At 68.9% G+C, this 57,465-nt stretch carries 52 protein-coding genes (1 of these 52 only partly in view); 29 read left to right on the forward strand and 23 right to left on the reverse strand.

Features of this window, described 5'->3' with window-relative positions; genetic code table 11:
* On the reverse strand, positions 1–248 hold a 248-nt coding region (locus CIK77_RS11240; protein WP_147271152.1), incomplete at its 3' end, for a hypothetical protein.
* 100 nt (positions 249–348) lie between these two features.
* The gene (locus CIK77_RS11245; RefSeq protein ID WP_249268464.1) at positions 349–1,356 is read right to left on the reverse strand and encodes a GTP-binding protein; all 1,008 of its coding nucleotides are present in this window, start codon (positions 1,354–1,356) and stop codon (positions 349–351) included.
* 108 nt (positions 1,357–1,464) lie between these two features.
* Here CIK77_RS11245 and ykgO point away from each other — a divergent pair, with 108 nt between their 5' ends.
* Complete coding sequence (ykgO, locus tag CIK77_RS11250) at positions 1,465–1,587, forward strand: type B 50S ribosomal protein L36 (protein WP_087053749.1); 123 nt, start codon at positions 1,465–1,467, stop codon at positions 1,585–1,587.
* Between the two features lie 40 nt (positions 1,588–1,627).
* Here ykgO and CIK77_RS11255 read toward each other — a convergent pair whose 3' ends face one another.
* The gene (locus tag CIK77_RS11255; protein ID WP_087053850.1) at positions 1,628–2,206 is read right to left on the reverse strand and encodes a GNAT family N-acetyltransferase; all 579 of its coding nucleotides are present in this window, start codon (positions 2,204–2,206) and stop codon (positions 1,628–1,630) included.
* Between the two features lie 154 nt (positions 2,207–2,360).
* Here CIK77_RS11255 and CIK77_RS11260 point away from each other — a divergent pair, with 154 nt between their 5' ends.
* The 3 genes from CIK77_RS11260 (at position 2,361) to CIK77_RS11270 (ending at position 5,315) form a co-directional block, all read left to right on the forward strand.
* Entirely contained in the window at positions 2,361–3,491 is a 1,131-nt protein-coding gene (locus CIK77_RS11260; RefSeq protein WP_087053750.1) for a metal ABC transporter solute-binding protein, Zn/Mn family, read from the forward strand.
* Between the two features lie 100 nt (positions 3,492–3,591).
* The gene (locus CIK77_RS11265; RefSeq protein ID WP_087053751.1) at positions 3,592–4,422 is read left to right on the forward strand and encodes a metal ABC transporter ATP-binding protein; all 831 of its coding nucleotides are present in this window, start codon (positions 3,592–3,594) and stop codon (positions 4,420–4,422) included.
* A complete protein-coding gene (locus CIK77_RS11270) occupies positions 4,419–5,315 on the forward strand; it encodes a metal ABC transporter permease (protein WP_087053752.1) in 897 nt (298 codons plus the stop codon). Before CIK77_RS11265 ends, CIK77_RS11270 begins: the two co-directional genes overlap by 4 nt.
* A gap of 106 nt (positions 5,316–5,421) precedes the next feature.
* On the opposite strand, the gene CIK77_RS11275 is transcribed toward CIK77_RS11270, so the two are convergent.
* The 6 genes from CIK77_RS11275 to CIK77_RS11300 form a co-directional block, all read right to left on the reverse strand.
* Complete coding sequence (locus tag CIK77_RS11275) at positions 5,422–7,737, reverse strand: DUF1349 domain-containing protein (protein WP_087053753.1); 2,316 nt, start codon at positions 7,735–7,737, stop codon at positions 5,422–5,424.
* 86 nt (positions 7,738–7,823) lie between these two features.
* Complete coding sequence (locus tag CIK77_RS11280; RefSeq protein WP_087053754.1) at positions 7,824–8,762, reverse strand: carbohydrate ABC transporter permease; 939 nt, start codon at positions 8,760–8,762, stop codon at positions 7,824–7,826.
* The gene (locus tag CIK77_RS11285) at positions 8,752–9,723 is read right to left on the reverse strand and encodes a carbohydrate ABC transporter permease (RefSeq protein ID WP_087053755.1); all 972 of its coding nucleotides are present in this window, start codon (positions 9,721–9,723) and stop codon (positions 8,752–8,754) included. The genes CIK77_RS11280 and CIK77_RS11285 overlap by 11 nt, the downstream gene beginning before the upstream one ends.
* Before the next feature lie 6 nt (positions 9,724–9,729).
* Positions 9,730–11,037: an ABC transporter substrate-binding protein gene (locus CIK77_RS11290; protein WP_087053756.1), complete on the reverse strand. Its 1,308-nt coding sequence runs from the start codon at positions 11,035–11,037 to the stop codon at positions 9,730–9,732.
* 45 nt (positions 11,038–11,082) lie between these two features.
* Positions 11,083–12,708, reverse strand: coding sequence for an FAD-dependent oxidoreductase (locus tag CIK77_RS11295; RefSeq protein ID WP_212647432.1), 1,626 nt, complete (start codon positions 12,706–12,708; stop codon positions 11,083–11,085).
* Positions 12,695–13,807, reverse strand: a complete 1,113-nt coding sequence (locus CIK77_RS11300) for a LacI family DNA-binding transcriptional regulator (protein WP_170934023.1) — start codon at positions 13,805–13,807, stop codon at positions 12,695–12,697. The genes CIK77_RS11295 and CIK77_RS11300 overlap by 14 nt, the downstream gene beginning before the upstream one ends.
* Before the next feature lie 348 nt (positions 13,808–14,155).
* On the opposite strand from CIK77_RS11300, the gene CIK77_RS11305 reads away from it, so the two are divergent.
* The 10 genes from CIK77_RS11305 to CIK77_RS11350 all read left to right on the forward strand — a co-directional run bounded on the left by CIK77_RS11305 (position 14,156) and on the right by CIK77_RS11350 (position 23,163).
* The gene (locus CIK77_RS11305) at positions 14,156–14,557 is read left to right on the forward strand and encodes a Fur family transcriptional regulator (protein ID WP_087053758.1); all 402 of its coding nucleotides are present in this window, start codon (positions 14,156–14,158) and stop codon (positions 14,555–14,557) included.
* The gene (locus CIK77_RS11310) at positions 14,554–15,558 is read left to right on the forward strand and encodes a permease (RefSeq protein ID WP_087053852.1); all 1,005 of its coding nucleotides are present in this window, start codon (positions 14,554–14,556) and stop codon (positions 15,556–15,558) included. Before CIK77_RS11305 ends, CIK77_RS11310 begins: the two co-directional genes overlap by 4 nt.
* Positions 15,548–16,315, forward strand: coding sequence for a TIGR03943 family putative permease subunit (locus CIK77_RS11315; protein ID WP_114347256.1), 768 nt, complete (start codon positions 15,548–15,550; stop codon positions 16,313–16,315). Before CIK77_RS11310 ends, CIK77_RS11315 begins: the two co-directional genes overlap by 11 nt.
* Positions 16,305–17,747: a hypothetical protein gene (locus tag CIK77_RS11320; RefSeq protein ID WP_140403482.1), complete on the forward strand. Its 1,443-nt coding sequence runs from the start codon at positions 16,305–16,307 to the stop codon at positions 17,745–17,747. Before CIK77_RS11315 ends, CIK77_RS11320 begins: the two co-directional genes overlap by 11 nt.
* Positions 17,748–18,227: 480 nt before the next feature.
* Entirely contained in the window at positions 18,228–18,464 is a 237-nt protein-coding gene (gene rpmB, locus CIK77_RS11325; RefSeq protein ID WP_087053761.1) for a 50S ribosomal protein L28, read from the forward strand.
* Positions 18,464–18,634 (forward strand): 50S ribosomal protein L33, encoded by a 171-nt coding sequence (gene rpmG, locus CIK77_RS11330; protein WP_087053762.1) that lies wholly within the window; start codon positions 18,464–18,466, stop codon positions 18,632–18,634. Before rpmB ends, rpmG begins: the two co-directional genes overlap by 1 nt.
* 2 nt (positions 18,635–18,636) lie before the next feature.
* Positions 18,637–18,942, forward strand: coding sequence for a 30S ribosomal protein S14 (gene rpsN, locus CIK77_RS11335; RefSeq protein ID WP_087053763.1), 306 nt, complete (start codon positions 18,637–18,639; stop codon positions 18,940–18,942).
* Between the two features lie 241 nt (positions 18,943–19,183).
* A complete protein-coding gene (locus CIK77_RS11340; RefSeq protein WP_212647426.1) occupies positions 19,184–20,473 on the forward strand; it encodes an MFS transporter in 1,290 nt (429 codons plus the stop codon).
* 190 nt (positions 20,474–20,663) lie between these two features.
* Positions 20,664–20,951, forward strand: coding sequence for an HU family DNA-binding protein (locus tag CIK77_RS11345; RefSeq protein ID WP_087053765.1), 288 nt, complete (start codon positions 20,664–20,666; stop codon positions 20,949–20,951).
* A 229-nt stretch (positions 20,952–21,180) separates the two neighbouring features.
* Positions 21,181–23,163 (forward strand): cytochrome c oxidase assembly protein, encoded by a 1,983-nt coding sequence (locus CIK77_RS11350; protein ID WP_087053766.1) that lies wholly within the window; start codon positions 21,181–21,183, stop codon positions 23,161–23,163.
* A 144-nt stretch (positions 23,164–23,307) separates the two neighbouring features.
* On the opposite strand, the gene CIK77_RS11355 is transcribed toward CIK77_RS11350, so the two are convergent.
* On the reverse strand, positions 23,308–24,396 hold the full coding sequence (locus tag CIK77_RS11355) for a hypothetical protein (RefSeq protein WP_087053767.1): 1,089 nt from the start codon (positions 24,394–24,396) through the stop codon (positions 23,308–23,310).
* A gap of 107 nt (positions 24,397–24,503) precedes the next feature.
* On the opposite strand from CIK77_RS11355, the gene CIK77_RS11360 reads away from it, so the two are divergent.
* The 9 genes from CIK77_RS11360 to CIK77_RS11400 all read left to right on the forward strand — a co-directional run bounded on the left by CIK77_RS11360 (position 24,504) and on the right by CIK77_RS11400 (position 34,813).
* Positions 24,504–25,874 carry an ATP-dependent DNA helicase gene (locus CIK77_RS11360; protein WP_087053768.1) on the forward strand — a complete coding sequence of 457 codons (1,371 nt, stop codon included), beginning with the start codon at positions 24,504–24,506 and terminating at the stop codon, positions 25,872–25,874.
* 81 nt (positions 25,875–25,955) lie between these two features.
* Entirely contained in the window at positions 25,956–27,215 is a 1,260-nt protein-coding gene (locus CIK77_RS11365) for a serine hydrolase domain-containing protein (protein ID WP_087053769.1), read from the forward strand.
* 119 nt (positions 27,216–27,334) lie between these two features.
* A complete protein-coding gene (locus CIK77_RS11370; protein WP_087053770.1) occupies positions 27,335–28,363 on the forward strand; it encodes an iron-siderophore ABC transporter substrate-binding protein in 1,029 nt (342 codons plus the stop codon).
* Positions 28,364–28,433: 70 nt separating this feature from the next.
* Positions 28,434–29,423 carry a FecCD family ABC transporter permease gene (locus CIK77_RS11375; RefSeq protein ID WP_212647427.1) on the forward strand — a complete coding sequence of 330 codons (990 nt, stop codon included), beginning with the start codon at positions 28,434–28,436 and terminating at the stop codon, positions 29,421–29,423.
* The gene (locus CIK77_RS11380; protein WP_212647428.1) at positions 29,420–30,436 is read left to right on the forward strand and encodes a FecCD family ABC transporter permease; all 1,017 of its coding nucleotides are present in this window, start codon (positions 29,420–29,422) and stop codon (positions 30,434–30,436) included. The genes CIK77_RS11375 and CIK77_RS11380 overlap by 4 nt, the downstream gene beginning before the upstream one ends.
* Complete coding sequence (locus tag CIK77_RS11385) at positions 30,433–31,227, forward strand: ABC transporter ATP-binding protein (RefSeq protein ID WP_087053772.1); 795 nt, start codon at positions 30,433–30,435, stop codon at positions 31,225–31,227. Before CIK77_RS11380 ends, CIK77_RS11385 begins: the two co-directional genes overlap by 4 nt.
* Positions 31,228–31,428: 201 nt before the next feature.
* Entirely contained in the window at positions 31,429–32,238 is an 810-nt protein-coding gene (locus tag CIK77_RS11390) for a cohesin domain-containing protein (protein WP_170934025.1), read from the forward strand.
* Complete coding sequence (locus CIK77_RS11395; RefSeq protein WP_249268465.1) at positions 32,235–34,094, forward strand: amidase family protein; 1,860 nt, start codon at positions 32,235–32,237, stop codon at positions 34,092–34,094. The genes CIK77_RS11390 and CIK77_RS11395 overlap by 4 nt, the downstream gene beginning before the upstream one ends.
* A 131-nt stretch (positions 34,095–34,225) precedes the next feature.
* A complete protein-coding gene (locus CIK77_RS11400) occupies positions 34,226–34,813 on the forward strand; it encodes a sugar O-acetyltransferase (protein WP_087053855.1) in 588 nt (195 codons plus the stop codon).
* A gap of 20 nt (positions 34,814–34,833) precedes the next feature.
* Here CIK77_RS11400 and CIK77_RS11405 read toward each other — a convergent pair whose 3' ends face one another.
* Positions 34,834–35,685: a hypothetical protein gene (locus CIK77_RS11405; protein WP_087053774.1), complete on the reverse strand. Its 852-nt coding sequence runs from the start codon at positions 35,683–35,685 to the stop codon at positions 34,834–34,836.
* Between the two features lies 1 nt (position 35,686).
* Positions 35,687–36,712: a hypothetical protein gene (locus CIK77_RS11410; protein ID WP_087053775.1), complete on the reverse strand. Its 1,026-nt coding sequence runs from the start codon at positions 36,710–36,712 to the stop codon at positions 35,687–35,689.
* A 151-nt stretch (positions 36,713–36,863) separates the two neighbouring features.
* Between CIK77_RS11410 and nadA the strand changes: the two genes are divergently transcribed.
* From nadA to CIK77_RS11430, 4 genes are read left to right on the forward strand one after another with little or no spacing between them, the layout of a single operon-like run.
* Positions 36,864–38,174, forward strand: coding sequence for a quinolinate synthase NadA (gene nadA, locus CIK77_RS11415; protein WP_087053776.1), 1,311 nt, complete (start codon positions 36,864–36,866; stop codon positions 38,172–38,174).
* Positions 38,171–39,712, forward strand: a complete 1,542-nt coding sequence (nadB, locus tag CIK77_RS11420; RefSeq protein WP_087053777.1) for an L-aspartate oxidase — start codon at positions 38,171–38,173, stop codon at positions 39,710–39,712. The genes nadA and nadB overlap by 4 nt, the downstream gene beginning before the upstream one ends.
* Complete coding sequence (gene nadC, locus CIK77_RS11425; RefSeq protein ID WP_087053778.1) at positions 39,706–40,560, forward strand: carboxylating nicotinate-nucleotide diphosphorylase; 855 nt, start codon at positions 39,706–39,708, stop codon at positions 40,558–40,560. Before nadB ends, nadC begins: the two co-directional genes overlap by 7 nt.
* Entirely contained in the window at positions 40,557–41,693 is a 1,137-nt protein-coding gene (locus tag CIK77_RS11430) for a cysteine desulfurase family protein (protein ID WP_087053779.1), read from the forward strand. Before nadC ends, CIK77_RS11430 begins: the two co-directional genes overlap by 4 nt.
* Positions 41,694–41,779: 86 nt before the next feature.
* Here the strand turns inward: CIK77_RS11430 and CIK77_RS11435 are convergent, their stop codons facing one another.
* The 3 genes from CIK77_RS11435 to eccCa form a co-directional block, all read right to left on the reverse strand.
* On the reverse strand, positions 41,780–42,067 hold the full coding sequence (locus CIK77_RS11435; protein ID WP_087053780.1) for a WXG100 family type VII secretion target: 288 nt from the start codon (positions 42,065–42,067) through the stop codon (positions 41,780–41,782).
* A gap of 20 nt (positions 42,068–42,087) precedes the next feature.
* Positions 42,088–42,396, reverse strand: coding sequence for a WXG100 family type VII secretion target (locus CIK77_RS11440; protein ID WP_087053856.1), 309 nt, complete (start codon positions 42,394–42,396; stop codon positions 42,088–42,090).
* Positions 42,397–42,563: 167 nt separating this feature from the next.
* Complete coding sequence (eccCa, locus tag CIK77_RS11445) at positions 42,564–46,562, reverse strand: type VII secretion protein EccCa (protein ID WP_249268466.1); 3,999 nt, start codon at positions 46,560–46,562, stop codon at positions 42,564–42,566.
* Positions 46,563–46,647: 85 nt separating this feature from the next.
* Between eccCa and CIK77_RS17695 the strand changes: the two genes are divergently transcribed.
* Positions 46,648–47,982, forward strand: a complete 1,335-nt coding sequence (locus CIK77_RS17695; protein WP_170934026.1) for a hypothetical protein — start codon at positions 46,648–46,650, stop codon at positions 47,980–47,982.
* Positions 47,979–49,400: an FHA domain-containing protein gene (locus CIK77_RS11450; protein ID WP_170934027.1), complete on the forward strand. Its 1,422-nt coding sequence runs from the start codon at positions 47,979–47,981 to the stop codon at positions 49,398–49,400. Before CIK77_RS17695 ends, CIK77_RS11450 begins: the two co-directional genes overlap by 4 nt.
* Positions 49,401–49,484: 84 nt before the next feature.
* Here the strand turns inward: CIK77_RS11450 and CIK77_RS11455 are convergent, their stop codons facing one another.
* The 8 genes from CIK77_RS11455 to CIK77_RS11490 form a co-directional block, all read right to left on the reverse strand.
* Positions 49,485–50,753, reverse strand: a complete 1,269-nt coding sequence (locus tag CIK77_RS11455) for a hypothetical protein (protein WP_140403483.1) — start codon at positions 50,751–50,753, stop codon at positions 49,485–49,487.
* Positions 50,754–50,898: 145 nt separating this feature from the next.
* On the reverse strand, positions 50,899–51,255 hold the full coding sequence (locus CIK77_RS11460) for a hypothetical protein (protein WP_087053783.1): 357 nt from the start codon (positions 51,253–51,255) through the stop codon (positions 50,899–50,901).
* A gap of 91 nt (positions 51,256–51,346) precedes the next feature.
* The gene (locus tag CIK77_RS18155; protein WP_087053784.1) at positions 51,347–52,177 is read right to left on the reverse strand and encodes a DUF2510 domain-containing protein; all 831 of its coding nucleotides are present in this window, start codon (positions 52,175–52,177) and stop codon (positions 51,347–51,349) included.
* A 107-nt stretch (positions 52,178–52,284) separates the two neighbouring features.
* Positions 52,285–53,064, reverse strand: coding sequence for a hypothetical protein (locus tag CIK77_RS11470; protein ID WP_087053785.1), 780 nt, complete (start codon positions 53,062–53,064; stop codon positions 52,285–52,287).
* A complete protein-coding gene (locus tag CIK77_RS11475) occupies positions 53,043–53,909 on the reverse strand; it encodes a hypothetical protein (protein WP_140403484.1) in 867 nt (288 codons plus the stop codon). Before CIK77_RS11475 ends, CIK77_RS11470 begins: the two co-directional genes overlap by 22 nt.
* Positions 53,910–53,942: 33 nt before the next feature.
* Positions 53,943–55,781: a type VII secretion target gene (locus CIK77_RS11480; protein WP_114347257.1), complete on the reverse strand. Its 1,839-nt coding sequence runs from the start codon at positions 55,779–55,781 to the stop codon at positions 53,943–53,945.
* A gap of 17 nt (positions 55,782–55,798) precedes the next feature.
* A complete protein-coding gene (locus CIK77_RS11485) occupies positions 55,799–56,548 on the reverse strand; it encodes a hypothetical protein (protein ID WP_087053788.1) in 750 nt (249 codons plus the stop codon).
* Positions 56,549–56,669: 121 nt separating this feature from the next.
* On the reverse strand, positions 56,670–57,465 hold the 3' portion of the coding sequence (locus tag CIK77_RS11490; protein ID WP_087053789.1) for a S8 family serine peptidase. Its footprint extends 491 nt past the window's final position; the window shows 796 of its 1,287 coding nt (coding positions 492–1,287); its start codon lies beyond the right edge, outside the window — the gene reads right to left on this strand; its stop codon occupies positions 56,670–56,672.

Genomic DNA, 57,465 nt, shown 5'->3' on the forward strand with positions numbered 1-57,465 from the left:
ACTGCGGCGCCGTGCGCGCACATCCCGGCGCCGCAGTGCCCGCACCACAGTTCGACGCCGCCTGAGGCGTGCATCTCGACCTCGACGTTCAGCGCGCCGACGGCGACCAGCGCCGCCGAGAACTCGCGCCCCGTCTCCGCGCGCAGCACGCGCACCGGCATGCGCGATGCGAGTGCGCGCCCGTCGTCCGCGTCCTCCTCGTCGAACAGCGCATCCACGTGCGCGTCGGTGAGGAGGATGTTGGTCATACCCTTGAGGCTACGGCGAGCCGCCGACATTCCCGCATCCGCAGAATCCGGCTGTGGAGAACACGGGCGGGATCGTGCGCGTTGACGAGATCGATGTGCCCTACGCCGTCGCCCAGGCCGGGAACGGGTCGGAGAGCGTGCGCCAGACGACGGGGCCGGCGGCGAACTCTTCGTCGGTCAGGCAAGCGTCGTCGAGCGCTCGTGTGAGGGCCGCGGCGTCGACGTCGAGACCGATGAATGCGATGTCCTGGCCGACAGCGAGCATCTCGTCGTCAGCGCCCAGATCCTCGTCCACGGCGACGGGCGGGAGCGAGAACATCGAGCCGACGTGCTCCCAGTGCGCGGTCGTTCCCGGCCGTGTCGCCAGGCGGCAGAATCCGACGGACCGCAGCACCGTGCCGAACGCGCCTCGTTCGAGCTCCTCATCCAGCAGGCGGCGCAGCCTCACCGGATGGAACAGCCGCGTGCTCTGGTAGCGGATGGCGCTCACCCTGTCGTCCGTCATATGCGGCGCATGATCGTCGTTCAGCAGGCAGATCCATCCTGGTCGGTCCTGCGCATCCGGTTGAGGGACCGGCACCTCGCGTGCGATCCCCTGGAAGGGATGCAACTGGAGCCTCGCCCGTGGGGCCAGCGCGCTCACGAGCGCCATCATCAGCGACAGATCCGGGGTCGAGAGCTGCTCCCAGCCGGCCATCACGATCGTCGATGCGTACTCGACCTGGGTCGCGGTCGCCAGCGCCCTGGCGCGGTGCACACGCCCAGAGGAGAACCGCTGCACGACGTAGTCCTCGCGGAGCAGGTCGTCGACGATGTGCGTCGCGTCGACGACGCAGGTGATGCCGACGAGCCGCGCGGGGGAGTCGGGCTCGGCGAACCGGCCGATGATCTCGGTCGGAGGGACTGTCGGAGGGAATTCGATCACAGCTCCCCGGTCGCCGCTCCACGGTGCGAGGGAGAGCGCCTCGTCGACGGGGTCAGGTGACATCGCGATGCGCGCGGCCGTGTGCAGCGATCGATCGGTGTGCTCGGCGAACCGCCTGGCGAACGAGGCGCGCTCCGGCGCGCAGGTGCCGACGACGGCGACGACCTCGGTGATGGTGCTCACGGGGCTCCCTTCGGACTGGCGGAGATTCTAGGATAGAGTAATGAGAACCGTTATCGATAATTGGGTGCGCCGACGTTGCGCGGAGCGCCGTGGACGAAGGGGTGCGCCATGAAGGTTCGCGCGTCGATCAGGTCTCTGAAGAAGCAGCCGGGCGCCCAGGTGGTGCGCCGCCGCGGCCGCACCTACGTCATCAACAAGCAGAACCCGCGCTTCAAGGGGCGGCAGGGGTAGCCGCGCGGTTCTGGGTGCACCGGCGGTGCGCCCAGAAGTCTCAGAGTGCCAGCTGCACGACCTGCTTGTAGGCGCCGAGAGGCGCGACGACCTCGAATCCGGCCCGCGTGAAGGTCGCGAGGGTGCCGACGAACAGCTCGTTCGACGATGCCTTCCGTCTCGCCGGGTCGCGCGGGTAGGCCTCCACGACACGCGCGCCGTTCTCGCGCGCGTGCGCGACGGCGGCATCGAGCAGGAGGCTCATGATGCCGGTGCCGCGGTGGTTCCGCGGAATCGAGAAGCAGGTGATGGCCCACACGGCCTCGTCGTCGAGCGGTTCGGCGCTCGCCTCGGCAAGCCCCCTGGTGTGTGCGAGGCGCTTCTGGGTGAGGCGGGGTCCGACGCGCACCCAGCCTGCGGGCTCGCCACCGACGTGCAGAATCACTCCGGGAGCCGGCGTCGTCGCGGTCTCGGATCTGAAGCTGTCGGTCAGTTCGTCGGTCGGCGTGCGTGAGAAATCGACCTGCCGCAGCATCGGCCACATGCACTGACAGGAGGGGCCGTCGCCGCCGCCGGCGAAGATCTCCTGCACATCGTCCCAATGGTCGGCCGTGATCGGGGTCGTCGTGATGGTCGGCATGCGCCCAGAATACGAAACGGTCGTGGTCGTGACCAGGTCTGCTGTGCCGGCATGCGGGCGGTCTCGGAGTCTCCGTCGCGCGCGGTCGTCGTGCCGCACCGGATGTCGTATGCCTGATTAGGAGAACGATTATCGATAGGCGTACGATGAGCGCATGACACGTCGCACCCTTCCCGTTCTCTCTCTCATCGCCGTATCCGGGCTCGCGCTCGCCGGTTGCGCATCCTCCGGTGACTCGGAAGCGAGTGAGAGCTCGAGCGGCGTCTCGATCGTCGCGTCGACCAGTGTCTACGCCGACCTGGCGACCAGCGTCGTGGGTGATGCCGCCGACGTCAGTGCGATCATCGACTCTCCGACGGTCGACCCCCACGACTACGAGGCCACGGCGCAGGACCAGCTCGCGGTGACCGAGGCCGATCTGGCGATCTTCAACGGCGGTGGCTATGACCACTACATGGAGCAGCTCGTCGAATCCGGCGAGGTCGAGCACTCGGTCATGGCCGTCGAGCACAACCACGACTACCCGGGCGAGGACGGCGAGAGCGGTCACGACCACGCCGACGAGGAGCACGATCACGCGGACGAGGAGCATGCCGAGGACGAGCATGACCACGCGGACGATGAACATGCCGAACACGAGCATGACCACTCCGACGAAGGCGACGATCACGCGGGCGACGATCACGATCACGCGGACGAAGGCGAGGAGCACGACCACGCCGACGACGAGCACGGCGAGCACGAGCACAACCACGTCGAGGGCTTCAACGAGCACGTCTGGTACGACCCGCACACGGTGATCCATGTCGTCGAGGCGATCGCCGAGGAGGCGGGCGGGCTGATCCCGGATGAGGCCGACACGTTCTCCGCGAATGCGGACGAACTGATCGCTCAGCTCGAGGGTCTCGAAGGCGATCTCGAGACCATCGCTGCCGATCACGAAGGGCAGACGGTGGCGTTCACCGAGCCGGTCGGCGGCTACCTCACTGCGGCGGCGGGCCTTGAGGACGTCACTGCCGATGGATTCGCCGAAGCCGTCGAGCACGGCCAGGAGGTCGCACCTGCCACGCTGCTCGAGGCGACGACAGCCCTCGAGGACGGCGACGTCGACGTGCTGGTGCTGAACCCGCAGACCGCCGGACCCGAGACCTCGGCCGTGCAGGACGCCGCGGAGTCGGGCGGCGTGCCGATTGTGGAATACGCCGAAACGCTCCCCGAGGGCGAGAGCTTCGTGACCTGGATGCAGGCCAACATCGACGCGCTCGCCTCCGCACTCGACGACTGACCCACGAACCCGGCCGCCGGATGCTCCTCCCGCACAGGGGCATCCGGCGGCTTGCGTTCGGATGAAAACTGTTATCAGGATCAGGGATAGAATCGTTCTCATGTCTTCACGCGCCCCCGTCCTCGACGTTCGCGGGGCGGGGATGGCGCTCCGAGGTCGCGAGTTGTGGGCAGGCCTCGATCTGCAGGTCGACCCCGGTGAGTTCCTCGCCGTGCTCGGTCCGTCGGGGTCGGGCAAGACCACGCTGCTGCGCGCGATCCTCGGCCTGCAGCGCCTCAGCGAGGGTGAGATCCGGGTCTCGGGTGAGCGGGTGCGCCGCGGCAACCCGCGCGTCGGATACGTTCCGCAGCAGCGGGCGTTCCCGCTTGAGACGAACCTGCGCGGTCGCGACCTCGTGGCTCTCGGCGTGAACGGGGCCAGGTTCGGGCCTCCGATCCCGCGACCCGGCACGCGGGCGCGGGTCGACGAGCTGCTCGATGCTGTCGGCGCGACAGGCTACGCCGACAGTCCGGTCGGCCGTCTCTCCGGAGGCGAGCAGCAGCGGCTGCGCATCGGTCAGGCGCTCGCCGACAGCCCCGACCTGCTGCTGTGCGACGAGCCGCTGTCGAGCCTCGACCTCGCCAATCAGCGCGCGGTCACCTCGATCATCAACCGGGAACGGCGCGAGCGCGGGGCGAGCGTGGTGTTCGTCACGCACGACGTCAACCCGATCCTCGATCACGTCGACCGCATCCTGTACATCGCGGGCGGGCGCTTCACACTCGGCACGCCGAAGGAGGTGCTGCGCAGCGACGTGCTCACCGACCTGTACGGCGCCCCGGTGTTCGTGATGCAGGCGGGCGATCGTCTGGTGGTCGTCGGCATTCCGGATGCGGATGCGCACCACGATCACGAGTTCGCGGCGGAGCACAACCACGAGGACGAGACATGATCAGTCGTATCGTCCCCGCGCTGGAGTGGAGCGACGTGCTGTCCTTCGAGAACTACGGCGCCCTGCTCCAGCTCGTCTCGAACGCGATCATCGCCGCCGGCGTGCTCGGCATCGTCGGCGGGCTGATCGGCGTGTTCATCATGCAGCGCGATATGGCCTTCGCCGTGCACGGCGTCAGCGAGCTGGCATTCGCGGGCGCGGCGATCGCTCTGCTCGCCGGAGCATCCGTCGTGGCGGGATCACTCGTCGGTGCCGTCGCGGCGGCCCTGCTGATCGGACTGCTGGGGTCGAAGGCCAGAGACCGCAACTCGATCGTCGGCGTGCTGATGCCCTTCGGGCTCGGCATCGGCATCCTGTGTCTGTCGCTGTACGAGGGGCGCAGCGCCAACCGCTTCAGCCTGCTGACCGGTCAGATCGTGTCGGTGACGACACCGGATCTCGGCTGGCTGATCGGCATCTCCGCCGCGGTTCTCGTGGTGCTGGTGCTGGTGTGGAACCCGCTGCGTTTCGATTCGCTCGACCCGGCCTCCGCCGCAGCGCGCGGCGTCCCATCGACGGTGATCAGCATGGTCTTCATGCTGCTGATGGGGCTGGTCGTCTCGGTCGCCGTGCACATCATCGGCGCGCTGCTGGTGATGGCGCTGCTCGTCACACCGGCCGCGGCTGCGATGAAGATCGTGCACGGCCCGCTCGCGGTGCCGCTGCTGTCCGCGCTGTTCGGCTTCGTCTCCGCCGTCGGCGGCATCATGCTCGCCATCGCGGGCACTCTGCCGGTGAGCCCCTACATCACGACGATCTCGTTCCTGATCTACATCGTGTGCCGCATCATCGCCTGGAGCCGCGAGCGCGCCATCCGGAACCGCCACCGCACCGAGCAGCCCACCCCCGCCTGAGCCCCGCGACTCCCGTACCAGTTCCGCCAGCGTGCCACTTGTGATCGAGTGTGCAGCGCACGCACACAGGTGCCACGCTCGATCACAAGGGGCACGTTCGGCGAGGTCAGCCGTTGTGGCGGCGGCGGACCAGCCCTGCACCAAGGGCTGCGGCCCCGAGGGTGAGCAGCACAAGGGCGGTTATCGCGGCGGGACCCGGATCTGCGCCAGTGGCGGCGAGATCGCCGGACTCCGAGGATTCCGACCGGCCGTCGTCGACTCCTGCGCTCGCGACGACACGGAAGTCGGCGCTCACCGCACCGGAATCGGCGCCGGTGAGCGTGACCTCGTGCCGCCCCGCACCCGTGTCACTCGGAATCGTCCAGGTGAACGAGACCGTGCCATCGGCATTCGCGGTCTCCTCGCCCAGGTCCAACGGGTCAGAGTGCATCACGCCTGCCACGATCTCGCCTGGTGCGAAGCCGCTGCCGGTGATCGACTGCTGCTGGCCGGGCATCCGCTCCGCGTGCGTCAGCGCCGCCGCCAGAGCCGGAGCATCCGGGTCGTCGGGGTCCGTGCCGGGGTCATCCGGATCGGTTCCCGGGTCGTCGGGATCGGTGCCGGGGTCATCCGGATCCGTCCCGGGATCGTCCGGGTCCGTGCCCGGATCATCCGGACCAGTCATGCAGTCCTCGTAGGCCGTCGCGTCGGGGGAGAATCGGAACCAGTCGAAGCTCGCCGTGATCTCGGGGGTCGTCGCCGAGCCTCGGAACGCGAACGGGCCGACGTGCGAGAACCGGGGGACGCCGGGCGAAGCCTCAGCGCTGAACCGTGACCCGATCGGGTCGAAGGTCGTACCATCCTGCGACACGGATGCCTCGATCTGCGTGCCGTCGCTGGTCAGCCGCAGCCACACCTCCGAGCCGGCGTAGCGCTGCTGCGTAGTGAACGACGGACTCCCCGCCGACACCAGCTCGGCCACGCGGCCGGGTTTCGCCTGGCCCATGTCGAGCTTGACGTAATCATCGTCGGATGCGTACAGCAGCAACCCGGCCTGCTGGTACTTCTGCGACGGGTCGATGCTCACCTTCGTGGTCACCTGCCACGCGCCAGTCGGGAGGGATTGCTGCACCAGCGGGGCTGCCGCGACGCCGCCGGCGTAGGTGGGGACGGTCAGGGCACCGCCCGTCGTCTCGTGCCGTGCGAGCTCCTCACGGACCGTGCGCTCCCAGTCGTCGCCGAGCGCACTGTCGAACTCGTCGGAACCCGGCGCTGCGCACGTGGCGAACACCGGGTTGTCCTCATCGACGGGGAAACCACCGAACGGCGGCTCGATGACCGTATCCGCGCCCGCCTTCGCCCAGGCGATGGTGCCGCCCAGCCGATCACCCGACTCGTAGAAGAGGTAGGTCTCGCCGTCGTCTTCGACGATCTCCGGTGCGGCCACGCGGCCGGTGTCGGTGCCCAGTCCGCTGGCTTCATGCAGCACGATCGGCAGATCGCCGACATCCCTCAGCGTCGGGTCGATCGTCCGTGCGTAGCTCTTCCCGCTCGAGGCGTGGTAGATGACGTAGAGCTGTCCGTCGTGTTCCCAGAGGTTCGCAGCCGACACGTTCGCGCCCTCTTCGACCCCCGGCTCCACGACGGGTACCGGGTCGACGACCCAGGTGCGGGCATCCACCGACTCTGCGAGGCGGATGCGACGGATGCCCCGGAGCCCGCCGTCGACAGGTGCGTCGTCATTGGCCATGTAGAACATCGCGTACTCGTACTCCGAGTCCGGATCGGGGTGGTCGAAGACGCGTGCGTAGCTGGACTCCGTGACCTTCGGCGTTCCGGGTGCATCGCCCATCGCATTGGTGACCGCCTCGCCGCCGTATTCGAAGGTGACGCCGTCGTCGCTGGTGGCGTATCGGGTGACGGAGTTGTCGCCGTGGAAGTAGAGGAACAGCTTCCCCTCCTCGGAGTTCCAGAACGCGTCGGGTGACGAGACATGTCGCGCGCCCGGCCTGCCGTCTTCGAGGTTGTAGTGCGGCTCCCAGACGTGCGAGATCAGCGGATTGTCCTGGTACTCCGTCCACGGCCCTTCCGGACTGTCGGCGTACATCAGGATGATGCCGCCAGGATCATCGTGCGGTGCGGTGTACAGGTACCACTCGCCGAGCGGGTTCTCGAGGTGCGCGCCGGCATGGAACACGCTCGGGAAGATGTACTCGTTCGCGCCGAAGTCCATCTCGGGTTTGTCGGTGACGATGCCCTGGTAGCCGAACTCCGGCCAGTCATCGGGCGGCGGAGCCACTTCCGAGGCGGTGACGGCGCCGGATGCCGCGGCCGCCGTGGTCGCGGAGGCCGGAAGCACTCCGGTCGAGGCGACGGTCGCCGCCGCGGCGACTGCGGCGATCGTCAGCGCGGCTCTGCGCAGACGTCTGATGGTGGATCTCATTCCTGCTCCCTTTCGTTGGGCGCCCGGATCCGGGCGCGACGAGTACCGGGCACCTCGTATCCGGCGCCCGCATGATGAGCTGCGACTCAGCCCTTCAGGCCGGTCTGGGCGAGGCCCTGCACGAACTGCTTCTGGGCGAACAGGAACACCACCAGTACCGGAACGACGGTGAGGGTCGTCGCGGCGAGCTGCACGTTCCACATCGGGCCGCCGTACGCGTCGACGTACTGGGTGAGCGCCTGCGGCAGAGTGAACATCTCCTTGCTCGACAGGTAGACGATCGGTTCGAGGTACAGGTTCCACGACTTCAGGAAGGTGAAGATCGCCACGGCCGCGAGCGCGGGGCGTGCCAGCGGGAACGCGATCCGCCAGAAGATGCCCCATCTGCCGAGTCCGTCCATCCGACCCGCCTCCTCCAGCTCACCCGGCAGGCTGATGAAGAACTGCCGCATGATGAACACGCTCAGCACCGCGGGTGCGCCGAAGATCGGGATGATGATCAGCGGCCAGTGCGTATCGATCAGGCCCAGAGCGTTCACCAGCCGGAACAGCGGAACGATCGTGACCTCGCTCGGCACGAGCAGCCCCACCAGCACGATCAGGAACAGCGCGTTCGCGCCGGGGAACCGGATGCGCGCGAAGGCGTAGCCGGCCATCGCGGCCACGAGCATGGTGCCGACCGTGACGATGATCGCGATGTAGAGGCTGTTCCAGTACTGCTGGGCGAAGGGCTGCAGTCGGAACACGTCGCCGTATGCGTCGAAGCTCGGGTTCTCCGGCCACAGCGTCGGAACGCTGCGCAGGATCTCGCTCATCGGTTTCAGGCTGGATGTGGCCATCCACCAGGTCGGGAAGATGAACGGGATGCTGAGCACGGCCAGCAGCGCGACCAGGCCGATCGTGGTCCAACGACGCTTGGTGCGCGAGCCGCCAGCACGCGCCCGGCGAGGCGGGATGGTCGAACCGGTCACGACGGATGTGGTGTCGACCGGATCGACGTCGGCCAGTGGAGCGTCAGTTCTCATGGAAGACCCACCTCTTTCGCGTCTGCCACTGGATCAGTGTCAGCACCAGGACGATCAGGAACAGCAGGACGGAGACGCCGCTGGCGTAGCCGAAGTCGTTGAAGCGGAACGCCTGCTGATACAGGTAGTAGACGAGCACGGTGGTCGAGTTGCCCGGTCCGCCGCCGGTGAGCACCGCGATCTGCGCGAACACCTCGAGCGATCCGACGATGGTCAGGATCGACGTGAGCAGGATCGTCGGGCTGATCATCGGAAGCGTGATCGAGCGGAACCGGCGCCACGCGCGTGCGCCGTCGATGCGCGCGGCCTCCATGATCTCCTCCGGCACGCCCTGCAGGGCGGCCAGGAACAGGATCATGTTCATGCCGACGTTCTTGAACACCTGCACCACGATCACCGAGATCATCGCCGTGACGTCGTGCCGCAGCCAGTTCGGCCCTTCTACACCGATGAGGGCGAGGAAGCTGTTCACGCCGCCGTCAGCCTGCAGCAGGAAGCTCCATACGATCGTCCATGCCACCAGCGACACGACGACGGGGGAGAAGAAGAAGGTGCGGAAAGTCGTCGTACCAGGCAGCTTCTGGTTCAGCAGCACTGCGAGGAACAGAGCGAGGGCGATGTTGAGCACGACGAGCCCGATGGAGAACCAGAGGCTCGCCAGCAGGGAGTCGTGCAGTCCCTGGTCGGTCAGCATCCGCTCGTAGTTCTCAGCGCCCGAGAAGACGAAGGTGTTCGCCAGCACGTTCCAGTCGTGCAGCGAGAACCAGAACACGGCGACCAGCGGTGCGATGACGAAGGCGAACGCGCCGAGAACGGCTGGCGCGACCATCGTGTAGCCCACGATCCAGTCGCTCCGTCTGGCCGCGGACACGCGTCTGCGCCCACCCGCGGGACGGGAAGCGCGCCCTGCGCGTCCCCGCCCCGCGGCTTCGACCGCTCCGGGTGCGGCTGTGGTGGTCATCCGGTATCAACCCTCCAACAGAGGTGCGATCGCGTCGCAGGTGTCGTCGAGCACGCTCTCGACGTCGGCATCGGCGCTCCACATCGCGTCGAGCTCGGAGCGCACGGTGTCCTGCAGCTTCGCGAAGTTCGCGTGCGTCGGCTTGGTGACGGCGTCCTGGATGCCGTCGACGACGACGGCCTGCAGCTGGTCCTCGCTGAGATTCGGGTTCGCCGATGCCAGCGTCTCGGAGTTCAGCAGCGACTCGCGCGGCGGCGGGAAGTACGTCGCCAGCTTCTCAGCGTTCTCAGGGTTGGTGAAGTGCGCGAGGAAGTCCGCGGCGATGGTGGGGTGCTCGGCATTCGCGAATACGCCGATACCGGCCTGGCCGATCACGTTCTGCTGGCCTGCAGGGCCCGCCGGCATCGGTACGAGGTCCCATTCGAAGGAATCGTCCAGTGAGGATGCGCGGCTGATCTGCGTGATGGTCATCGCGGCGTCCCCCGCGAAGAAGTCCGCGGTGGTGCCGGGCTGCGGCATCGCGTCGTCATCGAAGGTCGCATTGTGGATCCATGTCATCGCGTCGACCATGTCCTGGTCGGCGAGCGTGCACTGCGTGCCGTCGTCGCTCCACGGCGCAGCGCCCCAGCCGTTCCACACGGTGGCGAGGTTCTCCCAGGCCTGGTACTCGAAGTCGCGCACGACGAGTCCCTGCTTGCCGGATTCCTCTGCGGCGGCCGCCGACATGTCGCGGGCCGCGTCGAAGGTCCAGTCGCCGGATGCGACGAGGCCGGCCGGGTCGTCCTGGCCGGCGGCGGAGAGCTGGTCGGTGTTCACGAACATCGCGAACGGGCTGTTCGAGAACGGATAGGCGAACAGGCCGTCGTCCTGTTGCCAGAGCGCGAGCGACGACTCAAGCAGGTCGTCGTAGGCGTATCCGTCGGTCTCCTCGAGCGTCGGCGCGAGATCGACCAGAGCCCCGCTCTGCACGAACTCCGGAGCGTAGCTCTCCAGGATCCAGCCCATATCCGGTGCGTTGCCTCCGGCGAGCTGCGTGGTCAGCGTCGTGGTGTAGTCCTCGAACGGGATGGACTCGAAGGTCACGTCCGAGACGAGATCCGGGTTGGCGGCGACGTAGGCATCTGCGATGTCCTGGAACAGGCCGAGCTGTGTCTCGTCGGCCGTCCAGACCGTCATACGCAGCTCCACCGGCTCGTCGGGAGTCTCTGTCTCTGTGGGGGAGCTGCTGCAGCCAGCCAGGGTGAGCGCGGCAGCCGCGACGCCGCCTGCGACCGCGAGCAGTGCGCGCCTGCGGCGCGATTGCGGATGGATCATGATGTTCTCCTCTTCATTGAGAGTTCTCGAGTGTGCGTAGGGGGCTCAGTAGGCGTGCACGCGGCCGTCGGGCCAGTGCCGCTCGACGCCCGCCGCGTCGAGTTCGCCCTGATAGGCGGACAGCTGTGCGGGGTCGGCGTGCACGGCATGCGGTGTGGTGCCCGTCGCCGTGCAGAACGCGGCGAGGTGACCGGCCGCCTCGCCGATGTTCCACTCGACGGGGTGCAGCCGGTAGCAGCCGTTCGTGATGTGCGTGGTGCCGATGTTCTTGTTCGCCGCGAGCAGGTTGGTCATCCGCTGGGGGATGAGCGCGCCGAGCGGGATCTCGAAGGGCGTGGACGCGACGTCGATGTAGGTGTCGCCGCCGGTGGAGGGATGCAGATCGATGCGGTACATGCCCACCCCGACCGACTCCTCATAGCGCGTCGCGCCCGCGTCGCCGCGCACGGCATAGGAGACGTCGTTCTCGGTGATGGTCGTCAGGGCCCTGATCCGGCGGGACTCGCGGTGGTACGGCGCCTGCGCGAGCCCGTCATCCGAGCCCATCACATCCGGTCGCAGCCGCAGGCCTGGGAAGCCGGCGCCGCCGTCGGGGCGAGGTGCCTCGGTCTGCATCCAGTAGAGCATCGACAGGCTGAGCCGTCTGGCCGCGTCGTAGCGCTCGAGCTCCGTCTCGCGCGGCGCGTCGAGCACCGGCGCGACGAAGTAGTCGATGCTCGGCCAGTTCACCAGACAGATGTCGCTGGCGTAGAACCCGTCGGCGAACAGATCACGGGCGGCGATCCGGCGGAACAGCCACAGGTTGTGATCTCCGGCGTTGCGTGACTGGTCGGCGTCGACGGCGAGTGCGTCGTCGCCGGGGTTCGGGTCGAACTCGCGGGTGCCCATCTCCAGCGTGCGCGGGTTCGGGGCCGTCCACGACAGCATCCGCTCGCCCTGCCAGGCATCCGGCGCGTAGTCGCGCCAGAAGTCGTAGTCGGCGGGGCGCTCGATGGTGTGGTCGCCGTCGACGTGCTCGACGACGAAGCACACGCTCAGCGCCTGCACGTTGTCGGGCTGCGCGACATCCGGGGCGCTCGGCTCTCCCGTCTCGGCGCGCGATTCGAATCCGGTGACGTACTCGGTGCCGGTCAGCGGCAGCAGCTCGCCGGTCTCGGTGGAGTCGATCACGTACGGAGCTGTGACCGTGGTGCGCTCGCCGCCTGTGACCGATTCGAGCGTGACGGCCGTCACGCGGTCACCGTCGACCGTCGCGGCGACGGGTCGGGTGCGCTCGAGCAGTCGGATGCGCCCGGATGACCGGTGCGGGGCGAGCATCTCCTCGAGCACGCCGACGGCGACGCGCGGCTCATGGCAGAGCTTCGAGACCCAGCCGGCGCCGGGGTTGAGAGCCTCCCTGGCTCGGGCGGCGTCGGTGAGAGGATACCGACGCCGGTATACGTCCCTGATGCTGTCGCGCAGCGCGCGGTAGCGAGCCGTGACGCCGAACTCCTCCACCCACGGGTGCTCGTCAGGTGGCACCGCCTGGGACGTGAGCTGTCCGCCGATCCATGGGAACTCCTCGGTCAGGATGACGTTCGCGCCGCGGTCTGCGGCGGCGAGGGCTGCGGCGACGCCGCCGAGTCCGGCGCCGACGACGAGGATGTCGGTGGTCAGTTCACGCGTGGTCACGAATGGTTCCTTCTTCGTTGTCTGAGGTGGCCGCCACGGCGAGGGTCTCGCCGTCGACGTCGGGGCAATCGAGCATCTGATGGAAGTCTTCGTCGTCGAGCGCCGGCGCATTCTGCATCCGGCCATCGGGCGAGCGGGGTGCAGGGGACTCCTGGTCGACGATCCGAGACAGCAGCACGAGGGCGCGTGCGCCCATCTCCTCGCGCGGGATGGCGAAGCCCGACCAGATGCGACCGCCGTGCCGAGGGTGCAGCGGTTGCCCGAGCAGCAGCATCGACACGTCCTGCGGTACCTTCAGTCCCCGCGCCAGGAGCTCGTCTGCGAGTTCCTCCGGGTAGTTCTCCGGAGCGACCAGGATCGCGGTGAGACGGCGTTCGGCGATCTCCTGCGCGGCACCCGTGACGTCGTGCACGTCGACGAAGCGCAGCGGCAGGCCATGGGCGCGCATCGCGTTCCGGTATCCCTCGACGCGGTCGAGCGTGGGCTGGTCGGTCGACTGCGGCCCCGCATACCCGATACGGGTGTGCCCCGCCGCGAGCAGTCGCTCCACCTGGCGCGAGGTGGCGGTGATGTAGTCGGCGCCGACATACGGCAGCATCCGCCCCTCGCTCACGCGCTTCCCGATGAACACGAACGGATAGTTTGTGTCGAGCAGGTGCTGCAGCTCGCCGCGGTCCTCATGCTGGCCGAGCAGCAGACAGCCGTCGGCGATGCCGAGCCGCTGCCAGCCGTCTCTGGCCAGCCGGCGGCGCCCCTCGACGACCCGCGCCGACGTGAACAGCAGCATGTCGACGCCGAGCTTCTCCGCAGCGTGTTCGATGCCGACAAGGAATGCGCCGTAGAAGTCCTGACCGCCGCGCGGGAAGGTCGACTCGTAGGTGAAGACGCCGAGGATCTGGTTTCGGCCGCCCGCGAGGCGCTTGGCGACAGGGTTCGCGGAGTAGCCGGTGATCCGGATGGCGTCGAGCACGCGGCTGCGGGTCTCCTCGGAGATGCGAACGCCAGCGGGAGCGTTGCCGTTCAAGACGAAGCTCACGGTGGACTGGCTGACGCCGGCCATCGCGGCGACATCGGCCTGTGTGAAACGATGACGCGGCATCCGATCCTCCTCAATCTGCGAACGCTGGGGCGATGACACAGAAGTCTGCGGGGCGGCGAAAGCGCGGTCAAGAAGATAATGCGCATTATTAATGCAGGCCTCTGCGGTGTGATTCCGCCCATCGCGCACGCCGATCCGCATTATCGGCGGACGTCGGCAACCTGTCACCGCCTGATCCCCTTGTCTCCCGCGCCGCGCCTGCGAAAGTGCCGGTTGTGATCGAGTGTGGGACTTGCGCACGCACACAGGTGCCATGCTCGGTGCAAAGGGGCACGCTCGGCGGGGATGCGCAGATGCGGCGCAAGTCGCGACCAGCCGCATCTGAGCTGGGCGCCGTAGACTCTCCCCATGGCCCAGAGGAACACGTGGCAGCGCGAGCGCGTGCGGAACGCGCTCGGCGAGGTTGAGGGTTTCGTGAGCGCGCAGACGCTGCACCAGGTGCTGCGCGACGCCGAGACGGGCATCGGCCTGGCCACCGTGTACCGCACGCTGGCAGGCCTCACCGCCAGCGGCGAGGCGGACTCGCTGCAGAGCCCCGAGGGCGAGGCGCTCTACCGCGCATGCGAGAGCAGCGGGCACCACCACCACCTGATCTGCCGCTCATGCGGCACTGCCGTGGAGATCGAGGCGACGGCCGTGGAGAAGTGGGCCCGCGACACGGCGGCGCAGAACGGTTTCATCGAGGCCGAGCACGTCATCGACATCTTCGGGCTGTGCGCGGCGTGCGCCGCAGCCCGCGACTCTCGATGACCCAGATCGCCGAGCGTCCGCGTACGCGTCGTTGGAAGGGCCCGGTCGTCGGCATCGCCGCCGTCGCCTGCCTCGTCGCGATCGCGGTGTTGGCGCCTGGCATCTTCGACGACCCGCTGCCGACCAGGCTGCAGGACGGGCTGACCCTCTCGCTCAGCGTGCTGATCGAGGCGCTGCCGTTCGTCATGCTCGGCGTCGTGCTCTCGATCGTGATGCAGGTGTGGGTGCCGTCAGGCGTGATCGAACGCATCATGCCCCGTGCGGCCTGGGCGCGTCGCGCGGTGCTCTCGCTCGTCGGCATGGTCGTCCCGGTGTGCGAATGCGGCAACGTCCCGTTCGCGCGCGGCCTGATCATGAGGGGCGTCGGCCCGGCCGACACGCTCGCGTTCCTCGTGGCGGCTCCGATCGTCAACCCGATCGTGATCATCACCACGCACCAGGCGTTCGGCTTCGACGACGGCATCCTCATCGCCAGGCTGGTCGGCGGCTACCTGATCGCCAACCTCGTCGGCTGGCTGTACAGCAGGCATCCGGATCCGCAGGCGCTGCTCACGGGGCGCTTCGCCCAGACCTGTGAGACGGCATCGCACGATCACAGCTCGCGCGCGGCCCGCACGGTCGCCCAGTTCGTCGTCGAGCTGCGCGCCGTGATGCCCGCGCTCGTGATCGGATCGGCCGTCGCCGGCGCCGTGCAGGTGCTGGTGCCGCGCAGCCTGCTCGTCGCCATCGGCTCGAACCCCGTGCTGTCGATCGTCGCGATGGTGCTGCTGGCCATCACCGTCGCGATCTGCTCGAATGTCGACGCGTTCTTCGCCCTGTCGTTCGCCGCGACCTTCTCACCGGGCTCCCTCGTCGCCTTCCTTCTGGTGGGGCCGGTCGTCGACCTGAAGATGATGGCGCTGATGCGCACGACGTACACGACCCGCGTGATCGCCGGCATCGTCGCCGTGGTCATCCTCACGGCCGTCGCGATCGGAATCGGGGTGAACCTTGTCGTCTGACCGCATCGGCTCGATCGGAGTGCGCTGGCTCGGCGTCGGGCTCACCTCGGCGCTCGCCGTATTCACGCTGGGGCTCGTCGCGACCGACCGCCTCTCGCTGTTCATCAATCCGGCGCAGACGCCGTTCGCGGTTGCGATGGCGCTGATCGCACTCGTCGGCGCCGTGTGCTCATTTGCGCTGCCGCTGGGAGCGGAGGCCGACCACGGCCACGACCACAGCGATCCGGATGATCATGAGCACGCCGCGCCCAGCGCGCGCGCGACCGGGGCCAAGGCCGCGGCGATCGCAGGAGGCGTCGTGGCGACGCTGGTGGGCGCCGGCGCGGTGCTGCTTCCGCCGCGCTCGCTGTCCGTCGAGCTGGCATTGGAGCGCGACACGGGAACGGCTCCGCTGTTCGCCGGGGCCGACGAGGTGACGTTCGCCGCCTCCGTCGACACCGACTCGTTCGGCGTCGGCGGCTGGGCCGCCGCGTTCGCCAGGTCGACCAACCCCGACACCTTCGACGGCGCGCCCGTCACACTCACCGGCTTCGTCACCCCGGGCGACGACGGGTTCCGCCTGGGGCGCCTGGTCATCACCCACTGCGTCATCGATGCCCAGCCCGCCTACGTGCCGATCGAAGCGGATGAGAGCTTCGAGCAGGGGCAGTGGGTGGAGGTGACAGGCACGGTGACGGCGACCGGTCAGGGCGCACTCACCGTCGAGCCGGATGAGATCACGCCGATCGACGAGCCGGACGAGCCATATGAGTACTGAGCGTTCGGCTGGGCGCCGCGAAGCGCGCATGCGAAAGGGACGGCGCCGGTTCGCTGCGGCGTTCGCCGTCGTGGTCGGCGTGCTCGTCGTGGCCGTGGCGGCCGGGTCCGTCGTCAGCCTCACGCAGGGCCCTCGTGTGAGCAGCGTGGTCGTCGACCCGCAGGCCGCAGCGGAGTCGTCGGGAAGCAGGGTCATCCTGACCGCCAACCAGGCGCTCGGGGAGGTCTCGCACGACCAGGTCGAGGTGACACCTGCCGTGCCCTTCACCGTCGACGCGGCAGGTCGCGAGATCGGCGTGCGCTTCACGGCGCCGCTCGACGACGACACGGAGTACCGGATCTCGGTGCCCGGCGTGCGCGCGGTAGGCGGGGGCCCTGTCTCGACGCTCGAAACCGACTTCCGCACCCCGCCGGCCACAGTGTTCCTGCTCGAGCGCACGGAGGGCGACGACGAGATCTACCGCACCGGACTCGACGGTGCCGACCGCGAGACGGTGTTCGCCTCGCCGGAGATCGACGACTTCCGCTCAGCGGCCGGCCTGATCGTCGCTTCCGTCCGCAATTCGGACGGAAGCGCGTCCCTCATCCGGATGAACGACGACGGCTCTGCTGCGGAAGAGTTCGCCCTGCCCGGTGACGGCACGATCCGGAACCTGCAGCTCTCAGAGCGCGGCGGTCGCATCGGCTACACCTACACCGACCTGCCGGCCAGCTCTGGCGAGGCGCCGGAGCGGGAGGCTCAGCTGTTCACCGCGTCGCTGCGTGCGCCGGGGGATGCGCCCAGTGCGGTCGCCGTCGCGGGCGAGGTGCCCAGCGTCGACACGTGGCAGTTCGTGCCCGACTCGTCCGCCGTCCTGCTGATCGACTTCACCGGCGAGCTCGTGATCGTAGAACCGGGTTCCGACGCCGAACCCGGCGTGCTCGGATCTGCGGTCGACATCGACGCGGTCGCCCGCGGCACCTACACTGCGATCGTTGAGCGGCTCGAGGACGGGATGGTGTGGATCGACCTCGCCACGGGAGACGAGGAGCCGCTCGTGGCGCCCGACCCCGAGCCCGGACTGCTCGGGAACGTGCTTCCGCTGCCATCGGCGACGGGAGAAACGGGCGGCGTCGACTCAGTGCGCCAGTACACGGTGCTCGGCGAAGACGGCGTGCCGACGGCGCAGCAGGTGACGTTCGTCGCGGCGGACGGCACGGCGCGCGAGGTGGTCACGATCGATATGCCGGACGCGCTGCTGCAGACCTGCCTGTCGCCGAGCGCGCGCTATGTCGCCGCAACCGTTGCGGGGGATCTGGCATCGAATCCGTACGACACCATGTCGCTGCCGATGCCTGCCCAGGTCGACACACTCGTCTACGACATCGACTCGGGGGAGCGGGTTGCCGCGCTGCCGGGCTTCGGCGTCTCGTGGTGCGCCGCCGGGCCGTGATCTCTGACTGCTTCTGCGGTCGGGTTTCATGAAATCGACGTAAAAAGTTCTCGCAGAAGTCTTCCTATGTATGCCTGTACCCCAATATGGTGGTGTGCGACGGTGGGAACGGCCCGCCGCCTGAGGAAGGAAACTTCATGGACATCATCACCGGTCTTCTCGAGACGATCCTCGGCCTGGTCGGCGGACTCCTCGGCGGTCTGCTCTGACAGCACTTTCCCGCGGCTGCGGGACCCGGCGGGGGAGGGCTTCGGCTCTCCCCCGCCTTCGTGTGTGCGCATCCTCGAGCGCGGCGCATCGCCGCGCGAGGTTCGCGAGCCGATGCTGGACATGCTAGGATCGATCTTTGGCTGTGCGCACTCCTGTGTGCAGTCCGCTCATCCCCATCCGGACACAGCCCGATCAGGGTCGGATGACGGGTGAGCAGGCAAGAGATCTTGGGTGGCTCCGTCCGGAGTCACGGTACTGAAGGAGAGAACCATGGCAGCTGTGTGCCAGGTGACCGGCGCCGTTCCCGGCTTCGGTCACAACGTCTCGCATTCGCAGCGGAAGACGAAGCGCCGCTTCGACCCGAATGTGCAGAAGAAGACGTACTTTGTTCCGTCGCTGGGCCGCAAGGTCACGCTGAATGTTTCCGCCAAGGGCATCAAGGTGATTGACGTTCGTGGCATCGACTCGGTCGTGAAGGACCTGATCGCGAAGGGTGTGAAGCTCTGATGGCGAAAAAGGCACAGGACATTCGTCCGATCATCAAGATGCGTTCGACTGCGGGCACGGGGTACACCTACGTGACCAAGAAGAACCGTCGCAACAACCCCGACCGTCTCGTGCTCAAGAAGTACGACCCGGTCGTCCGCAAGCACGTCGAGTTCCGCGAGGAGCGTTAATCATGGCCAAGAAGAGCAAAATCGCGCGCAACAAGCAGCGCGCAGAGATCGTGGCTCGCTACGCCGAGAAGCGGGCTCAGCTGAAGAAGACTCTCGTCGACCCGACTGCGAGCGACGACGAGCGCGAGGCCGCCCGCGTCGGCCTGCAGAAGCTTCCCCGCGACGCTTCGCCGGTGCGCGTGCGCTCGCGCGACGTCATCGACGGCCGCCCGCGCGGTGTGCTGACGAAGTTCGGCATCTCGCGTGTGCGCTTCCGTGGCATGGCGCACCGAGGCGAGCTGCCCGGCGTGACCAAGTCGAGCTGGTAAGCACTCAGCCGTAGGCTCAGCACGAGCCGACGCAAAGGACCCGAGCCCGGATCATCCGGTGCTCGGGTCCTTTCTGCTGTCGTGGTGTTACCTATTGGCATAGCCCTACCTGCGTAGGTATATCCTGATGTGCGAACGCATTGCAGCTTCCGGACCGATCACCCAACGAAGGGCTTCGCACCCCATGACAACCGCCACAGCCTCCGCACGTGACCTGCGCTCTCACCTCGAGCATTCGCCGATGTCCGTCTACCAATGGGCCATCGTCGCCTGCGCCGTGCTCCTCAACGCCAACGACGGCTTCGACGTCGCCGCGATGTCGTTCGTCTCGCTCAACGTCGAGAACGAGTTCGGCCTTTCAGGGTCCGTGCTCGGCACAGTCATCAGCGCGACACTGGTCGGCATGGCCATCGGCGCGGTCGTCATCGGCCGGCTCGCCGATGTGCTCGGTCGTCGCTGGACCGTCGTCGGATCGGCCGCGCTGTCGACGGTCGGGATGTTCCTCGCGGCGTCGTCTCAGGACGTCGTGCAGCTCGGCATATGGCGCGTGCTCACCGGGCTCGGCGTCGGCGGAATTCTCGCGAGCATCACGGTGATCACGTCCGAGTACTCATCCGCCCGCTGGCGGGGCCTTGCCATCGGGGTCTACTCGGCCGGCTACGGCGTGGGCGCCTTCCTCGGCGGGCTTGCCGCCAACGGGCTGCAGGCCGAGTTCGGCTGGCGGTCGGTGTTCTTCGTCGGGGCCAGCGTCAGCGTGCTGATCGTGATCGCCCTCGCGCTCATCACACCGGAGTCGGTGCAGTTCCTCGTCACCCGTCGGCCCAAGTACGCGGACAAGGCGCTCACGCGCATCGCCGCCCGCGTCGGTTATGACCCTGCGCGGGCGACGCTCGCGCAGCAGATCGACGAGTCCGCCCCAACTGCGGCGAAGTCCGGCTTGTCCGAGCTGTTCAGCCGCAAGGTGATCGTGGCCACCGTGCTGCTGTGGGTGGCGTTCTTCACCGTCATGTTCGGCTTCTACTTCGTCAACTCGTGGACGCCCCGTCTGATGACTGAGGCGGGCATGACCCAGGAGCAGGGCGTCTACATCGGAATGGCGCTCGCGATCGGCGGCACGATCGGATCCGTGCTCTACGGTGTCATCGCCGCCCGCGTGGAGCGCGAGAAGCTGCTGCTGGCGTTCCTGCTGATCTCGGCTGGCACGATCATCGTGTTCGTGCTCTCGACGGCGCTGCTGACGATCGCGATGGTGCTCGGCGTGCTCGTCGGCCTGTTGGTGAACGGCTGCATCGCGGGTATGTACTCTGTGGCACCCACTCGCTACGCGACGTCCGCCAGGGGCACCGGTGTCGGCGCCGCCCTCGCCGTCGGGCGCGTCGGCGCCATCCTCGCCCCGATCCTGGGCGGGGCGATGCTCGACTCGGGCTGGACGCTGGTCATGCTCTACTCGAGCGCGGCGATCATGCTCGTCGTCGGCGCCGTTGCGGTGGCCTTCCTGCGCCGCATTCCGGAGCCCCGCGAAGCCGACTGAAGCGGTCACAATCGTCACAATCGTCACATCGAGGCGCGACACGCCACGGGAAAACGATGAAAACGAGCGAAAATCCGCGGAATTCCGCGGTGCGTTGGTACTGTCAAACCGGTCCCAACGACCAACCGGGGGCAATCGCCCTCGGCTCGAACCACCACATCTGCGGCGCCGAGAGCCGCTGGAGGATGACATGGCCGACAAGTCCATCAACAAGACCGAGCTCGTTGCGAGCATCGCCAGCGCGACCGGCCAGAGCCAGGCCGCGGTTTCGGGCGTGCTCGACGCCTTCTTCACCACGGTTTCGGAGTCCGTCGCCAAGGGAGCGAAGGTCTCGATCCCCGGTTGGATCGCCTTCGAGCAGGTCGACACGGCCGCTCGCACGGGTCGCAACCCGCAGACCGGCGCCGAGATCAAGATCCCGGCGGGCAAGCGCGTCAAGGTGACCGCCGGCTCGAAGCTCAAGGCAGCCGTCAAGTAAGAGGCTTCCTTCCAGCGGCGCCCCGCAGGCTTCGGCCTGCGGGGCGCCGCTGTGTGCGGCCCGCACGCTCCTTCCGGTGCGTCGTTCTGCACCACCAGCGGTCATCCGGCTGCTCCGGGTACCCCGAACTGCGGTTCCGCCGGGCGGGAAGCGCGATTCGGGGTACCTGAACGGATGCCGGATGCTGCGGTTCGGACGGTTTGCAGGTGCGGGTGCCTAGGCTGGTCGGGTGAATCCGCGCGCGCTGCGGGCCGTCGGGCCGGCGCTTCTCATCGTCTCGGCGCTCGCCGTTGCCGCATGGGCGCTCGTCGTCGGCGGTGCGACTGAAGCCACGGAGCTCGCCGATGCCGGCCCTGTCGTGAGGTGGAGCCTGCCGCTGGCGAAGCTCGGCGTGAACCTCTCGGCCGCCGTGATGCTGGGTTCGCTCGTGCTGGCGCTGTTCGCCCTGCGGCAGGGGGAGCGCGAATGGGACATCGCGCTGGACACCGCGTCGATCGGCGCCGCCGTGTTCACCGTCGCATCCGGCGCCGTCACCTTCCTGACCTTCCTCGACACGTTCACCCCGCAGGTCAGCGCCGGGCAGGAGTTCGGGGCGCAGTTCGGCCGCTATCTCGTCGAGCTCGAACTCGGCAGGGCCTGGATGATCACGACGGTCCTCGGCGCGGGGCTCACCGTGCTCGCGTTCGCGGTGCGCGGCTGGATTCCGACGCTGATCACGGCCGGCGTCGCCACGGTCGCGCTGATCCCGATGGCGACACAGGGGCACTCGGGCGATCTCGCCGACCACAACATCGTCGTCACCGCGCTGGCCATTCACGTCATCGGCGCCGCCGTGTGGGTCGGCGGGCTGTTCCTGGTCGTGATCGTGCGGCCGCGGCTGGCTGCGGACAACCGCGCCGACCGCGTCCGACCGGTGCTCGAGCGCTACTCATCACTCGCGCTGATCGCGTTCCTGCTGGTGGCGTTCTCAGGCATCCTGCGCTCGTTCGCGTCGATCTCGCGCATCGACGAACTGTTCACCACCACCTACGGCTTCATCCTGCTGGTGAAGATCATCGCTCTGCTGCTGATGGGCGCGCTCGGGGCCTGGTACCGCGCCAAGCTCATCGCCACCCAGCGCAACGGCGCGTTCTGGATCATGGTGACCCTCGAGCTCGCGCTGATGGGCGTCGCCTCCGGTGCCGCCGCGGCGCTGGCCCGCTCCGTGCCGCCGCTCAACGAGCAGCCGCCGGCGCTCGAGACGCCGGCGCAGTTCCTCAACGAGGCCGCGCTCCCGCCGGAGCTCACTCCCATCCGGTTCCTGACCGAGTGGGAGGTCGACCCGCTCTGGCTCGTCGTCGGCGTGCTGGGCATCGCCTTCTACGTCGCCGGCGTGCTGCGCCTGCGCCGTCGGGGCGACACATGGCCGATCTATCGCACGGTGCTGTGGGTGATCGGCATGCTCCTACTGATCTGGGTCACCAGCGGTGCGCTCAACGCCTACGGGCACTACCTGTTCAGCGCGCACATGCTGCTGCACATGCTGCTGGCGATGGCGATTCCGCTGCTGCTTGTGCCCGGCGCCCCCGTCACACTCGCCGCGCGCGCGATCCGCAGACGCGATGACGGCACGCGCGGCGGCCGCGAGTGGATCCTCTGGGTCGTGCACAATCCGGCCGCCAAGGTGCTCACGCATCCGCTGGTCGCCGCCGGCATCTTCGTGGGGTCGCTCTGGCTGTTCTACTTCACCGATCTGTTCCGCTGGGCGCTGTACGACCATCTCGGCCACGAGTGGATGGTCGCGCACTTCCTCATCTCCGGCTACCTGTTCGTGATGTCGCTGACCGGCATCGACCCGATTCCGTACCGGATGCCGTATGCGGGGCGTCTCGTGACGCTGATCGTCACGATGGCGATGCACGCGTTCTTCGGCATCGCGATCATGAGTCAGTCCGGGCTGATGGTGGCGGAATGGTTCGGTGCGATGGGCCGCACGTGGGGTGCGACGCCGATGGAGGACCAGTACGTCGGCGGCGGCATCGCGTGGTCGATCGGCGAGATCCCGACGGTGATCACGGCGATCGTGGTCGCCATCCAGTGGAGCCGCAGCGACGAGAAGCAGCAGCGCCGATCCGACCGCCACGCCGACCGCACCGGCGACGCGGAGCTCGCCGCCTACAACGCCAGGCTCGAGGCGATCGCGAAGCGCGACGCCGAACGCGAGGGCCGGTAACCCGCCGCGGGTCGCGCACCGCACCGCGCCGCGGAAACCCGCGAGCGTACCCTTTCGCGCCGAGCGGACCCGCGCCGTTCCGTACGCACATAAGGGGTCCGTACGAACACAAGGGGTCCACTCGATGAGGGGATCTCCGTACGGCTACCTGAGCAGCGGGGCGCCGATCTGGATACGGGCCGACCCGTCTTCCAGCAGATCGACCGTGCCGTCGATCTGGAAAGGGACGTCTTCGGAGATGTGGCTGATCGAGCCGTCGACGTACGACTGCACGTCGACCTCGATGTGGGCGACGCCGTCGGCGGGCCGGATGCTCCACCAGTCGCCGTCCGGCACCAGGTCGATCTCGGGATACTCGACGATGGTCCATTCCGGCTGCGTGCCCGGAGCCACGAGATTGTCGAGTCGGTAGCCGTACGGGCAGTCCTCTGGCAGGAGCACGTTGCGCGAGCCGCACGACTCGCTCAGCCACGACTCGGCCTTCTCCTCGATGACTTCCTGGAACTCATCGGACGGCGCGGCTTCGACCGCAGCCTCTGCGGGAGTCAGCGGCTCCGTCACGGTGACGTTCACGGCGTCTGCCTCGGTGGTGGCGGTATCGACGGCGATGGCGTAGGTGCCGGGAGCGAACGCGAGCATCGCGATCGTGTCGTCCGGTTCCGCCCCGAGACCGGCAGGCGACACCTGCCGCTTGTCGAGCTCGAATCCGTTCACCTGGAAGCGCCACGACCCGTGCACGTCGACATCGATCACAGCGAGAGGGCTCTCGGCGAACTGCCACGTCGGAACGAGACCGCTCCATCCGGTCTGCGCCACGCGGAACGTCGTCTCGTGGGTCCCGCCGTCCATCCGGTACTCGAGCGTCACGTCGATGATGCCGTCGTCAGCTGCGCGCTCCGACACGGACCGGATGTCGGTGACATCGTTCGAGAGCGTGGAGGAGCGCAACAGGGCGTCGTGGGCGAAGCCAGGCAGCCCCGCAGCCTCGAGCTCCTCGCTGTCGACGCCGACACCGCTGACGGTGAGGGCATCGGCCGCGCGACCGTCGGCGATCAGCTGCACGTATCGCTCGGCGAACGCGCTCGGACCCCAGTACTGGCGGTACAGCGACGCAAGAGCCGCAGCGATGGCGCCGAGCAGCAGTGCACCGATCACGATGAATCCGACGACCTCGAGCGCACGCGAGCGGCGGGGCTCGCCGACGCGGGACGAGGAGACGTCGGCCTGCTGCATGCCGACCAGTCTAGGGACGGCGTTTTCCATATCGCCTGGGGACAGCCAGAGGATGCCGAAACGTGAGGCGCGGTGGGGGCACCCGAGGGACGCCCTAGCATGGAGGGATGACCGCGCCCGCTCTGTCCGCGGAGCAGGAGAGCCTGTTCCGGCTGATCGAAGACACTCGGGAGCACGTCTTCATCACGGGCCGCGCCGGCACTGGCAAGTCGACCCTGCTGCGTCACCTGACAGCGAACACCGGCAAGCAGATCGCGGTGTGCGCACCGACCGGCGTCGCAGCGCTCAATGTCGAAGGCCAGACGGTCCACTCACTGTTCCGTCTGCCTGTCGGGCTGATCGCCGACACCGACCTCGAGCAGAACAGCACCACGCGGAAGATCCTGAACGCGATCGACACCCTGGTGATCGACGAGGTGTCGATGGTCAACGCCGATCTGATGGACGGCATCGACCGTGCGCTGCGGCAGGCGCGCGCCCGTCGTGCCGAGCCGTTCGGCGGTGTGCAGGTGATCATGTTCGGCGACCCGTACCAGCTCGCTCCGGTGCCGCCCCGCGGCGACGAAGCGCGCTACATCAACGACCACTACCGCTCGTTCTGGTTCTTCGACGCGCACGTGTGGGCCGGTCACGCCGCGCAGGACGGCGTGCTCGAGGTCGGACGCCACGGCGCCGACCTGCACATCAGAGAGCTCACGCACATCCACAGGCAGTCGGACGACGGGTTCAAGACGATGCTGAACGCGGTGCGCTACGGCCGCGTCACGAAGGAGATCGCCGACGCCCTCAACAACGCAGGCGCCCGCACGCCGCCTGACGACCCCCGCGACCCGGTGATCACCCTCGCCACGCGCAACGACAGGGTGAACGCGATCAACTCCCGCCACCTCTCCCAGCTGCCCGGCCGGGAGCAGATCGCCAGAGCCGACGTCTCAGGCGACTTCGGTCGGGGCGATCAGTACCCGGCCGACGAGGAGCTCAAGCTGAAAGTCGGCGCCCAGGTGATGTTCCTGCGCAACGACGCCGGTTCCGGCGGTGAGCCGCCGCGCTACGTGAACGGCACGATCGGCACGGTCACGAAGATCGTCGGCGACGCCGTGCGGGTCGAGGTCGACGGTGAGGAGTTCGACGTCGAGCCCGTGGTGTGGGAGAAGTACCGATACGCGTACGACCAGCACACGCGCAAGATCAGCCGAGACGTCGTCGCCGAGTTCACGCAGTTCCCGCTGCGGCTGGCCTGGGCCGTGACGATCCACAAATCGCAGGGGAAGACGTACGACAGGGCCGTCGTGGATCTCGGCTCCGGGGCGTTCGCGCCGGGTCAGACCTATGTGGCCCTGTCGCGGCTGAGCTCACTCGACGGGCTGCATCTGTCTCGGCCGCTCCGCCCGAGCGACATCCGGGTCGATGAGGACGTGCGCCGATTCATGCGCGCGGTGTGGGAGGCTCAGGGCGACCGGATGAGGGTGAACGGATGACGCGGTGCCCGTCGGGTGCGCTCCCAGGCGGCTCAGGGGCGACCGCATAGACTCGTTGAGGTTTCCAGCACAGGGAGTGAGATGCGAGGCAGAACGACACGGCGCGGCGCGGCCGCCATCGCGGCGATCGTCGCGTTCGGGGCGGTCCTCACCGGTTGCAGCGATGGCACGGACGTCGTCGAGCTGCCTGAGCAGGCCTCGGCCGAGCTTCCGGCAGATATGACCGAGCAGATCGATGCCGCCGTCACCAAGGCGATGCAGGCGTCGGGCGCGACCGGCGGGATCGTGGGCGTGTGGGCGCCGTGGGGCGGCGAATACGTCACAGGCCTCGGTTCGACGGCGATCGAGGGCGGCGAAGACGTCACCGCCGACATGACGTTCCGGATCGGCGATGTCACCCGCGCGATGACGTGCGACGTGCTGTACGGGCTGGCAGCGGATGGGCAGCTGGAGGTCACCGATTCGGTCACCCAGCACGTGCAGAACGTGGCGGGGTCCGAGGACATCACCCTGCAGCAGCTGTGCGACAGCACCAGCGGGATCGGCGACTCCGAGGCGAAGGTGCTGACGAATTGGGTGCGCACGCCGGAGCGGGAGTGGGACCCGCGCGAGCTCGCCGCCCAGGGGCTCATCGCGGCAGGCGGAACGCCTGGTGCGAAGTTCCGCGACTCCGACGCCGGCTACCTGCTGCTCGGCGAGGCGCTGCGCCACGCGACGGGCGAGGCGCCTGCCGATCTGTTAGACACGTACGTGGCTGAGCCGTACGGTCTCGGCAGCACCTTCCTGCCGTCCCCGACAGCGGCGACGCCCGGCACGAACTACCTTCCCGGGTACCGCTCGAACAACGAAGACGCCAAGAACGGCTGCACGGCTCCGACGGAGTTCTCGAAGGCGTCCAGCAGCGTCGGCTACACCGACTCAGGCGTGGTCTCGACGATCGAGGATCTCGGGCGATACGGCCAGCTCCTCGCGCTCGGTTCCGCGGAGGACGACGAAGGCCGCTTCGACCACGCGCTCCCGGTCTACTCGGACGGTGCCAGCTGGTACCAGTACGGCGGCGGCGTCTATCAGGCCGGTCCGCTCATCGGGCAGGAAGGGGCGACGCTCGGCTACGCCACGAGCGTGTGGGCCGATCCGTCGTCTGGCCTGACCGTCGCGGTCGTGCTGAACAACTCCCGCAGCGATTCCGCCGCAGCGAAGGTGGGGCGTCAGATCGCAGCGATCGCGTCGCGGGCTCCGGCCGCCGACGGCTTCGAGCAGCCGGAGATCGGCCTGCCATGGTCGGCGGACGGCTACGACAAGCAGATCACCGACGACGCGATCTGCCCGATCGGCGAGTAGTCGCGCGACACATCGGGGCGAGCGGTGCTGTGTCACGATGCGGCAGGAGATTAGGGTAGCCTAATCTTATCTCTGGCGCCGCGTCATCCGTGCGCGCTCCTACCGTCGAAAGGCCCCGCATGTCGCTGTCCCGTGCTCGTTCCCTCGCTCTCGGAGCGGGGCTCGCCGTCGCCGCGCTCGCACTGGGGGCGTGCAGCTCCCAGGCACCGTCCGAAGCCGAGGAGAAGTCAGGCGAATGGACGACGGTCGAGGTCCCGAGCGCCCTCGGAACCGCTGTGATCGACCAGGAGCCCGAGCGCATCGTGACGCTCGGCCAGGGCTCCACGGAGACTGCGATCGCGCTCGGCGTGACGCCGGTCGGCATGGAGGAGTACCCGTGGGGCGCCGACGAGACCGGCTACCTGCCGTGGGTGCACGAAGCCGTCACGGAGAACGGCGACGAGCTGCCAGACCTCGTCACGGGGTCCACGGAGCTCGACACGACGGCGATCCTCGAGCTCGAGCCCGACCTCGTCCTGGCGCCGTGGTCCGGAATCACCCAGGAGCAGTACGACGAGCTCAGCGGCTTCGTTCCCGTCGTCGCCTACCCGGAGCAGCCGTGGACGATCGAGTGGGACCAGCAGATCGAGATCATCGGTGAGGCACTCGGGAAGCCGGATGAGGCTGAAGGGCTGATCGATGACATCCGCATCCAGTTCGACGAGGCGGCCGTGCCGGAGTACGAGGGCGTCACCTTCTCGTTCATCTACAACACCGGTCCAGGAACGCTCGGCGTCTTCTACCCCGAAGAGCAGCGTGTCGCGATGGTGAGCGCGCTCGGGCTCACGGTCGACCCCGTCGTCGAGACGATGCGTGAGGACTACGACGCCCCTGGCACCCAGTCGGCGCTGATCGGTCTGGAGAACGCGAACATGCTCGCGGACTCCGACGTGATCTTCACGTTCTACTCGGACGAGGCGAACCGCGACGAGATCACTTCGCAGGACCTGTACTCCTCGATCCCGGCGATCGAGCGCGGATCGGTCGTCGCGCCGACCGAACAGCCGTTCGTGACCGGGTCGTCGATCATCAACCCGCTCACCGTTCCGTGGGCGCTGGAGCGCTACAAGCCGCTGATCGATGAGGCGATCGCCGCACTCGACGAGTGACCGTCCCCCGATCGGCGCAGTGACCCAGGCTCTTCCGACCGCGCACGCGTCCCCCGTTCGCGGGGGACGCGTGCGCGGTGCTGCAGTGGTGGGTGCCGCGATCCTCGCGCTCGTGGTGCTGAGCTTCTTCTCCCTCTTCGCCGGGTCGGGCAACACCACGGCCGCGCAGGTGTGGGACGTGCTCACCGGCGCAGGCGACGAGTACTCGACCATGATCGTGCAGGCTCGCGTGCCGCGCACCGTCGTGGGAGCCGTCGCTGGGGCCGCACTCGCGCTGTCTGGAGCGCTGATCCAGTCGATCACACGCAATCCGCTCGGCGATCCCGGATACCTCGGCGTCACGACGGGCGCATCGGCCGGGGTGGTCGTGGCGACAGCGATCCTCGGCGCTGGCACCGTATCGGCGATCGGGTACCTCGCCTTCGCCGTACCCGGCGCCCTTGCCGCCGTGCTCGTCGTCTACGTGCTCGGCACCCGCTCGCGTTCTGAGAGCCTGGTCCCGCTCGTGCTGGCCGGCGCCGTGGTCACCGCCGTGCTGCATGCGCTGATCACGGCGATCGTGCTGTCGAACCCGACCGTGTTCGACTCATACCGCTTCTGGGTGGTCGGTTCGCTCACCGGCGCGGATGTGGGGGCGCTCGCCGTGACAGGACCGCTCGCGCTGGCCGGCGTGGTCGTCGGCCTCGCGATCACGGGCGGGCTGAACACCATGGCGCTCGGAGACGAGATGGCCGCCTCCCTCGGCGTGCGCGTTCCGCTCATCCGGGGCCTCGGCCTGCTCGCGGCGACGCTGCTCGCGGCGACGGCGACGGCGCTCACCGGCCCGATCGCGTTCCTCGGGCTGGCGGTGCCGCACATCGTCCGCTCGGCCGTCGGCTCCGACATGCGGTGGCAGGCGCCCGCGTCGCTGTTCGCGGGTGGCGCGCTCCTCATCGGCGCCGACATGCTCGCGCGCGTGATCGTCAAGCCGGAGGAGCTCATGGTCGGCATCGTGATGGCGTTCGTCGGAGCGCCGTTCCTGCTGCTGGCCGTGCGCCGGATGGGCAGGGGCCAGTCGTGAGCGTCGACGTGCGTCTTCCCGCCGCGCCCCGTGCGCGCAGCGTCGTGGTGTGGCCGGTGTGCGGCGCCGTGCTGCTCGTGCTGAGCATCGCGACGCTGATGGTGGGCAGGCTCGCACTCGGGCCTGGCGATATCGTCGATCTGATCCGCGGAGAACTGGGCAGGAGCACCGAGTACGCGTTCACGCACATCCGAGCGCCACGGCTGCTCACCGCGATCGGCGCGGGGGCGGCACTGGGGCTCTCCGGCGCCCTGTTCCGCTCGGCCACGCGCAACCCGCTCGGCAGCCCAGACGTCATCGGACTGTCTGCCGGAGCGGGCGCGGGCGTGGCCGTGTTCACGCTCGTGGCCCCCGGCGCGGTCTCGGCTCCTGTGGGGTCTGCCGTCGGGGTCGCCGCCGCGCTCCTGCTCGTCCTGCTCGCGACGGGGAACGGGCTCTCGTCGACGTCGCGCATCATCATCGCCGGCATCGGCGTGGCCGCGATCGCGGGGGCGGTGACCAACTTCGTCATCACCACGCTGATGCGCGACGAATCCTCGCAGCTGGCCGCTGCACTGGTCGGTTCGCTCAACTCGCGCAGCATGGAGCACGTGCTCATCGTGGGCGCGGCGCTCGTCGTCGCTGTGCCGTTCCTGGTGATCGTCTCGCACCGGCTGAACGCGCTCGAGCTGGGCGACGGGCTGTCGGCCGCGCTCGGCATGCGCGCCGGGCGCACGCGCGCCTGGGCGATCGTGCTCTCCGTGGCACTGCTGGCGGGTGCGGTCGCCGTGGCCGGACCCGTGGCATTCGTCGCGCTCACCGCGGCGAATGCGGCACCTCGGCTGTCGGGCAGAGCGGGCCCGAATCTCGTCGGTGCGGCGCTCACCGGTGCGATCGTGCTGGTGAGCGCCGATCTTCTCTCGCAGCACCTGCCGGGTCTGGCGGGGCTGCCCGTCGGGGTGGTCACCGGCCTCGTCGGCGGCGTGTACCTCGGGTTCCTCCTCGTGGCGGAATGGCGAAAGGCAGGAGCATGACAGACGACGCTTCGACGGGCGCGGGGCTGCGGGCGCGCGACCTCACTGCAGGGTACGGCGCCCGCGCGGTCATCGACGGGCTCCACCTCGACGTGCCGCGCGGACGGTTCACGGCCGTGATCGGGCCGAACGGCTGCGGCAAGTCGACGCTCGTGCGCGCGCTCTCGCGCACCCTGCGGCCGACGCGGGGCGTCGTGGAGATCGACGGCGCACCCGCGCACCGGATGCCGACGCGCCACGTCGCGCGCACGCTCGCGTTCCTGCCGCAGGAGCCGATCGCACCGGAGGGCGTGACGGTGCGATCGCTGGTGAGCCGCGGGCGGCATCCGTACCACTCGGCGTGGCGGCGCTCTCATCCGGGCGACGCGGCGGCGATCGCCGGCGCGCTCGAGGCGACCGAGATGCTCGACCTGGTCGATGCGCCGATCGCTTCGCTCTCCGGCGGACAGCGGCAGCGGGCGTGGATCGCGCTCGTGCTCGCCCAGGAGACCGAGTACGTGCTGCTCGACGAGCCCACCAGCTTCCTCGATATCGGGCACCAGATAGACGTGCTGCGGCTGTGCGGCCGGATGCGCTCGGAGGGGCGCACAGTCGTCGCTGTGCTGCACGATCTGAGCCAGGCGGCGCGCTTCGCCGACCGGCTCGTGCTGATGCACGACGGAGGCATCGTGGCGGAGGGGGAGCCGGCCGCCGTGCTCACCGAGCGCAACGTGCGCGAGGTGTTCGGGCTGGACTGCCGCATCGCTCCCGATCCCGTCAGCGGTACCCCGATGGTGGTGCCGCTGGGGTAGGGCGCGTCCCATGATCTGGGCCGCAGCGACACCTGCGCAGCAGGCGGTCAGCTGTGGGACGCGCCCGACGGCGCGCCGTGCGAAATGCGCCGCTCACACAGCGAAACCCTTCTGAAATCTCGGCACGCCACAGTTGACCCCTGTGGCGCTCCTCGACGGTGCGGAACCGCGCCGCGAGGACATCGAGGAAGGACTGTGCGCATGCACATCTCCAGAGGATCGGCGCCGTCTCATCGGCGCCGTCGTGTCGCCGCTGCCGCAGTCGGCGTCGTGACTGCGGCCGGCGCCGTGCTGCTGGGCGCCGCCCCGGCGCTCGCCGCACCCGCGCAGGCCGGAGCGGTCGAACTCAACGCTCCGGAGACGGGCGAAGCCGGCGGCGTGATCGAGGTGGCCGTTGCGGTGACGGACGCCGCCGACGTGTACGCCGCCCAGTTCGAGCTGGGTTACGACGACGAGGCGCTGAGGTACGTGACGGATTCCGCGGCGTTCCTGGACGGCGGCTACGGTGCGGCGAGCGAGGAGCCGGGGTCGGCACAGCTCGCCTACACCCGTCTCGGCAGTTCGCCCGGCATCTCCGGCGACGCCACGGTGGTGACGGTGTCGTTCGAGGTGCTGCGCGCAGGCGTCGCGACCGTGTCGGTCGATGACGGCACACTCGTCGGCACCGAGGGTGAGCAGGAGCAGCTTGGGGCCGTCGATCCCGTGACCATCTCGATCGCCGGCGACGCCGACACCGACCCGACGAACCCGGATGAACCGGATGACTCCGGCGACGATCCGGCGACGACCGACGGAGCCGACGGAGCCGACGGAGCCGACGGAGCCGACGGAACGGACGATTCGACGGCGACGGACGGCTCGGATGACACCGCAGCGGGCGGCGAAGACGACGGTGAGCTCGCCGTCACCGGCGGAACGATCGCCGGCGCGGGCGCCATCGTCGTATTGGCCGTAGGGGCGATCGTCGCGGGCGCCGTGATGATGCGCCGCCGCAAGGAAGGTCTCGGATGATGCGGGAACAGAAGAACACGCGCAGCAGGACGCGCGAGGAGAGGAAGACGATGACGAGTGCGCGCCGATGCGCGGTTGCGGCTGTCGTGGCGGTGCCGGCGATCCTGGTGGGAGCGCTGACCGGCGGCATCGCCACCGCGGCGACGTCGGACGAGGCCTCCGCCCCGATCCTGATGCCGTACTACACCGAGCTCGACCTGACGGGAGACGAACAGGTCACCACGGCGGATCTCGAGCGAATAGGCGAGCTGCTCGGCACCGCATCGGGTGATGCCGGATGGGATGGCGCCGCGGACGCAGACGGCGACGGCGTCATCACGGTCGCCGATCTCGCCGAGATCTCGAGCCGCATCGTCTACGACGACGGCCCGTTCGAGCTCGTGGAGGCCAGCGTGATCGACATGCAGGCGGCGATGAACGCGGGTGTCACGACCTCCGTCGAGATCACGCAGGCATATTTCGACCGCATCGCTGAATACGACCGTGCGGTCGTCGAGCAGGGAGGCAGGGCCCTGAATTCGATCATCGCGGTCAACGACACGGCGCTCGAGGCGGCGGCGGCCGCCGACGCGCAGCGAGCAGAGAGCGGCATGAGCGGCATGCTGCTGGGTGTGCCCGTCGCGGTGAAGGACAACTACGACACCGTCGACATGCCCACCACGGCCGGCTGCGGCTGCTGGGAGGACAACTGGACCGCTGAAGACGCCACGATGGTGTCGGGGCTGCGCTCCGACGGCGCGGTGATGCTGGCCAAGGCGAGCATGGACGAGTTCGCATACGGATTCGCTTCGGAGTTCTCGGCCGGCCAGGCGGCGGGGGAGTCGCTTCTGGTCGCGAGCCCGTACGCGACCGACCGGACCGCTGGCGGCTCCAGCGGCGGTACGGGCGCGGCGATCGCCGCCAACCTCGCGGGCATCGGCTTCGGCACCGACACGGGAGGGTCCATCCGGGTTCCCTCCTCGTACAACCAGCTCGTCGGCGTGCGCCCGACGATCGGCCTGGCCAGCCGTGACGGCATCGTGCCGCTCGCGCTGTCGCAGGACACGGGCGGCCCGATGGGGCGCAGCGTCGTCGATGCGGCGGCGGCGCTCGACGCGGTCGTCGGCATCGACGAGGCCGACCCCGTGACCTCGGCGCAGCAGGGACAGGTGCCGCGGTCGTACACCGAGGAGCTCGATGCTGGGGCGCTCGAGGGCAGCAGGGTCGGGTTCGTGCCGTCGATGCTCGGCGACAGCCCCACAACGCTGCGGCTGTGGGAAGAGGCGAAGCAGTCGCTCGAGGCGCGCGGTGCGACCGTCGTGGAGATCGACGAGCCGGAGTGGTTCGCCGACGTGCTCGGTGAGGGCAGCGGCAGCACGAACGAGTTCCGCCACGACCTCGATGCCTACATCGACGCGCACCTCGACTCCGACGTCGAAGCACGGTCGCTGGAACAGGTGCTCGAGTCGGGGAAGTACGTACCGAGCCGTCAGCGCACCTACGAGCAGCGCGCGCAGATCACCGAGCAGCAGTACCTCGACTGGGCTGGCCCCGAGGGCACGCACACGCAGGCGCTCGCGGAGTTCAAGGTGAGCGTCACGGGTCTGCTCGATGACCTCGACCTCGACACGATGGTCTACCCGAGCACCGACCCGTACGCTCCGCTGGGTCGGAATATGCGCCTCAGCCCGAACACGGGCATGCCGGCAGTCACCGTGCCGATGGGTCAGGCCGCTGAAGCGGACGGCACGATCACGGGCGCGGGGGTCAACCTCGAGTTCCTGGGCCGTGACTTCGCAGAGGCCGACCTGCTCGGCTACGCGTACGCGTTCGAGCAGGAAGTGGGAGCCCGCACCAGCCCCGAACTGTACGGCTGATCGAGGGGTGGCACGCACCGTGCGCGGTGCGTGCCACCCCCGGCGTGCCCGTGCTCAGCTCGAGGCGCGTCGGGCGGCGGGCGCCGACAGGCACTCTCCCCGTCCGGCGCTCGGCGTCGTAGCGTGTGGGCATGACACAACCGGATGAGACCGCTTCCGTCGACGACCTGGTCGCCGCGCTCCGCGACGGGCAGACGATCCTGGGCGGCTCGCCGCTGCATCGGGCGATGCACGGTGCATCGCAGACCGCGCTGCGGGTGGCCGCCGAGATGAACACGGGCTATCGCGAGCCCGCCGAGCTGCGGGCGTTGCTCGCCGAGTTGACCGGGGGCGAGATCGACGAGACGGTCACGGTGTTCCCGCCGTTCCGCGCCGACTTCGGCAGGAACATCCGGTTCGGCCGCGGCGTGTTCATCAACATGGGCTGCACCTTCCAGGACCAGGGCGGCATCACGATCGGCGACCGTGCACAGATCGGCCACAACACGGTGATCGCGACGCTGAACCACGACTTCGCGCCCGACAGGCGCGCCGACATGCATCCGGCGCCCGTGGTGATCGGCGCCGATGTGTGGATCGGGTCCAATGCCACGATCCTGCCCGGCGTCACGATCGGCGACGGCGCCGTGATCGGGGCGGCCTCGGTGGTGACGAAGGACGTGCCCGCGGGGATGATGGCCGTCGGCTCGCCGGCGCGCGTGATCCGGTCGGTCGTATGAGGCGGTCGAGGCAGTCGGGTTCAGATCACAGCATCGCGGTCTCGATCCTCTGGCAGAGAACGAAGGCCCACGGCCAGACGCCGCACCGCGGTGATGGCGTCGCGAGCCAGAAGGGCCTCCGGCTCCACGGCACCAGCGCGCCGGGATTCTCGTGCGAACAACCGCGGACCCGCGGCATCAACGGAGGCGAACTCGTCGCACGCATGGAGCACCAGGCCGCGAGGGTCGTAGTCGACGACCGAGGGAAGGGAGCGCTCGACCTCTTCGACGAGATCGACGCGTGCATCGCGCGTCGCCCCGAGCACGACATGGCCGAAGTCGTACAGATCCTTCCTCAACCCGCGTCCCACGACCGCCGCTGCCTTGGCGATGACGTATCCGCCGAGGCCTGCGAAGTTCGCCCGAATACCGTCAGTGAGCATGACGGCCTGCGGGTTCTGGAGGGCGGCTGCGGGACCTGCGATGCTGAGCGCGCGTACTCGCTCCGCGCCGGGGAGCGACACTACCTGATCGCGCACGTCAGGCACGTCGACGAGAAACTCCAATCGCACCCACCGGCCATCGACCTGTGACGTCCATCGCCAGCCGCCGGGATCAGAGTCCGCGATGAAACCTGCGGACGCCAGCGCCCGTTCCAACCAGGCGAAGCTCTGGTCATCGCGGTCATATCGCGGCGCGAGCTCGAGGAGCACGTCCACGTCATTCGTGCCGTGGTGCGGTGCCACCTCGGCCGCGCCAGGAAGAGTGACCGGCACAAGCCCGCCGATGACGACAAGCAGATCCGCATGCTCTCGAGCTTGGCGCAGCAATGCGGATAGAGCACGCTCGGCCAGCGCTCGGCCGGATGCGGTTCGTGGCGCGTTCTCGGTCATGTCAGAATCCGATCTCGCGGTGCCGGAAGGCATCGGCGAGCTCGCGTCCGCGCACCTCTTGGGCGCGGAGCTCTGCGTACACCCGGATCGGCGATGCGAGTCGGAAGCCGTCGATGAGCATCGTTCCGTGGAACGCCGGAGCGCGCATCGGACGAATGATCAGGCGGCCTGCGCCTTCGGAGGCTTCTTCGAAATCGTGCGCGATGAGCCGGGTGAGAGCATCTGGGAACGCGTTGGCTGGCAGGTAGGCGATCACTTGCGCGAGGCTCGTCGCGGTCGCGGCGAGGCGTTGTTCGGCGAACTCGCCGCTGAAGACCGCCGATGCGGAGACGGAGCGAATCTCGGCGGCGATCCGATCCGGGTTCCGCTCGAAGGTGTACAACTCGGTGCCCTGCAACGCTCCGAGTGACTCGCTCCACGAATCGAGCATCCCAGTCGCATCGATGAGGGTGCGTCGGTTCCGCGCGGCTTCTCGACCCTTTGCTGTCCAGCCCTGTGAATCGAAGGCCGTCAGAGTCTGTGACACGCTGCCAGAGGCGCGACCGCTTCGCGCAGTCAGTTCCGCGATTCCAGGAACGGCTCTGTGGAGATCTGCCTCGACCACGGCGGAGAGGACGGCTTCTGCGATGTCGCTCGTCGACGCATTCCAGCGCACCGCGTCATCGCGGACACCGGTGGTCGATGTGGCTCGGCGTTCGACCCATATCGGTCCGAGAGACAGCGATGCCGCCCCGTCCTCAGTCACCCAGCCGATGTCTCGTTCGCTCAGCAGCTCTTGCGCGCCGCGGGAGACACTCTTCGCAGCGACGACTGTTGCGACGTCGTTCGGTTCGGTCGTGATGTCGTGCAGTGCCTGCCGAACGTCGCGCGGAAAGCCTGCTCCGGCCCACCGCAGGCGAACGGGCACCTGCACATCGCGGTAGCTCACCACGGCGTGGCTGTTCTGCTCGCGCGCGGCAAGCAGTGCAGCACCAGGGGGCAACGCATCGAGCAGAGCCCGAATGGCCCGTTCTTCACCGATGGGCATATATTCACTGTACAGCGAAAAATAGCGATCAGGTGAAAACTGCTATCGACTGTGCCGCAGGCGGCATCCGGATTTGTGGTTAAGGTCTGACGCACCTTAACCTGTGGGCATACTTCATGTCGATCTGACCCTAACTCCATGAGGAGTCGCCATGCCCGCCACCAGGATCACCCTCACACCGACCGACGCGTCGGTCGCGCGCGAGATCGAGCTCATCGCTGAGGGAGCCTCAGGAGGATCGGTGTGCTCGGACGACCTCGCCGATGCGCCGTGGTCGTTCGACCAGGTCCCTGGATACGGGCCTGGCTCGTCGATGGGCGATGTGATCCCCACGGACGCGCCGCGCCAGGGCGAGCTGCCGCGCGAGTACCGCGAGGCGGGAGAGGACGAGCTGGCCGAGCGCGTTCGGGCCGCGAAGCAGACGCTGGGGGAGAAGGTCGTCGTGCTCGGGCACTTCTACCAGCGTGATGAGGTCGTCGAGCACGCCGACTACGTCGGCGACTCGTTCCAGCTCGCCAAGGCCGCCACGCAGCATCCGGAGGCGGAGGCGATCGTGTTCTGCGGCGTGCACTTCATGGCGGAGACCGCTGATCTGCTCTCCCGACCCGACCAGCACGTCGTGCTGCCGAATCTGGCAGCCGGATGCTCGATGGCCGATATGGCCGACATCGACGAGGTCGAGGACTGCTGGGAGCAGCTCTCCAGCGTGCTCGGCCCGCTCGATGAGCCGGACGCCGACGGGCGCGTGCCGGTCGTTCCCGTCACCTACATGAACTCGTCCGCCGCGATCAAGGGCTTCGTCGGTCGGCACGGCGGCATCGTGTGCACCTCGTCGAACGCGCGCACCGTGCTCGAGTGGGCCTTCGAGCGCGGTCGCCGCGTGCTGTTCTTCCCCGACCAGCACCTGGGGCGCAACACCGCCCGCGCCATGGGCGTGCCGCTCGACGAGATGCCGATGTGGAACCCTCACCGCGAGCTCGGCGGCTCCAGCCGCGACGAGCTCGCCGGCTCCCGCGTGATCCTGTGGCACGGCTTCTGCTCGGTGCACCGCCGCTTCACGGTCGACCAGATCGCTCGAGCCCGCGACGAGCACCCCGGGGTGCGCGTGATCGTGCACCCCGAGTGCCCGCTGCCCGTGGTCGAGGCGGCAGACGAGTCCGGTTCGACCGACCGCATCCGGCGTGCGATCGAGGCGGCCACCGAGCCCACGACGTTCGCGATCGGCACCGAGATCAACCTGGTGCGCCGGCTGCAGGCGCAGCACCCGCAGCACACGATCTTCTGCCTCGACCCCGTCGTCTGCCCCTGCTCGACGATGTACCGCATCCACCCCGGCTACCTCGCCTGGGTGCTGGAGCGGCTCGTCGCAGGCGAGACGGTGAACCGGATCAGCGTGACCGGCGACGTGGCAGAGCCCGCCAGAGTCGCGCTGGACCGGATGCTGCAGGCGCTGCCGCGATGACGCGCGTCGCCGTCGTGGGCAGCGGCATCGCGGGGCTGACCGCGGCGCTGGAGGCCCGCTCTGCGGGGGCCGACGTCGTGGTGCTGACCAAGGCCGCACCCGACGAATCGAACACCCGGTACGCGCAGGGCGGCATCGCGGCCGTCCTGAGCGCAGACGATTCAGTCGAGGCCCACGCGGAGGACACGCTGCGCGCATCGAGCGGGCTGGCCGACGCGGATGCGGTGCGCACACTCGTCGACGGCGGTTCTGTCGCGATCGCGGGCCTGGAGGTGCGGGGCGTCGGCTTCGACCGCGGCGCAGACGGGGCGCGGCTGCTCGGACGCGAGGCCGTGCACTCCGCCTCGCGCATCCTGCACGCAGGAGGCGATGCGACCGGTGCGGAGATCCAGCGCGGGCTGCTCGCGGAGTGCCGTGCGCGGGGCATCGAGATGCGAGAAGGGGCGTTCGTCACGGATGTCGTGGTCTCACGAGGCAGAGTCGCCGGCGTCCGGATGATCGAGCGCGGGGCGACTGCGGAGGCACAGGCGGATGCGGTCGTGCTCGCCACCGGTGGCATCGGGCAGGCGTACGCGGTGACGACCAACCCGCAGGTCGCGACGGGAGACGGCATCGCGATCGGGCTGCGCGCCGGTGCCGCGGTGCGCGACATGGAGTTCGTGCAGTTCCACCCCACGGTGCTCGCCGTCGGTGCGCCGTTCCTCGTCTCGGAGGCGGTGCGCGGCGAGGGCGCCGTGCTGCTCGACGAAGCGGGAAGGCGGTTCGCGCTCGACGCCCATCCGGATGGCGAACTCGCCCCGCGCGACGTGGTCGCCCGCGCGATCGCCAGGGCGATGGCACGGCAGGGCGGGCGGCCGGTGCTGCTGGATGCGACGGGCCTCGGTGCGGCGTTCCTGACACGTCGGTTTCCCACGATCGACCGCGCCGTGCGCGATCGGGGCCTCGACTGGGCGCGGGTGCCGATCCCCGTCTCACCCGCAGCGCACTATGTCATGGGCGGGGTGGCCACCGACCTCGACGGCCGCACCAGCGTGCCCGGACTGTTCGCGGCCGGCGAGACCGCCCGCACGGGCGTGCACGGCGCGAACCGGCTCGCGTCGAACTCGCTGCTGGAGGGCGCGGTGTTCGGGGCGCGGGCCGGGCGGACGTCGGCACGTGAATCCGTACGGGAAGGCGTGGATGCTGGCAGCACTTCCCTGGCTCCCGAGCTGCGCGACCGGCTCGTCGCACGAAAGACGGCCCCAGGCGACGTGCCGTCCTTGTCCCGCCGTGCCCTGCAGGACGTGATGTGGAGCTGCGCCGGTCTCTCCCGCGATGCGGAGGGCCTGGCCGACGCGGCTGCGATCATCGCACGCTGGCGTGCCGTCACACCGGCGCCGCGCACGGTCCGCGAGCACGAGGACCGCAACCTGCTCGACGCCGCGGCCGAGATCGTGCGCGCGGCGTCGGCGCGAACGGCATCGATCGGCGCGCACTGGCGGTCAGATGACGTGCCGACCTACGATCATCCGGAGCCCGTACTGGAGGCCGCATGCTGACGAAGGCAGCGATCGAGCGCGTCGTCGCAGCGGCGCTCGACGAAGACGCACCATGGGGTGATATCACCAGCGAGGCGCTCATTCCCGCGGACGCGACGGCCGACGCTCGCCTGGTGGCGCGCGAGCGCGGTGTGCTCAGCGGCGGCGCGGTGTTCGCCGCGGCTTTCAGACAGCTGGATCCGGACATCCGGGTGCACGTCGCCGTCGCCGACGGAGAGGTGTTCGAGCCAGGCGCCGAGCTCGGGCGAGTCACAGGACCGGCCAGGGCCGTGCTGACCGCCGAGCGTGCGGCGCTGAATCTCACCCAGCGGATGTGCGGCGTCTCGACGCTGACGGCCCGGTACGTCGCAGCGGTGGCGGGAACCGCCGCGCGCATCGCGGACACACGCAAGACCACTCCGGGGCTGCGCGCGCTCGAACGGCATGCGGTGCGCGCAGGCGGCGGGCACAACCACCGCTTCTCACTGTCCGACGCGGTGATGGCCAAGGACAACCACCTCGCGGTGCTCCGTCAGCGCACGGGCGCCACGACGACCGAGGCGCTGCGGCGTGCACTCGCGTCGCTGCCGCACACGACGCACGTCGAGGTGGAGGTCGACAGGGTCGACCAGATCGACGATGCGCTCGCCGCGGGCGTCGGCACGATCATGCTCGACAACTTCTCGCTCGCCGATCTTCGAACGGGGGTCGCCCACATCGGAGGCAGAGCGATCGTCGAAGCCTCGGGCGGGGTCACCCTCGACACGGTCGGCGACATCGCTCGCACCGGTGTGGACGTGATCTCGGTCGGCGCTCTGACGCACTCGGCCCGCGCGATCGATCTCGGACTCGACGTCGAGGCACGATGAGCCTCTATCTCGATCACGCGGCGACCACGCCAGTACGGCGCGAGGTGCTCGAGGCGATCACGCCGATCCTCACGGCGGAGTTCGGCAATCCGTCGAGCGCCCACTCGGCAGGGGAGCGGGCCCGCGACGCGCTCGAGAGCGCGCGGCGCCGCGTCGCGCGGGCGCTGGGTGTGCGCACCGGCGACGTCGTGTTCACCTCGGGCGGCACCGAGGCGAACAACCTCGCGCTGCAGGGCATCGGCGTCGCAGCCGCAGCCTCCCGCGGCGCGAGGCACCTGGTGACCACTTCGATCGAGCACTCGTCGGTGCGCGAGACTGCGCGGTTCCTGGCCAGGGTGCACGGCTTCGAGGTCACCGAGCTGTCCGTCGACGGGCACGGTCTCGTCGCCGCTGATGGTGTCGCCCGCGCACTCCGCGACGACACCGCGTTGGTCGCCGTGGGTCTGGCCAACAACGAGATCGGCACGGTGCAGCCCGTCGCAGACATCGCCGCGGTGTGCCGTGAGCGCGGCGTTCCGCTGCACGTCGATGCGGTGCAGGCGGCCGGATGGCTCCCGCTGGCAGGGCTCGGTGCCGACTCGATCGCGATCTCTGGCCACAAGCTCGGCGGGCTCCAGGGCACCGGTGCCCTCGCGGTGCGTCGTCGGATCCCTCTTGAGCCGGTGCTGCACGGCGGCGGGCAGGAGCGCGGCCGGCGCTCAGGGACCGAGAACGTCGCGGGCGCTGTGGCGCTCGGTGTCGCCTGCGAGATCGCCGAGCGGGAGCGAGAGGAAGCCGCCGCGCGGGTGGCCCGGATCCGCGACGAGTTCATCGCTGCGGTGCTCTCGCGCGTGCCAGGCGCCCGACTGACGGGTCATCCGGATCGACGGCTGCCCTCGACGGCGAGCTTCGTGATCCCCGGGGTGAACGGCGAGTCGGTGCTGCTCGAGCTGGAGCGCAGCGGCGTGCTCGCCTCCAGCGGTTCGGCGTGCCGTGCCGGCAGCACAGAGCCGTCGCACGTGCTGCTGGCCGCGGGGTTCGATGCGCAGACGGCGCGCACGGCCATCCGGTTCTCGTTCCCACGGGGGGTCGATGCGGACCTCAGCCCTGTCGCGCGGGCGCTCGCCGCTGCCGCCGCGTCGCTGGCGGGCTGAGTGCGGAAACGAGACGGGCCGTCGCACTCGATGTCGAGTGCGACGGCCCGTGAGGTGCATCCGCCGTGACTGCGGTGAGCAGCTGACTACCAGCGGTTCCGGTTCTTCGCCTCGTTGGCCTGACCGTTGGCGGCATCCTCGATGACCTGACGGCCCATGTCGTGGAGGAGCTGCTTCATCTCGTTCAGGGCGAGGTTCCACTGCGTCTTCGAACGGAGGTAGGACTCCGAGGCCTCACCGGTCCAGTCGGCCTGCAGGGGCTTGAGGGATTCCTCCATCTCGGTGAGCCTGGTCCCGAGGTTGTTCGCGCTCGTGCCGATGTCGGAGCCGGCCGTTTCGACCGTCCCGAACTGCATCTTGTATCCGTGAGTCATGATGTCGTTTCCCTCCGGTGTCAGCCGAGACGGCCCAGGAACTTCTTCTGGCCCTGTTCCGACGTGTCGTCAGTGGCCGAGTAGGTCGTCTGCGAGGAGATCAGATTCTGTTCGAACTGGTCGAGCGCGTTCGTGATCCGGCGCGCTTTCTCCTGCCAGGCGTTGAACGACTGCTGGAACGCATTCGAACCCCGACCCTGCCACGCTGCCTGGATCCCGGACAGCTTGGTCCGGATCGCGTTCAGTTCGAGGACGATGTTCCCCTTCGACTCATTGACGATCTTGGCGCCACGCTGAAGGGCACCATCCGCTGCTGAGACTTCTTTCACCGCGGTCACCTCCTGGTTCTGAGGGCTGATCAGCCCCGAGTACTTTCAGCCCTGAGGGCCGTGACGCCGATGCCCGGCGACAGTGAACACCTTACGGATTCCACCGCGCGATTGCCTATGGGTAGCTCTGCCCACGTGCGCTCTCGACTGCTCACGGACGTGTGCGGCTACAGCTGAGACGGCGGTGTATGTGCCAGCTGCATGATCTCCAGGCCGCGCTCGCGGGTGATGACCTTCGCCCGGCCGGGAACCGCCGGAGTCGCTTTGACGTTGCCGATCAGTGGACCTTCGTCCGGACTGCCGGACAGCAGGATGCCGGGGGCAGCGAGGTCCCGCAGAGTCTGCATGACCGGCTCGAAGGTGGCGCGCGACGCACCGCCGGAACGGCGGGTGAGGATGAGATGCAGCCCGACATCCGTCGCCTGAGCGAGCAATGGCTGCAGCACCGCGATCGGATTGCCCGACTGCGTGTTCACCAGGTCGTAGTCGTCCACGAGGATGAAGACCTCGGCACCCGACCACCACGACCGGTCGCGCAGCTGCTGCGGCGTGACGTCTGGCCCTGGCAGGCGTCCGCGCAGATACTCCACGAGGCCGGAGAGCTCGTCGGCGGCCTGCTCAGCCGTGGTGTAGTAACCGGCCAAGTACTCGTCCGGGATCTCGGAGAGCAGCGCCCGACGGTAGTCGACGACGAAGAACTGCGCCTGAGCCGGCGACATCGTGCGCATGATCTCGCGCGAGAACCCGCGCAGGAAGCCGGACTTGCCCGACTCGCTGTCCCCGAAGAGGTACAGGTGAGGGTTGCGCCGGAAATCGAATCCGGTGGGCGCGAGCCTCGCCTCGTCGACGCCGAGCAGCACCTGCTTCTCCGCCGGCGTATCGGCGGCCTGGCGGCGCAGCTCGTCGAGGTCGAGCAGCTCGGGGAGCAGGCGCAGCTTGGGTCCCTGCGGCCCCTGCCATGCGCGGTTCACCCTGTCGATCAGGTCCCCGACGCCCTCGCCCAGGGTGTCGGGGTCGCCTGAGCCGTCCACTCGGGGCAGCGCGGTCAGCATGTGGTGCTTCGACGGTGCGAGGCCGCGGCCAGGGCGCCCCAGTGGAACGTTCACGGCGACCTTGCGGTCGATCTCGGAGTCGCTGGTGTCGCCGAGCCGCAGCTCGAGCTTCGAGCCGAAGGTGTCCCTGATGGCGTTGCGGAAGTCCATCCAGCGCGCGGTGGTGACGATCAGGTGCACCCCGAACGTGAGCGCACGCCCGGCCAGCGACTGGATCTCGAACTCCATGTCGTCGAACTCCGAGCGGATCGTGGGCCAGCCGTCGACGACGAGGAACACGTCGCCGTAGCCGTCGTCGGCCGTGCCCTGGGCGCGCAGGCGCCGGTAGGTGTCGATCGAGTCGATGCCGTGCTCGGTGAAGTACCGCTCCCGGTCATCGACGATCCCGGCGATCTCCTGGAACATGCGCCGGAGAACGTCGGGCTGGTTCCTGCCGGCGACGCCGGCGACGTGCGCCATCTTCCCGAACGGCACGAAGGTGCCGCCACCGAAGTCCATGATGTAGAACTGCACTTCGAGCGGCGTGTGCGTGAGTGCGATGCCCGTCAGCACGCTGCGCGCGAGGGTGCTCTTGCCTGTGCGGGAGCCGCCGACGATCGCGAGGTGGCCGCTGGCGCCGACGAGGCTCATCACCAGGCTGTCGCGACGCTGCTCGAGCGGGCGGTCGACGATGCCCAGCGGCAGCGTGAGCGGGCCGGCCTCACGCCACTTCGGTGAGATCAGGCCGAGCTGAGGATCCTCGACGAGGTCGCCGAGCAGAGCGTCGAACGTCGGCGGGACGTCGAGAGGCGGCAGCCACACCTGGTGGGCTGGCATGCTCTTGCCCTTCATCAGGGAGACCGCGATGTCGAACGTCACCCGCTTCTCCGCGGGCTCGCTGCTTCGCGCTTCGACAACGGGGGTCTGCTCGTGCGGCTCCTCCGGCACGACGACGGGCGCGGCGGTGAACGCCCTGGCTTCGATCTCGCGGATCGGCCGAGCAGCGGGCTCAGGAGTGTCTGTCGATGCGCCAGACCGCCGCCTGCGGGTCTTCGGCTGGGCGGAGACGTATGCGGCCCGGAACTGGGTGAGGGTCTCCGCATCCGACTTCAGAATGCCGTGCCCGCCGCCGCCAGGGAGGGTGAAGGCATCGGGGACGCCGATGACGGCGCGTGAGTCCGCACCGGAGAACGTCTTCAGGCCGATCCGGTACGACAGATGCGATTCGAGACCGCGAAGCTTGCCCTCTTCCAGCCGCTGCGTCGACAGCAGCAGGTGCACCTGGAGTGAGCGGCCGAGTCGGCCGATGGCGACGAACAGTTCGGTGAAGTCGGGCTTGGCCGCCAGCAGCTCCGAGAACTCGTCCGCCACGATCAGAAGTGCAGGCAGCGGCTCCAGGTCGGTCCTGCCGCCCTTTCGCGCCGCCTCGTAGTCCGTGACGTTCGCAAAGTTTCCGGCGTCGCGCAGCAGCTCCTGGCGCCGCGTCATCTCACCTTGAATGGCATCCTGCATGCGGTCCACGAGCGTCAGGTCGTCGCCGAGGTTGGTGATCACCGCAGAGACGTGGGGCATGTCGGCCATGCCGGCAAAGGTCGCACCGCCCTTGAAGTCGATCAGCACGAAGTTCAGCGCCTCGGACGAATGCGTCATCGCCAGTGAGAGCACCAGGGTGCGCAGCACCTCGGACTTGCCCGATCCGGTCGCACCGATCAGCATGCCGTGCGGCCCCATGCCCTGCTGAGCGGACTCCTTGATATCGAGGATCATGGGCTGGCCGCTCGGGGTGAGTCCGATCGGCACACGGAGCCTGTCGCGGGCCGAGCGCGGCTTCCATGCGAGCTCGGGATCGAAGTCGCGCACATCGGGCAGGCCGAGCAGGTCGGTCAGCTCCGCGGAGATCGTACGGGGGCCGCCTCCGGCCTCTTCGTCCTCGACGGCCTCGACCATTCCGGTCAGACGCCGCGCCGCGGCCTCAGCCGAGGCGATTCCCAGGAAGTCCGGCTTCCCGCGCACCGCCCCTGCGCTCCGTCGGGCGACGGTGAGGATCGGGCCCTCCTCGGCCTCGTCGTCGATCACCAGACGGATGGTGAACGGGTCGGTGAGCTCATCCCATTCGCGGGGGATGTCGATGACGGTGACGCCGCTGACCCCGCCCTCCGCCTGGAACGGGTGATCGGCAGGCAGTCGGGTGCCGTCCGTGATCACCACGAGGTGCGGCACGGGGCCGCTCCGCCCGCCGACGGGTCCGCGCGAGTGCGTGTCGACGACGAGGCTCTCGACGTCGGCCCACGACGTCCCGATGCGGCGAGCGCCGCCCACGGCATCCCTGACGGTGTCGGATTGCGCGTGGGGAAGCCATTTCATCCACTCCCAGTACGGCAGGTCGGCATGGGATGCGATCACCGCGATCTGCAAGTCCTCCGGCGCGGCGAAGGTCGCCAGATGCGCGACGACGGCACGTGCCAGTCCTCGAGCGCGCACGGTCTCACCCGCGATCTCGAGGCGTGCGCAGGTGCCGATGTTCAGTGCGAACGGCAGATCGGGCACCTGGTCGTGCGTGAGCACGAATCGGTGCGCCGCCGACGCGCTGACCGGATCGAGCTGCGCCAGGGCGGGGATCGGTGCCTCTTCCAGGGTCATGGCGAGAGGCTGGCTGGCCGTGCCGACCCTGGCCACCAGGAAGTTCGTGTCGTCGGCGGTTCGCTCCCACACCCGCGAACCCTCTTCGACGATGAAGGGCAGCGTATCGGGCATCGGGAGCATCCACTCCTCATACCTGCGCTGGCGTGAGGCGACTTCGCGTACGGAGTCGCGTGTCTCGGCCAGGTAGGCGAGGTACTCGCGTCGGGTGTTCTCGACATTCGTGGAGTGCTGGGACTTCTGCCGCCACATCTGACCGCCCACCATGGACAGCGCCATGAACAGGAACATCCCGCCCATGATGTACGTGCGGGTCGAGTCGCCGCCCTGAGCGAGCGAGAGCACCGCGACCGAGCCGAGGCTGCCGACCATCGGCAGCGCCATCATCAGCGTGTTCGAGGCGCCCTCGGGCTTGGGGAGCTCCGGGGCCTGCTGCAGAGTGAGTTGCCCGCCGGCCGGGGGTTTCGGCGCGCGACGAGTAGTGGTGTTGCTCACGACAGGCCCTCCTCGAGTCGCTTACCATTGTGTCAGGGAGCGGGCACGAAACAGTGTCGTACCGAGGATCGTCGAGGGGCTGGGAGTGTCAGCGAAGGCAATTCGGCTCACTGTCGCGGACGCTCACAGCCGACATGATCTCGTCGTCCGTGCCGATTCGACCGTCGCCGAGCTGCTCGCCGTCGGCGGCGTCGACCTGAATCGGTACGTCGGCACGACCACGTCGGGGGCCGCGATCGACCTCGACAGCGAGGTGTCGGCCGCGCCGGGCGACGGCGGCGTGATCTGGTTGTTCGACCGCAGCGCCCTGGCGCCGACCCATGCGTCCGGGCGAGGGGCGGCACGCGCGGGCACCGGACTCGCCCGTCCCCGCTGGACGGCACTGGCGCTGCTGCTCGTGGTCGCGCTCGGGCTGGTCGCCTGCACCGTTGCCGCTCCGTCCCCGATCACGGTGTCGGTCTCCGTCTCGGTGCTGCTCATCGGCGCGGTCATCATGCTCGTCCAGCCCGTGCGCGAACGGAACGTCTACGTCGCTTTCGTCGCACCGCCGCTGGCGGCCACGGCAGGAGCACTTGCGCTCTCGCCGTTCTCGGACGCCGCAGCGATGATCGCCGCGGGTGCCGTTGCCGGCGCGACCGCGGCGTGCGCGCGCCACGCGAGCGCCCGTGCGCACGGAGATACGGCGGCCGGCACCACGGGCGCGATCGCCGCACTGTGGTCGGTCTTCGCGGTGCTCAACGCGGCCGCGTTCATCGCCGACGTGCCGGTTGCCGCCGTCGCCGCGGTGCAGGCCGCCTGCGCCGCTCCGATCTTCCGCTACATGCGCGGCGCCGCCCTCGACGTGAACTCAGACGAACTGATCGACACGCCCTTCGTGATCCGCGACGCTCAGGGCATACGTTCGAGGCCGGCGACTGAGCCCTCCCCTGTGCGCAGCGATCGAGCGGCCCATCAGACGCTGCTGGCGCGTCGTCGCTCCGAGGCCGGAACGGTGACGGCCGGCGCCCTCGCGCTGCTTTCCTCGCTCTGCGCACTTCTCGCGATCACGGATCGGTCGATCGAGGCGTGGTGCGTCCTGGGCGGGACGCTCGGCATCGGATGCTACTTCCTGCTGACCTCGCGCAGCGTGCGCGACGGGTTGACGCGAGGTGCGTCCATGGTGACGGGAGCGGTCGTGACCGTGGCTGCGGCCGCGGCGCTGCTGAACGCGCTGCACGTCGGACCGCTCCTGATCTCTCTCGCACTGGTGCTCGTCGGCGGGATCGTGGGCTGCCTGACGGTTCCGCTCGCCCAGGACTGGCGCTCTCTGGGCTGGTCGCGCACGGGCGACATCATCGAGGCCATCCTCCTCGCGCTCTCCCCGGCCGCACTCGTGTACGGCTCCGGGATAGCCGGACAGATCCTGGAGGTCTTCTCATGACGCTCACTCCGCCTGCCCCGTCCCGCGCACGGTCGACGCCCTCGCGGGCGGACCAGACGGCAGGGAAGCGCGCCTCGGCCGGAAAGCGCGCGGGGGCATACCTGATCGACGTCGCGATCGTCGCTGCGATCGCTGCGCTCGTCTGGGCGCTCACGGGGTCGCTTCCGCTGTTCGCGGTGACGTTGGTCGAGCTGTGGGCGATCGGCTGGATCTGGGAGGGGCACACGGGCGCGACACCGGGGAGCCTGGCCGTGGGGCTCCGCACGGTGCGGCGCGACGCAGGCGTCAGCGTCGGGGCCGCGGGGCTGTTCCTGCGCAGCGCACTGATGGGCCTCGCCCACGTGATCCCCGTGCTCCTGCCTGCCGGGCTCGCGGCATCCGGCCTGCTCGACGGCGTCGCCGGGGCCAGGGTGATCGATGTTCGCCGGACGAAGCAGGCTGCGGCGGACCCCGTCGACGCACCGATGCTCGACGCCCGCGTGGTCGCGGACGACGCGGGCCACGCGCCGGGACCGAGTGACGTGAGCGCGACGGCGCCCCCGCCGCCGCGTGAGGCGCCGGCCGAACCGGTGCCCGCCCCCGTTCCCTCCGGCCCTTCTGCAACGGGGAGCACCGTTCCCGCATTCGAGTTGGCGGACGGCGCGGTGGTCAGGGTGACGGGCCTCGGTTTCATCGGTCGCGCGCCGCGGGCGCCTGAGTCGATCCCGGATGCGATCCTGGTGCGTGTGACCGACGGTGCACGTTCGCTGTCGCGCACTCACGCCTCGTTCGGCATCGACGAGGAACGGCTGTGGGTGCAGGACCTCGGTTCCACCAACGGCGTCTCGGTGCGTCATTCCTGGGGCGGCATCACGCCCCTCGCTCCGCACATCCCGTACTTCCTCATGCCAGGAGATGTTCTGGTGCTCGGCGGCGACGCCGAGCTCGTGCATCGGAGGGTCGCGGGTGCCGCAGACGCGCCAGCGCCTCCGGCGCAGGACGAGGCCCCGGCACCGCCGCCCCCGCCTGCGCCCGTGACATCCTCGGTGGAGGGCTCGCCGGCGATGCGGGGCACGTCGTCGTCGGTGTCTGCAGAGGATGCTGCGGCAACCGTCGCACTGCAGTTCCACGACGGGACGATCGTGCCGATCCGCGGCATCGGCTACATCGGCCGCGCGCCCAGGGTTCCCGAGGGTGAGCGCCCGGATGCCGCACTCGTCGCCGTGCCCGATGGTGACCGATCCGTGTCCCGTACGCACGGCCGGTTCGGCATCGTCGACGATCAGGCGTGGTTCGAGGACCTCGGCTCAGGCAACGGATCGTCATTGCGTACGAGTGACGGCCGTTCCGGCCCGATGACTCCGCATCAGCGCTTCGGTCTCGTGCCAGGGCTGGTCCTCGAACTCGGCGACTGCGTCGTCCGTGTCGTCGCGGCCTGAGCGAGCGTCACCGACGAGCGGTCGGCGGTTGCTGCGGTTCTCCCACCCGCAACGCAGCCGGGAGAACCGCAGCAGGAAGTTCCGCTACCAGCCGAACTCTTCCCTGCCCTCGGACTCGGTGCGTCCGGCAGCACCCGCTTCGCCCAGGTCGGGGGTCGCCTCGTCCTCGTCGCCGACGGCGAAGGCGGTCAGGTCCTGGCCTCGCCTGCGGTTCTTCTTGCTGCTGCCTGCTCCGGCTGCTCCGCCCATGCCGCCGGCCACCATGCCGCGGCCGCCTGCTGCTCCGGACTGAGCGTTCGCGCTTCCGCTGACCCCTGCGTCGGACGCCGTGCCCGATGCACCGCCGATGGTTCCGATGCTTCCGGCGCCGCCGACGCGGCGGGCAGCACCTCCGGCGATGCCACCGGCGATGCCGCCGGCGACGCCACCGGAGACCCCGCCGCCTCCGACGCCGCCTCCGACGCCGCCGACACCGACGCCGCCGACACCTCCGCCGCCACCGGTACCGGGGATGAAGCCGTCGGTGCCGCCGTCGATACGCGGATCGTCGACGCCGGGCGGGTCGGTGACCGGCGGGTCGCCGATGTAGCCGGGCGGCCACGGAGCGACGACCTTCGGATCATCCGTCCCTGGGTGCTCGATATCGGGCCAGTCGTTTCCGCCGCCCCCTGAGCCGCCTCCGTCGGATCCGCCGCCTGATCCGCCGCCGCCTGACCCGCCACCGCCTGATCCGTCTCCGGGGCCGCCGTCGATGCCGGGGTTGTTGCCTGATCCGTCTCCCGTGCCGCCTCCGGGCCCACCGTTGACGCCGGGGTCGTTCACGGTGGGGCTGTCGCCGGTGCCGCCGCCGGTGCCGGTGCCGCCGCCGGTGCCGCCGTCGGCACCTGGGTCGTCCACCGAGGGAAATCCGTCGGCGCTCGAGCCGTCCGGTGCGGACTTCTCCGGGTCGTACTCTGACCCGGGGAGTCCGTTGATGATCTCTTCCAGCCTGGCGTCGAGAGCGGCGTTGAGCTTACGGGCCGCCTCCTCGCGGTCGGCCTCTGCCTGGTCCAGATAGTGCTGCTTCGCCTGATCCGGCGTGAGGGTCACACCGGGAGAGACCTGCACGGGACTGTCCGTCTTGGCAGCCATATCGAGCGTGTTCTGCTGCTCCGGCGTCAGCTCGCCGCTGGGGACGCCCGCCGCGCTGTTCGCGGTGTCGCTCATCGCGTGGTTGGCGGCATTGATCGCGATGCTGAGCTTCTTCTGGTAATCGCCGAACTTCTCCAGCTTCCCACGCAGCGCCAATAGGCCGTCTTCGACGGTCTGCCCGTAGTCGCCCTCGAATGCGTTCAGGCCTGCTGCCTTGTGCACACCTTCAGTTGCGGTATTGACGGAGCCATTCAGCGTCGACCGAGCGTCGGCTTGCTTCGCACGGGTGCCACTGAGAAAGGTGCTCACTTGATTCAGCTGAAGCCGCGCGAGTCTCTCCTGATGCTGTCCCATGGTCATCTTCCGGTCAATTGGCAGTCGGCTGCGTCGTTTTCAGCAGTTGGTCGAGTTGGCGTTGGTAGGCCGCCTTCTGCTGATCCTGCAGATGCTCGGTCTCGGCGATCGCGCGCTTGAGGTTCATGCACGCGTCGTCGAGCTTGTTGCTCAGGTCGTTGAGCCATGAGCCGGCGGCGTGATACTTCGCCTTGAGGGCAGCGGTGAGTTCGGTGGCCTTCCCATCGGCGGTCCACAGAGCACTGGTCTGACCGTCCTCGAGGGAAGCGGCCGTTTCCACACAGGCGGACAGTTCGTCGTAGCACTCGGTGATGAGAGCCACCTGCACTCTGGCGACGATGTCGTTGTAGATGAAGAAGCCTTTGACCATCGGCTGTCCCCTCCCTTGTCCGTGTCCGCGACGATCCTAGCCCGGGAGCGTCGGTGGTCTCCATGGGGAGTGCTCCCCATAGCCCGAGTGGCTACAGACTCGGGTCGCACTCTCCTGTCGCGTCGTACGCCACCTGTATCCCCATATCGCGTTCGGACTCTGTCACGTCGTCGCCCCCTGCAAGGCCTTGCAGGGACTCGTCCGACAGATCGGAGTCGTAGTAGTACTGTCCGACACAGGTGAAGTAGCCGGGCACATCGTCGTACTCGAACATGCCTCCGCTGTGGGCGATGGTTTCGAGACCCTCGCCGATCGCTTCGGGCGAGGGGCGGCTGTCGTCGTCGCCATCATCGTCCGCTGGAGGTTCTTCCGGCGCCTCATCCGTTGGTTCTTCCGGCGGCTGCTCGGTGATCGTCGGCGCCGGATCCTGTGGTGTCGGATAGTCGTCCATCGCCCCCGTGATTCCGAACCACAGTACGAGTACGAACACGATGCTGCCGACGATGCCGCCCACGACGGACAGGATGATGCCTGTCACCGACGGCCACTTCTTCGTGCCCTTCTGGAACACCGCGACCAGCGACACCACGAAGGCGGCCAGCAGCAGGACGAGGCCGATCGGGAAGGTCACCCCCGTCGGAATGCAGGCCAGTACTGTTCCGAGCACCGCCAATCCCAGCCCCACGAAACCGAGAACCGACGACCGCTGAGGACTCGCAGGCGGCTGCGCGGAGCCCGGAGCCCACGCGCCGGCGACGGGCGCCCCCGTGGGCGCGAACGACGCCTCAGGCCGGGCAGAAGGCGACGCCTCGGTTCCGGCGCCGTGATCTCCTGGCGATGAGAAGCGGTCGGTCCACCGCTCGCCGTCCCACCATCGCAGTCGCCCGGAACCGTCGTCGTACCATCCGGCCGGAGTGCTCATCCGTGTTCTCTCCTCGTCGTCAGCTTCTGCGCGCTGGCGCGCAGCCTCCGCCGCGCAACCCTACGTGTATACCAGGCGCATCCGGCCCGTTCCCTGACCCCGGCCGGTCATGCCGCCGGAGCGTCGACGCCCTGAGTGGCGAAGGCCGTAAGCAGCTCCAGGTCGACGATCGTCACGATCCGTGTGCCGACGGCGAGCTCCACGAGTCGAGAACGCTGCGATGCGAGAAGCCGGCCGCTTGCCCTGCGGTCGAGTCCGCGAACGCCCATCCGTGCGAACTTGTCGCACAGGCTGCCCAAGCGCCGCTCGAGCTTCTCCACGGGCCAGCCCAGTCGCGCCGCGATCTCGTCGGTGGAACGCAGGCGTGCCGCGCCCCCGTCGCCGTCACGCAGCAGCGGCTCCGCGAGTGCGGTGAGCAGGATGCGCTGCATCGGCGACAGCAGCTCTGCCGTGCCCCCGGCGACGCCGGCGCCGTTCCATCCGACCGATTCCTCGTAGACCGGGGACTCGACCGTCAAGGAGACCTCGTACATGGTTGAGTCGCCGGTGAACATCACCGTCGTCGTGCGGAACACCAGCGGCATCGACGAACCGGGCGCCAGCCACGACTGGGCCGCTCCGTCGGCCGAGGACACGGAGGCGGTGAGCGCCGATCCGACGTTGCTGAGCCACCAGACGCCGTCGCGCTGAGCGATCTCGAGGAAGCGGCGGTGCACGTACGGGTTGTCGCCGATCGACAGATCCGCTCCGCGGCCGACGACGAACGTCGTACCAGCGGGGATGCGCACGATCCGCTCGCCGAAGCCGAGCACGAGAGAGCCTCCGTGCTCGGCGGCCGACTCCGGCTGATCGGGCTCCGCCATCATCAGGCCGTGTGGCGCGGCCATGCACCGCCGGGGAACGCCGCGGCCGAGCTCAGCTCATTGGTCACGGTCGTCATGAACGACGATGCGGCCTGGTTGGCCGTCAGAATGATGCTGATGAGGCCGATGATGTCCAGGATGAAGAAGCCGACTTCGGCGATGATCGTCGCGACACCGGTGGGGGCGCCCCAGACCGAGACGATCTGGGCGATGCCGAGCGCGACGCCGATCGCGGTCGTGATGGTCGCGATCGAGAATGACACCCAGAAATCCACGATCGCGTCGGCGAACTTGTTCAGTTCGTTGTCGATCATCACGCACTTGCCGTAGACGTCCTCCGCGGCGGGCTGCTGCAGATCGACGCGCGCGCTGTAGGCATTGTGGGCTGCGCCCTCCCAGTTCCCCGTGCTGGGGAGCGCCGCGGGGATGATCGTCGCCGTCGCCTCGGTGGCGGGGGCGCCCACGTTGTCCACCCAGCTCCGGCCGGCCCGCCGCAGCGCAGCCGGGTTGCCGACGAAGGCGAAGGCATCTGTGGTCTTCTGGATGGCCTCGTTCACCTTCTCGAACATCCTGCCGATCAGCTCGTTGATCCGGTCGATCAGTTCACCGATGAGGGGGATGTGGCTGGCGAGTTCGAGGACGCCGTTGATGATGTCGATGACCGAGTTCGCGCCGTCGACGATCTCCTGGAACTTCGTCTTCGACTTGTCCACATCCGGCCCGTTGTCGCGTCCGCTGCCGGTCGAGCCGCTCCCGTGCGGGCGGCTGGTGGAGCCGGAATCGCCGAACGCACTGCCAGAGCGACCGGGAGAACCAGAAGGAGAGGAGGAGCCGTTCGGAACGCGTGGGGGCCTGATGCGTGGTGTCATGATGTCGTCTGCTTTCCGTCGAGAGAGCTGAGGTCAGCTGTTGAGTCGGGACTGCCACGCGGGCATAGAGGCGGGTTCAGAAGTCACAGCGGCGCCGTCGGCGTCGGAGACGGCGCCGAACGGATCCGTCCCTGCGTCGGGGGCGGCGGGGGTCGGCTGGATCTCGATGTCCGGCCCGTCGCTGATCGTTCCAGGGGTGCCGTCGGCATCGGCAGGGGTGGGCTGTATGTCGATGTCGGGTGTGGCATCGATCGTCGCCGGTCCGCCGTCGAGGTCGGGACGAGTCGGTTGGACGTCCGAGTCGCCCGGCTCGGTCTGTCCGTCTCCGCTGTCGTCGCCATCCGGTTGCGTCTGCGGGGTGTCGCTGCCGTCGCTGCCATCGGGCTGTGACTGTCCATCTCCGCTGTCGTCGCCATCCGGCTGCGTCTGGGAGTCGTCCGCGCCGTCGCCGTCCCCGGGTGCAGTTGTCGGGTCGCCATCGACATCGCCATCGGCCGTCGGATCGGACTCGCCGGGAAGGTCGCTGTCGCCAGGAGAATCGGCCGTCGCACCGTCGCCGCCGTCTCCGGCTGCCTGGTCGCGCATCTCGGCCGCTTGATCGCGCAGGTCCGCGGCCTTGTCACGCAGCTCCGCGGCGTCCTCTCGGGCGTCCACCGCCTCTTCTGCTGCGCCGTCCCGGTCCGCTTCTAGCCCCTCGATCTGCTCGCGGACGTCTGCGGCCTCCGCACGCTGTGCGGCGGCCTCCGCGCGCAGAGCCGCGGATTCGGTTCGTGTCTGCAGCGCGCCGGCGGAATCGCCGGCCTGCAGCTGCTGCTCGGCCTTGAGATCGAGCTCGGTCGCACGACGCTCGATGTCGGTGGCGCTGCTGTCGAGTTCGGCGGCGCGCTCCTGCAGGGAGTCGATCTGCGCGTCGATCGCGTCGAGCTGCTCCTGAGCCTTCTCGGCGTGCTTGTCAGCCTGATCGGCCTGCCGGTCGAGGGCATCCGCACGCGCGTCGAGCTGATCCGCCTCGGCATCCAGCTGGGCGTCTTCGGCGTCGTCACCCACCTCGCGCCGATCGATCCGTCGACCTGGGGGTTGCGCGCCGCCGGTGCCGCCGCCCACGGTGCCGCGCCGTGCCGCCGCGCCGCGCCACGCTGCGCCGCCACCGTGTCGCGCGCCCCGCTGCGCGCCGCCACCGGTGCGCGCCCGTGGCCCCGGCCGCGCGCCGCCGCCGGTAGGGCCGTCGTAGCTGCCGGAGCCGTCGACGTCCTTGTCCTGCTTGCCTTCGGACTCCACGTCCGTCTCGTCGTACGAATCGGCCGTCAGCCGGAGCGACTCGGCGAAGAGGGTGTGCGCCTCGGGCGCGGTGCCCAGCAGCGCCACCATGGTGGCTTGGAACGTCTTGTAGGCGCTCGCGGCTTCGCCGCCGATGAACGAGAACGCCGCGGTATCGATGTCCAGTCCTTCGGCGGCCGATTTGACGGTGCCGTAGGAACCCCCGGCCGTGTCCCAGAGCTCAGCGTCCTTGCGCAGGTAGGTCGTGTCGACATCGACTTCGCCTTCGGCGCCGAACGACGACGCCGGGGGTGCCGGAGGAGGCGTCGGCAGTGCTGACTTCCCCTCTGGCTCCGGCATCGTGGGCGTCGGCTGGTTTCCGCCTCCGCCGCCGCCTGGCGCAAACGGGACGCCGATGGGGCCGCCAGGCGAGATGTCAGGCGCGGGGATCTCGTTCAGCCCCGTGCCGATGCGGTACAGCTCGTCGACGGGCGTGGCCGCGTCCAGGACGTTGGACAATGCGCCGAGCCCGTCTCCTTCCGCGACGTTCTCCGTGAAATCAGCGATCTCGTCGAGCGGATTCGCCAGGTCGACGACGTCATCGAGCAGTCCCATGTCTCAAGCTTCCTGTCTCACCGGATGGCGCCCATGCGGCGCATCAGCTCACGGGGGCTGTGCCCGACCTCGGCAAGCTGCTGGATCGCCGGGAACCCCTCGTACTTGTTCTCTCGTTCGTGCGCGGCCATCGCCATCACGCCGTTCAATGCGCTGATGATCTCGCGCTCGATCACCGAGTCGTTCGTGTTCCGCACCCACCGCTCATCGAGAGTCACGGAGGTGATCGTGTCGCCTTCGCGCGTGACGATGACGGTCTTGGCAGAGTTCACCCCGTCTCTCTCCTCGCGCGCACGGCGCGCGTGGTGCGCCAGGAACTTCTCCTGCTCGGCGTTCGCGGCGTCGTACATCGCCCGCAGCTGCTCACGGCCTTCCGCGCCCCAATCGGAGCTGGGGTCGCCCAGCTCCACGGGCTCCGGCGCCGGCTCGGCGACGTCCGGCTCGGCGACGTCCTTCTCCGCGTTCTCGGAATACGCCTTCATCCACTGGCCGGCTCGCTGCTCGATGGCGTGCTGATAGCAGGAGCTCACGGCGAGCCCGAGCGTCTCCTCGCCGATCTTGTCGCGCCAGTCCTCGTCGAGCGCGAGCGTCTCGACGGCGCCGTTGGCGGCCAATGTCAGTTTGACGGCCTTCTTCTCGTCCTCCACCGTGACCGGGGTGAGTTCCTTCGACGCGTCGCCCAGTGCGCGCAGTTCGTGCTGCAGCTCTGCCGCGGTCTCCCGCAGCTCTGCCATCAGCCGATTGGCGTCCGCCATGTCCAGGTTCACGATGGGCTCCTCCTGTTGTGGACCGTCGAAGCCATCCTACGGAGAGGCCCACATGTGCCATAGGGGTAGGACTACCCATCGGCCGCGTCCGCGGCGCAGCGCACAACGCGTCCGGGAGCGGTCAGTCTCTGGCCCTTCGCGCGCGCCACCGTGCCAACAGGAGGGCGAGCGTCGAAACCGTCGCACCGGCGCCCAGCATCCAGCCGACGATCGAGCGTGCCGGTTGCAGGGGGTCGGGCACCGGCTCCAACGAGACGATCCGGTCATCAGGCGGTGTCGGTGTCGGGGTCAGATGCGTCGGCGACTGCGGGCCGGGAAGGGTGCCGTCATCGGTCAGCGCGAGCGCGTCCGCTGGCCGTACCTCGCCCCATCCGACGGTGTCGCTGCGCTCGGCGGGTGAGACGCGCATCGCCGACTGGATGAGCCGGAACGCCCACTGGTCGGGCGACTCGTCGGGGAAGCGGGCCGCTACCAGAGCCGCGGCGCCCGAGACGATCGCCGTGGCGTAGCTCGACGATGCGGAGTCAGGGTTGAAGACGCAGTCGCCGCCCGAGATGTACGCAGACGGCATGGACTCGCCGGGCGCCGCGATGTCGACGTGCTCGCCCCGGTACGAGGACTGCGCGTCCCACGCGCCGTCGCTCAGGACGCCAGCCACAGCGAGAGCGCCGTCGAGCTCACCCGGGTAGAACTGCGAGGGATCCGGACGATCCGAATCAGCAGTGTTGCGGTTTCCCGCGCTGGCGATCACGAGCGCGCCGAGCTCTGCGGCGCGGGCGACGGCGCTGCGGTACTGCTCGAGCGAACCGTCGTCGGAGAGTGAGACGTTGATGATCTGCGCGCCGTGCTCGGCCGCCCACCGGATTCCCTTCGATACGGAGCCCGCGGATGGCAGTGCGAGATCGTTGGAGGGCTGT

The organism is Microbacterium sp. JB110, from assembly GCF_003335195.1.
Taxonomy (GTDB): domain Bacteria; phylum Actinomycetota; class Actinomycetes; order Actinomycetales; family Microbacteriaceae; genus Microbacterium.

Bases quoted from the DNA above. Each gene is read 5' to 3' on its own strand.
- CIK77_RS11435 (WP_087053780.1), bottom strand. From the start codon at position 42,067: ATGACTCACGGATACAAGATGCAGTTCGGGACGGTCGAAACGGCCGGC.
- CIK77_RS11300 (WP_170934023.1), bottom strand. From the start codon at position 13,807: ATGCCGCGTCATCGTTTCACACAGGCCGATGTCGCCGCGATGGCCGGC.
- CIK77_RS11470 (WP_087053785.1), bottom strand. From the start codon at position 53,064: ATGGCCGCGCCACACGGCCTGATGATGGCGGAGCCCGATCAGCCGGAG.
- CIK77_RS11265 (WP_087053751.1), top strand. From the start codon at position 3,592: ATGTCTTCACGCGCCCCCGTCCTCGACGTTCGCGGGGCGGGGATGGCG.
- ykgO (WP_087053749.1), top strand. From the start codon at position 1,465: ATGAAGGTTCGCGCGTCGATCAGGTCTCTGAAGAAGCAGCCGGGCGCC.
- nadC (WP_087053778.1), top strand. From the start codon at position 39,706: ATGCTGACGAAGGCAGCGATCGAGCGCGTCGTCGCAGCGGCGCTCGAC.
- CIK77_RS11460 (WP_087053783.1), bottom strand. From the start codon at position 51,255: ATGGTCAAAGGCTTCTTCATCTACAACGACATCGTCGCCAGAGTGCAG.
- CIK77_RS11480 (WP_114347257.1), bottom strand. From the start codon at position 55,781: ATGGGACTGCTCGATGACGTCGTCGACCTGGCGAATCCGCTCGACGAG.
- CIK77_RS11390 (WP_170934025.1), top strand. From the start codon at position 31,429: ATGCACATCTCCAGAGGATCGGCGCCGTCTCATCGGCGCCGTCGTGTC.
- CIK77_RS11255 (WP_087053850.1), bottom strand. From the start codon at position 2,206: ATGCCGACCATCACGACGACCCCGATCACGGCCGACCATTGGGACGAT.
- rpmG (WP_087053762.1), top strand. From the start codon at position 18,464: ATGGCGAAAAAGGCACAGGACATTCGTCCGATCATCAAGATGCGTTCG.
- CIK77_RS11355 (WP_087053767.1), bottom strand. From the start codon at position 24,396: ATGCAGCAGGCCGACGTCTCCTCGTCCCGCGTCGGCGAGCCCCGCCGC.
- rpmB (WP_087053761.1), top strand. From the start codon at position 18,228: ATGGCAGCTGTGTGCCAGGTGACCGGCGCCGTTCCCGGCTTCGGTCAC.
- CIK77_RS11280 (WP_087053754.1), bottom strand. From the start codon at position 8,762: ATGAGAACTGACGCTCCACTGGCCGACGTCGATCCGGTCGACACCACA.
- CIK77_RS11310 (WP_087053852.1), top strand. From the start codon at position 14,554: ATGACCCAGATCGCCGAGCGTCCGCGTACGCGTCGTTGGAAGGGCCCG.
- CIK77_RS11275 (WP_087053753.1), bottom strand. From the start codon at position 7,737: ATGAGATCCACCATCAGACGTCTGCGCAGAGCCGCGCTGACGATCGCC.
- nadA (WP_087053776.1), top strand. From the start codon at position 36,864: ATGCCCGCCACCAGGATCACCCTCACACCGACCGACGCGTCGGTCGCG.
- CIK77_RS18155 (WP_087053784.1), bottom strand. From the start codon at position 52,177: ATGAGCACTCCGGCCGGATGGTACGACGACGGTTCCGGGCGACTGCGA.
- CIK77_RS11365 (WP_087053769.1), top strand. From the start codon at position 25,956: ATGCGAGGCAGAACGACACGGCGCGGCGCGGCCGCCATCGCGGCGATC.
- CIK77_RS11270 (WP_087053752.1), top strand. From the start codon at position 4,419: ATGATCAGTCGTATCGTCCCCGCGCTGGAGTGGAGCGACGTGCTGTCC.
- nadB (WP_087053777.1), top strand. From the start codon at position 38,171: ATGACGCGCGTCGCCGTCGTGGGCAGCGGCATCGCGGGGCTGACCGCG.
- CIK77_RS11400 (WP_087053855.1), top strand. From the start codon at position 34,226: ATGACACAACCGGATGAGACCGCTTCCGTCGACGACCTGGTCGCCGCG.
- CIK77_RS11320 (WP_140403482.1), top strand. From the start codon at position 16,305: ATGAGTACTGAGCGTTCGGCTGGGCGCCGCGAAGCGCGCATGCGAAAG.
- CIK77_RS11395 (WP_249268465.1), top strand. From the start codon at position 32,235: ATGATGCGGGAACAGAAGAACACGCGCAGCAGGACGCGCGAGGAGAGG.
- CIK77_RS11405 (WP_087053774.1), bottom strand. From the start codon at position 35,685: ATGACCGAGAACGCGCCACGAACCGCATCCGGCCGAGCGCTGGCCGAG.
- CIK77_RS11285 (WP_087053755.1), bottom strand. From the start codon at position 9,723: ATGACCACCACAGCCGCACCCGGAGCGGTCGAAGCCGCGGGGCGGGGA.
- CIK77_RS11450 (WP_170934027.1), top strand. From the start codon at position 47,979: ATGACGCTCACTCCGCCTGCCCCGTCCCGCGCACGGTCGACGCCCTCG.
- CIK77_RS11410 (WP_087053775.1), bottom strand. From the start codon at position 36,712: ATGCCCATCGGTGAAGAACGGGCCATTCGGGCTCTGCTCGATGCGTTG.
- CIK77_RS11290 (WP_087053756.1), bottom strand. From the start codon at position 11,037: ATGATCCATCCGCAATCGCGCCGCAGGCGCGCACTGCTCGCGGTCGCA.
- CIK77_RS11305 (WP_087053758.1), top strand. From the start codon at position 14,156: ATGGCCCAGAGGAACACGTGGCAGCGCGAGCGCGTGCGGAACGCGCTC.
- CIK77_RS11345 (WP_087053765.1), top strand. From the start codon at position 20,664: ATGGCCGACAAGTCCATCAACAAGACCGAGCTCGTTGCGAGCATCGCC.
- CIK77_RS11360 (WP_087053768.1), top strand. From the start codon at position 24,504: ATGACCGCGCCCGCTCTGTCCGCGGAGCAGGAGAGCCTGTTCCGGCTG.
- CIK77_RS11370 (WP_087053770.1), top strand. From the start codon at position 27,335: ATGTCGCTGTCCCGTGCTCGTTCCCTCGCTCTCGGAGCGGGGCTCGCC.
- CIK77_RS11260 (WP_087053750.1), top strand. From the start codon at position 2,361: ATGACACGTCGCACCCTTCCCGTTCTCTCTCTCATCGCCGTATCCGGG.
- CIK77_RS11430 (WP_087053779.1), top strand. From the start codon at position 40,557: ATGAGCCTCTATCTCGATCACGCGGCGACCACGCCAGTACGGCGCGAG.
- CIK77_RS11340 (WP_212647426.1), top strand. From the start codon at position 19,184: ATGTCCGTCTACCAATGGGCCATCGTCGCCTGCGCCGTGCTCCTCAAC.
- rpsN (WP_087053763.1), top strand. From the start codon at position 18,637: ATGGCCAAGAAGAGCAAAATCGCGCGCAACAAGCAGCGCGCAGAGATC.
- CIK77_RS11475 (WP_140403484.1), bottom strand. From the start codon at position 53,909: ATGACACCACGCATCAGGCCCCCACGCGTTCCGAACGGCTCCTCCTCT.
- CIK77_RS11385 (WP_087053772.1), top strand. From the start codon at position 30,433: ATGACAGACGACGCTTCGACGGGCGCGGGGCTGCGGGCGCGCGACCTC.